The sequence below is a fragment of the Winogradskyella ludwigii genome (assembly GCF_013403985.1).
Lineage (GTDB): Bacteria > Bacteroidota > Bacteroidia > Flavobacteriales > Flavobacteriaceae > Winogradskyella > Winogradskyella ludwigii.
In genome coordinates this window covers 865,074-922,744 of sequence record NZ_JABFDF010000001.1, presented here as the reverse complement: position 1 = coordinate 922,744, position 57,671 = coordinate 865,074, and the positions used below count along the sequence as shown (strand labels likewise).

Sequence of the window (57,671 nt, the reverse complement as noted above, 5' to 3'; positions counted from 1 at the left end):
AGTCTTATAACTTTTTTCACAAACCACAAATGGCTATTAACCATTTATGGAATATAGATGACAAATCAGCTTTGTCTACATCATTTTACGCGTCGTTTGGTTCAGGTGGTGGACGTAGAGATGAAGGTTCTAAAATTGGATCTGATGATTATAGATTAGGGTCTACAGGCTTAACACCAATTGATTTTGATAAAGTGGTAGAAGAGAATCGTGCTAATGGTGTTAATGGTTCTACTGATATTCTTTCATCATCTATAAATAATCATGAATGGTATGGTATTTTATCTAGTTATAAAAACAGAATTAATGATAAATTAACAATTTCTGGTGGTTTCGACGGACGTTATTATATTGGGTCTCACTGGTACGAAGTAGAAGATTTATTAGGAGGTCAATTCTTCTTAGATAATGAATCAGATACTTATGCTTTTGGTAAGCCACTTCAAGTAGGTGACAAATACAACAAAGATTACGATGGTGTTGTTACTAGATATGGTTTATTTGGACAAGCAGAATACCAAATTAATGAGTCTGTAAACGTGTTTGTGGCTACAGATATTTCAAACAGTATCTATAAGCAGAAAGAATACATGAATAATACTATTGTAGGAAGTAGAGAGTCTGAAGCTGTAAACTTTGTGGGATATGGTATTAAAGGTGGTGGTAACTATAACATAGACATGAATAACAATGTATTTGTTAATGTTGGTTATTTTTCTAAAGCACCATTTTTAGATGATGTATTTTTAGATGAAGACGGAATTATTCCAAATGAAGATGCTGTAAATGAAAAAGTATTTAGTGCAGAATTAGGATACGGTTACCGTAGCGAAAAATTAAGTGCTAATGTTAACATATATTATACTAACTGGTTAGATAAGTCATTTGGAGGTTCAATTGGTACTGGTGAAAACTTATTCTTTTATAACCTATTAGGTATTGATGCATTGCACCAAGGTATTGAATTAGATTTTAGATATAAAGCTACTGAAAAGATAACAGTAACAGGTATGGCCTCTTTAGGAGATTGGCAGTGGAAAAGTAACGTGTCTGCAGATATAAGAGATCAAGCAGGTGATATTGTAGATGTTGTAGAAGTTGTTGCAGAGGATTTAAAAGTAGGTGATGTTGCTCAAACAACATTTGCATTAGGTGTAGATTATAAATTAGCAGCTAAATCTAACATCTATGTAGATTATAACTTTGCTGGTGATAACTATTCGTCTTATGATGTTACAAACAGAGGAAGTTCAGACTTACCAGATGTATGGAAACTTCCTGATTTTGGTTTATTTGATGTTGGTGTTAGACATTCTTTTGAAATGGGCGATTTTCAAGCTGTTTTAATAGGTAAAGTGAATAATGCATTTAATACTGAGTATGTTTCAGATGCTAACGATTTAGATGGTACTGCTAATACAGCGCAAGTTTATTTTGGCCCTGGAAGAACTTATAGTGTAGGATTAAGTGTTAATTTTTAAAAAAAAAAGAATATGAAAAGAATATTTTATTGTTTAGCAATTTTGGGTATAACCTTTGTGGGTTGTAATCCAATGGAAGACATTTATGATGGACTGGATACAACGGCAGATCCAATTGTAGGATCTGAGTCTTACACACTAACTAGTGACGATTATACAGAGTTAGATCTAGGGTTTGGTAGCTTTAGTTCAGAGGAAGATGCAAGAACAATGTTACCTGCTTTTTTATCAGATAGATATCCATTTTGGGGAGAAGGTTCTTCTGTTTTAGTTGGATTTGATTTATACGTAGGAAATGCATTTGACCTAAGAGATTATAATTTAGTACAAGATGATTATACTTTTAGTGGTAGTGATGGATTAGGTTTTAATTCAGATGACGATCCTCTTGAATATTTAGCAGACATTCTTACTACTAATATTGAAAGTCCTTCTATAGGTGATTACCGAAGAGCAAGATACTTTCAATTTACGGGAGATTTCGTAGTTGTAACACCTACAGTATCTTTAGATGATAATTTTGATTATGGTGCTACAGCTGGGGATTTAACGGCTGTTGGTTCTGCGAATTGGGAAGCGCATTCTGGTGTTGGTTCAGGGCCAATAGGATATGCTACTTCTAGTTTGTCAATGACTGATTATCCTTCAACTGATATCGGAGGATCTATTACAATTGATGCTGACGGATCTGAGGATATATCAAGTTATTTTTCTGGAATAGCTTCAGGAAATGTTTATGCAAGTGCATTGGTAAATTTGAGTACTGTAAGTACAGGAACTTATATATTTCATTTAAGAGATACTGACTTTGCTGTAGGTTATGTAGCAAGAGTTGGAGCTATGGATGATGGTTCTGGAAATATCTTATTTGGTATTGGTGCCAGTTCAAGTACATTAACTTATGGTACTACATCTTTTGATCTAAACACTACATATCTTCTTGTATCGTCTTATAATATAGAAACAGGCGTATCTAACTTATATATATTAGATGCAGCAGAAGCTACTGAGCCTACAACTCCTGAAGCAACAAGTACAGGAGATACTGGTGCAGTTGTCACAGGTGTTTCTATCCGTCAAGGTGGTGGTGGACCAACTGGAGTTTTTGATGGTATACGTGTTGCAAACACATGGTCTGCAATTATGAGCAATGATGTATTAGATGATGAAATTGTTGGAGATAAAACAGCTTACGAAATGTATTTTGAATATACAGGTACAGAATGGGCATTACCTTCTGATAGCTTTTATGCTATTACTGATGAAGATTATGAATCTATGGGTATTGAAAGCTTCGGAAGTTCAATTTCTCCAGATGATTATTTAGCTACATTTTTAAGTTTAAAATATCCATACGCGCAAGAAGATGACATGATTAATGTAGGTTATAACTATGAATCAAGTTCAAGCGGAACAGGTGCAAGAGGTAGTCTTTATACGTTTTTAGACGGAGAATGGACAGCTTATCAATCTACAATCTCTACAACACTTCAATTTGGTTATGTTAATGGTGTTTGGGAACCAGATAATACTATTAGGTATACTTTAACATCTGATGATTATGCTGCTATAGTATCTGATTTAGCAACTGTTTATCCAGCAGCTACAGCAAGTACAGATAATTACGGAAACATGGACAGAAGAGCTGGTAATGCGGCTGAGTGGACAGATCCAATGATACTAGATGCTATTAATGTAGTGTTAGGTAACGTTGCACCTTCTGCAGATGAAGAACAAAAATATGTAATTACTCTTGAGGTTTATAATGGTAGTAATACTACAGAAGACTTCGCTGTTATTAAAATAGGTGGCGTATGGGTTTACCAAAGCTAATAAAGCGGTAAATTAAATACATTACAAATAAAAAAAATGCCTATCGAAATTTCGATAGGCATTTTCTATTTGTTAATAATTATATGAGAATTCTACTCCTTCCATTCTACACTCTCCATAATACGCTTAATATCTTTTTTTAAATATTCTGAAGCAGGATAAATAGAATCGTAATTAGGTTTAGCATAGAAATAAAGCGAACCACTTAAAAAATGATTAATACTATCTGTTATATAAAACTGAGATTGTGATGCAGCATTGCCTCCTATTTCATATAACATACCATAAGCTTTATGTGCTTTGTTTTCAAAAATATTTTGAGAAATCTCATCTGCTTTTATAGCGTGTTTTTGAGTTAGGTTTTGCGTGTCTCTAAGTAAACTATCAATGTTACCATTTTCAATGTCTTTATACGTAAGGTAAATGGTTGCTTTTAAAGAGGGATACTTAATATCAATACCATTAATGTTTCCCGCAGTTTTTACCGTTTTAATTGGCTCTGAAAGATTATTTTTATCGAAAGAAAAAGGGAGAGGCACATTAGTTTTCTCGTAGATAGCATCTGGATATTGAAGTCTTAAATAACCTTTGGGTTTTGGCAATGGATCGTCTCCGCAACTTAATATCAATAGACTTAAAAGAGGTAAAGCTATGCGTTTCATGTGTTTTGGTTTTTATTTAAGTATACTTTGACTTCGCTTAGTGCAGGCGCTATTAATTATTATCATAATTGAAAAATAAGCTTAACAAATGTATTTTATGTATTCTTATCTAATAACGTAAGCTTAATTTGTTTTATGCGTTTACGTTCTAAAGCTTCTACAGTAAAAACGTAATTTTCAAAATTTATTTTACTTCCTATTCGTGGAAAACCACCTGAAATTTCTAATACAAAACCAGCGAGAGTTTCAGCCTCCCCTTTTCGAGATTCAAAATAATCCACATCATTTTCAATACCAACTATTTTATAGACATCTTTAAGCGGTGTTTTTCCTTCAAAACTAAAGTTGTTGTTATCAAGTTTGGTGTAAACTAAATCGTCATCATCATACTCATCACTAATATCACCTACAATTTCTTCAATAATATCTTCTAAAGACACCAATCCTGATGTACCACCATATTCATCTACTACAACAGCAAGATGAACTTTTTTGGTTTGAAACTCTACCATTAAATCATCCAGTTTTTTGTTTTCTGGCACAAAGAAAGGTTCACGTAAAATGGTAGTCCAATCAAATGTTTTTTTATTTAAATGTGGCAATAAATCCTTGACATAGAGAACTCCTATAATGGTGTCAATACTTTCTTCGTAAACAGGAATTCTAGAATAACCATTATCAATAATTTCTTTTATAATAGTTTCATAAGGAGTGTTTATGCTTAACGCAAACAAATCCATTCTTGGTCGCATTACTTGTTTAGTGTCTGTATTCCCAAATGATACAATACCTTGTAGTAATTTTTGTTCTTCTTTAGTGGTGTCTTCATCGTTTGTTAATTCTAAAGCTTGCGATAATTGATCTACACTTAAATTAGAACGTTGTTTTCCAAATTTATTATGAATTTTAATCGTCACATAACGCATTGGCAAACTCAATGGAGAAAAAATGACGTCTAACACTTGTAAAGGCCTTGCTATAAAAGATGAAAATTTTACGCTATTTCTGCTCGCGTAAATTTTAGGAATAATTTCACCAAACAACAATATTAAAAAGGTGGCAGAAACAACCTCAATTAAAAACCGAAAAAGACTATTTGATATGCCATCAAAAAGCGTTTCTCCTATATAAGCAAAGAGTAAAACAACAGCTATATTTATAAAGTTATTGGCAACTAATATGGTGGCTAATAACTTTTTTGGACGCTCTAAAAGTTTAGCTATAATTTGCATTGAAGCCGATTTGTTTTCTAAACCTTCATTTAAATGTGTTTTAGTTAAAGAGAACAAGGCGACTTCAGCTCCAGAAATTAGAGCAGAACATGTTAGTAAAACAATAAGAATAATAATACTTGTTATAAACGAAGTATCAATAATTAGAAAATTTGAAATTAAAACCGTGGGTTCTGGGTCCAAAATAAAGTAATATTAAAAGATTAAAATGGTAAATCATCATCTCCTTCTGGTGCAGCAGCAGGTGAAGATTGTTGTGGTTGAGCTTTTGGTGTACTAGGCTTTTGTGGTTTTTGCTGATCACTTTTTGGTGTTAAAAAAGTAAAATCATCACATTGTATTTCCGTAGAATAGCGCTCCATGCCTTTATCATCAGTCCATTTTCTGCTTTTTATTCTACCTTCAATATAAATTTTGTCGCCTTTAGATAAGTATTTTTCACAAATTTCAGCAGCTTTATTTCTAACCACAATATTATGCCATTCCGTATTGGTTATGCGCTCATTGGTTTGCTTACTAGTGTAAGATTCACTTGTAGCTATAGGAAAACGACCAACGCAATTTTTATCATCAAAATAGTGCATTTTTACTTCGTCACCTAAGTTTCCTATTAGCATTACTTTATTTAACGTTCCAGACATAATAATTTGTTTTAATAAGGTGTAAAGTTACTGTTTTTGCAATCACTACTTTAAAAGTAATAAAAAAATGTGATTTCTTTAATATTCTTAACTAAAGACTTCTTTTAAATCTCTGTAAATAAGGGGTTTGATTCTCATTATTTAAGATGAGAAATAGTATTAAAATTAAAAGTATTTATAAAGTCACCTATTAATACAGGAACAGGATATTGATCGAGTGATTTAACGGTAATGGCTGTTTTTGGTAGTGACTCTGCCTCAATAATCCAGAATTTAGTATGCAAATGCTGATGCGATAATTTATGTACAACATCTACCTCATTATATAAGGAGTAATCAAACGTTGATGTTTCTAATAAAGTTTGGTCTAAATTTAAAAGATGAAACTCTTCAGGACTAAGGCTTTTATCAGATTCAATTAACGGAAACTGATATAGGTTTTGCCAGATACCTTTATGAGTACGTTTTTCAAAAAGTATCTTTTTATCAGGATCTATACATACTAAAAAGTTGAAGTACTTAGTTGTAACCTTCGTTTTCTTCAATTTCAATGGGAGCAGACTTACCGTGTTCTTTTGAAGCGCAACACAACTATCTTTAAAAGGACAAATTGTACAATCTGGATTTTTGGGTTTACATTGTAAAGCACCAAACTCCATAATAGCCTGATTATAGGTTGCAGGTTGCTCTTTATCTATTAAAGAAGATGCTAAAGATTTAAATTCTTTGATACCTAGTGTAGAGTTAATAGCTGTTTCAATTCCAAAATAACGCGCTAGTACACGATAAACATTTCCATCTACTACAGCAGCGACCTCGTTAAAAGCAATAGAAGCAATGGCGCTAGCAGTATAATCACCAACTCCTTTTAATTTTAGTAACTCTTTATAGTTATTTGGAAATACACCATTTAGATGGTTTGCAATATGTTTTGCAGAGGTATGAAGATTTCTTGCTCTAGAATAATAACCTAAGCCTTGCCATAATTTTAAAACGGAGGTTTCAGTAGCGTTAGCAAGATCAAAAACTGTTGGGTATTTAGCAGTAAATGCGTCGTAATAAGGTAATCCTTGTTTAACTTGAGTTTGTTGTAAAATTATTTCTGACAGCCAAATGTAATATGGATTGTTGGTTTCGCGCCATGGTAAGTTTCGTTTATTTACTGAGTACCAATTAATTAGTGTGTTGTTAAAATCCATTTGACTTTTTAGATGAGATGGCAAAATTAAATGTTTATAGTCTTAAATTTTAATTAATTACGTTTGAAATATTGAAATTAAAATGCATATATTTGCATCCCTTATAATTTTTATAGTAACCCTAAAACTAGTAACAATGACAAAAGCTGATTTAGTAGCGAAAATATCTGATAAATTAGGTATCGAAAAAGGAGACGTACAGGCAACTGTTGAAACCTTTATGGAAGAAGTTAAAACTTCTTTAGAAGGTGGAGATAACGTATATTTAAGAGGTTTTGGTAGTTTCATTATTAAAACAAGAGCTGAAAAAACAGGTCGTAATATTTCAAAGAATACTACAATAAAAATTCCAGCACACAACATTCCAGCATTTAAGCCGGCTAAAGTATTTTTAGAAGGAGTTAAATCTAATGTTGAGGTTAACTAAGAAAGCATTTAGACAAAATATTAACTTAAAAAGCATTATTTATTATGCCAAGTGGTAAAAAAAGAAAAAGACACAAGGTAGCGACGCACAAGCGTAAAAAACGTAGACGTGCTAATCGTCACAAGAAGAAATAAATTGAAAAAAGTAGTTTTTAAAACTACTTTTTTCGGTTTTAAAGAAACGTTCTTTGATATAGAATTTACAACATTTAATAGAGTGTTGTATAATTTGTAGGATATTACATCCTGTGTCAAATAATTTAGTGAAATCCATCTATCTCAATGAAGAGCTAGATATAAATTAACATTATGAACAAAGAATTAATAGTTCGATCAAGTTCAGATATTGTTGATTTTGCCTTATTAAAAGATGGAAAACTTATTGAATTACATAAAGATGAAGAGGATAACAACTTTGCGGTTGGCGATATTTTTATTGCCAAAATACGCAAAGTTATGCCTGGTTTAAATGCCGCGTTTGTTAACGTAGGCTATGAGAAAGATGGTTTTTTACACTATCATGATCTTGGTCCGCAAATGCCTTCTCTTTTAAAATTCATTAAACGTGTAAGCACAGGGAAATTGAGGGATTACACCCTCAAGGACTTTCCTATGGAAAAAGATTTAGATAAAAATGGCTCAATTGCAAACGCCATTAAATCAAATCAATCCATATTAGTACAAGTAGTAAAAGAACCAATCTCTACAAAGGGACCGCGTATTAGCTCAGAATTGTCTATTGCCGGAAGATACATTGTCTTAGTACCTTTTTCTAATCGCATATCAATATCACAAAAAATTGATTCGCAAGACGAAAAAGACCGCTTAAAAAGACTCGTAAAAAGTATCACACCTAAAGGATTTGGTGTTATTATTCGTACTGTAGCAGAAGGCAAAAAAGTTGCCGAACTAGATAGTGATTTACAGAGTTTGCTGGATCGATGGACAGCAATGTGTAAAAAATTGTACAAAGCACATCACCCAACTAAAGTATTGGGAGAAATGAACAAAGCATCCTCAATTTTGAGAGATATCTTTAATGATTCATTCTCTGGTATTGTTGTAGATGATGAAGAAATGTATGTACAGGTAAAAGATTACGTGCATCAAATTGCACCGAATAAGGAATCTATTGTGAAGTATCACAAGAATGGTCCTATTTTTGAAAAATTTGGAATAGAACGACAAATAAAAACATCATTTGGTCGTACAGTATCTATGTCAAGAGGAGCTTATCTGGTTATTGAACATACCGAAGCACTCCATGTAGTAGATGTAAACAGTGGTAACCGATCTAATAAAGAGAAGAACCAAGAAGATACGGCTTTAGAAGTTAACATGATTTCTGCCCAAGAAATTGCCAGACAATTACGTTTACGTGATATGGGAGGCATAATCGTTATCGATTTTATCGATATGGGAAAGGCCGAGAACAGAAAAAAGCTTTTCAATTATCTTAGAGATGAGATGAAAGATGATAAAGCAAAGCATAAAATATTACCGCCGAGTAAGTTTGGATTAGTGCAAATAACCAGACAACGCGTTAGGCCAGAACGTAATATTAAAACGAAAGAAGAAAATCCGAATCTAGTAGGAGGAGATGAAATCGAAGCACCAATTAAAGTGGTGGAACGTATTAATCAAGATCTAGAACGTATTTTCAAAAAAGACTATAAAAAGGTAACTCTTAATACACACCCTTTTATAGCAGCCTTTTTAACCAAAGGGTTTCCATCAGTACGTTCAAAATGGTTTTTTGAACACAAAAAATGGGTAAAAGTTTTACCTAGAGATGCTTACACATATCTTGAATATCATTTTTTCGATAAAAATGGTGACAAAATCAAATAATATCTATTAGAAAAGCCCAACTAAAATTTTTAGTTGGGCTTTTTGTTTTATAGTAAATTTATATATCTATCTGTAGCGTCTTTTTGTATTCCAAACTAATGAACTTGCGTTTCCAAATTTTAACGTTTTAGTTCCTACTTTACTTTCTTTTACTGTTCTGTTACTTGTTTTCATAATTTTTGTATTAAATATTTTTGCTTTTTAAAGCGGGTGCAAATTTACGGCGCTTATAAGCTTTAGAAAACAACAGGTTTAATAGTATTGTGTGCTATATTACCTTTATTTCGTTTTTTTTAACAAAACTAAAGTTAAAATAAAATACTTAAGAAAAATCCCAACTGAAACTTCAGTTGGGATTTTTATATTTTATAAAGTAAATTATACTTAATCTCTAGACATAAAAATTCTAAGGATATACCAGAACAATAACATTAGTGAAGCAAACAATCCTAGCGCAGCCGGAATATAGTCTTCTACACCATAAGTCTTCACTAAATTAGAAGTTTGATATAAGATAGATCCACCAGCTAATAAGCACATGCCAACAGAAAACCATAAACCTAAGTCAAAACCAAATAGAGTTCCTGCTATTATTAATCCAATAGCAATGAAAAACCCAATAGTTAATCCTGTTTTTAGAAATGAAAAATCAGTTTTTGTCATTAATACAGCAGCAGATAATCCTGTAAAAAGGGATAATGTAACTATAGAGGCTTGGTAAAGCACATCTGAACCAGAAGGTCCCATGAGTTCTGTTACCATATATAACATAGGTACAAAAATTAAGGCTTCAAAAAATATGTAAATACCATACGCTAAATACTGCGTGTTTTTATCTGTAGTTTTCATAGCCATACCTTCAGCATAGTTGGTGGCTAGCATAAAGCCACCTAGTAACAAGAGCCATTTATAACCTTGTGTCATAGAGAGCATAAAACTTACTACAGTTTCACTTTGTAGTAAAAGGTATTCAAATAGTATGAAGACCAAGACTCCTCCTGCAACATGTCCATAAGTTTTTTTGTAAAAGGTAGCGCGTTCTACATCAGATAAGCTGCCAATTAAAATTTTCTGTGAGTACTGATTTGGGTATTGGTTTTCCATTGTATGATTTAGTTTATGATGTTTAATGTACGTATTTCTTCTTATGCTACAAAAAAAGCCCTGATAAATCAGAGCTCTTTTATAAAATATTTTAAGATTTAATCTCTACCTCCAAACACTTGAAGTGCCCAATATAGTAAAGAGGCTAATGCGCCAATAGCAGCAACTAAATAAGTCCTTGCAGCCCATTTAAGTGCATCTTCAGAGCCTTTATATTCATCTGGTGTTAGCATTTTTTTGTTCTTTAACCAAGCTAAAGCTCTATTACTTGCATCATATTCTACAGGTAAAGTAATGAAACTAAATAGCGTTGCAAACCCCATAAACACTAAACCAGCAACAGCAACCCAATACCCTATACCAATTCCTGCAGCGGCTCCTAAAACTAAACCTCCAATGACTAACCACTGAGACATTCCTGAAGTCACACTAACAATTGGTACCAACGCAGAACGCATACCTAAAGCACTATAAGCTTGTGCATGTTGCACGGCGTGTCCACATTCGTGAGCAGCAACTGCAGCCGAAGCCGCGTTACGTTTATTGTAAACAGATTCACTTAAGTTTACTGTTTTATTTTTAGGGTTGTAATGATCTGTTAATTGTCCTGGTGTAGAAATAACCTCTACGTCAGTAATACCATTATCTGCTAACATTTTTTCTGCAATCTCTCTACCAGATAAACCATTGCGCAATTGTACTTTAGAGTACTTCGCAAATTTACGTTTAAGTTGGTTACTTACTAGCCAGCTCACTAAAGCAATAGCGCCAATTAGTACGTAATATCCCATCATTCCGCTCATAAGTTGAAAATTTTAATTTATGTAAATTTACTAAATGAATTGCAAAAAGTAAGCCAAATTAAATTTAAGAACTTTTGTCAGGATATTGAAATGCCTATTGTTATGTTTACATCGCTTCCATAGACCAACCAAACGCTTCAGCAATCTCTTCATAAACTATTTTACCTTTTACAATATTTAGTCCTTTTGCTAAAGTTACATCTTTTTTACATGCGGTTTCCCAACCTTGATTTGCCAATCTTAGTACATAAGGTAAGGTTACATTGGTTAATGCTAAAGTTGATGTATAAGGTACAGCACCTGGCATATTTGCAACACAGTAATGTACCACATCATCAATTATAAATGTTGGGTCTTCATGTGTTGTTGCTTTAGTCGTTTCCATACAACCACCTTGATCTACAGCCACATCTACCAAAACGGTTCCTGGACGCATATCTTTAAGCATATCTCTAGTAATTAATCTTGGAGCAACAGCACCTCTAACTAATACACCACCAATAATTAAATCATGATCTTTAATACGTTTTCTAATATTATACTCGCTTGAAAACTCGGTAACTACATGGCTAGGCATCACGTCATTTACATAACGTAATTGTTTCATGTTAATATCCATAACAGTAACGTGAGCTCCTAATCCTGCAGCCATTTTTGCAGCTTGAATACCTACAACACCAGCACCTAAAATTAAGACTCTTCCTGGAGGTACACCTGGAACGCCACCAAGTAGTACTCCACGACCTTTAATTGGTTTTTCTAAATATTTTGCACCTTGTTGAATTGCCATTCTTCCGGCAACTTCAGACATTGGTGTTAATAATGGTAATGTACCATCTTTATCTTCAACAGTTTCGTAAGCAATACAAACCGATTCACTTTTAAGCATCGCTTTAGTTAATGGTTCGCTAGAAGCAAAATGGAAATAGGTAAATACTACATGATGCGATTTTATCAATGGATATTCTTCTGCAATAGGTTCTTTAACTTTAACAATCATTTCACTAGAAGTATAAACGTCTTCTATAGTTTCTAAAACTATGGCGCCAGCGTTGATGTAATCTAGATCGGAGAATCCGCTTCCAAAACCAGCATCCTTTTGTACGTAAACAACGTGTTTGTTTTTTGTCAATTCGAAAACTCCCGAAGGTGTCATACCAACTCTGTTTTCATTGTTTTTGATTTCTTTTGGGACTCCGATTTTCATTTGATTTTTTTTAATTTATTAAATCTGTCAAATAGAATTTGCTAATTAAATTACCGATTAGAATCAACTTTTTAATTAAGCTTATTTTATTTTTTGAAGATTTTGAGATGAATAGCTCTTGGAAATTACTATGAAAAATGCTGTTGTTCCAAATTTGATTGTTAATTTGAAATCACTTTTACGGAATTAATATTTTGAAGCTTTTATTTTAAAAACAATCAAAATTCAGGTTGAATTTGAGGTCAATATGATATTCTAAGAATAAAAATAATGTAGCGACAACCTTTAAATTATTACAATTGAATTACTTTGTAATCGGTAATAATAATACTTTAGTCACTCTGTTATTTTCAAAAATTAGTGTGAGCATTACAGATTGATCATTAGAAAGTCCTTCTCCTTTACCAACATAATAATTGAATTGATTAGTTGTAGATGAATTTAATATACTCGGATAACCTAACTGATGAATAACTTCTTTCTTTGTGTCATCAATAAAAAGATCCTTATCTAAGATGTCATCTAGCATTTCATAACGTTGCATTGGGTTTTGTTTCCATCGTTCTTCCGTAAAGCGATGATCCAAAAAAGAATGTAAAGAGGTCGCTATTACAAATGAAGCAAAAAGAATTAGACCAATTTGGTTAATCTGATTATTACGGTAATCAAAATAATCTTTAAGCCCCTTGCGCTTCTTTTTAGGTGATGATTCTTCTGTTGATGGTTTGTTTAAATACACAGCATTACTCTTTTGTGAGTTCAGAGTAATTTAAAAAATAGGCTTCTTCACATGGTGACATAGCATGCGGATAATTAGGAATAAGTACCACTCCTTCCGAGGTTAAATTCCATGTTTTGTATTTCCAATAACTGTCATCAACAAAAGTTTCGCACTCTTCGTCTTGTACATCATTTTCAGATTCTTGGTATTTGCTTTTTAATTTCTGAAAAAAATCAACTTTTGGGTATAATGCTTCAATCTCATCTACAACCTCTAAATTTTCTAGGTTAAACGTATAGCCAACATTACCATGAGAAGGATGTGCACCACCACAATAAACGCTGTAATATTTTAAGTAGCTTATAAATTTATCATTCACTAGATTGATTTCGTATGAAATTTCGAACCAAGAACTACAGTCTAAATTGTCTTTTGCATCTGTTAGATGAATAGCATCTAGTATAGGATTGAAAACTGCACGTTGTTCTTTTGTAAAACCATTTCCTAATCTAAATAAGGGCAGTTTTGAATATTTTTCATGAAACCAAACCAACTGTTTATCCTTATAATTAACAACACTATCTTTTACAAAGGTTAGTTTAGGATTTCTAAAATCTTCTAAAGGCTCTTGTTTTGTTTCGGTTAAAACAACTTTATAAGTGTCATCTTTTAAAGTGAAATTACCTATAAGTTGATTACCTTTTTTTGTTAAGTCAAAAACTTCGTCGGCATCAATTACCTTTTCAGGCCTAAAATAATAACCATCTATTAAAGTGATTTTGTCTTTTTTGAAATCACCAGATATAGGAATACTTAAAAGTTTAGAATCGTAAAAATAATAGCCTTCTAATTCGCCAGAAGTGGAATCTTTTTCGTGAGGATAAACATTGACTTCTAAATGAATAGGATAATCACCAATAATACCAACATAACTTTGAGACCAACCTATAATTGGCAACAAAGTTATGATGATATATTTTAGTAGTTTACCCGACAATATTTACAATTTTACCAGGAACTACAATTACTTTTTTAGGTGTTCTACCTTCTAATTGCGCAATAGTTTTCTCGTGAGCCATAACGGTTTTCTCAATGTCGTCTTTGCTCATATCCATTGGCAATTCTAATGTAAAACGCATTTTACCATTAAAAGAGATTGGATATTTTTTACTGCTTTCTACTAAATGACTTGCATCAAAAACAGGGAAAGGTGCTGTAGAAATAGTATTGTTATTTCCTAATTGACTCCATAATTCTTCAGCAATATGTGGTGCATAAGGCGAAATTAAAACCAATAAAGGTTCTAAAATGTTTTTGCTTGTACATTTCTGCTTACTCAATTCGTTAACCGCAATCATAAAAGTAGAAACCGATGTATTGAAAGAGAAATTCTCAATATCTTCTTGTACTTTCTTTATGGTTTTGTGTAATGTTTTTAAGTTGTCTTTGGTTGGCTCAGCATCATTAACAATTAAACCATTTTCGCCAACATATAATTTCCAAAGTTTTTTAAGGAAACCATGTACACCTGTAATACCAGCCGTGTTCCAAGGTTTGTACTGTTCTAATGGTCCTAAGAACATTTCATAAAGTCTTAGACTGTCTGCTCCGTAATCTGCAACAATGTTATCAGGATTGACAACGTTGTATTTGGATTTAGACATTTTTTCTACTTCACGATTTACTTTAAATGTGCCATCTTCTTCTGTTATGAATTTTGCATCTTTAAAGTCTTCACCAAATTCTCCATCTGATTTTAAACCATTAATATTTAATTCATCGGAAGCATTTACATACTGTACTTTTACATGAATAGGAAGAAAATTAAAATCTAAACTAATATTTAAATTAGTTTCTGAGTCCTGAATATGACGTCTTATTAAATTCTCCATGTTTGCTTCCAACTCCTCAATTAAGCGATAAGTTTTTTCTGAAGCATTTTCCTGTTTTAATTTCTTCAATTCTTCATGAGAAATTAAAACAGGATTTTTAGAAATTAAAGATTTGATTGTTTCATCATATTCTTCACTATTAAAATTAACTTTAAAGTAATTTCTATAAACAAAAGCACTAGTACCCAAAATCATTCCTTGGTTAATCAACTTTTTAAAAGGCTCTTCAACATTAACAAAACCTCTGTCTTTCAATAATTTCACCCAAAAACGCGAGTAGAGTAGGTGACCTGTAGCATGCTCGCTTCCACCAATATATAAATCTACATTTTCCCAATATTTCAGCGCAGCTTCACTTGCAAAAACACCATCTCTATTGGCTGCATCTTCCATATAACGGAAGAAATACCAAGAACTTCCTGCCCAACCTGGCATAGTGTTGAGTTCTAGTGGATGAATTGTTGTATTGTTTATCTTGTCATTAGACACCACAGAATTACTTTCAGTACACCAAGCCCATACATCTGCACGTCCTAAAGGCGGTTCACCTTCTTCGGTTGGTAAATATTTTTCTACTTCTGGTAATCTAATTGGTAAATGCTCTGCATCTATCATTTGTGGCATACCATTTACATAATACACTGGGAATGGTTCGCCCCAATATCGTTGTCTTGAGAATACAGCATCACGTAATCTGTAATTGGTTTTACCTACGCCTTGTCCTAATTGCTCTAATTGATAAATAGCCAATTTAGACGCTTTTTTATAAGCTAATCCATTAAGGAAATCACTATTGGCGATTTTTACATTGTCTTTAGAAGCATAGGCTTCTTCAGAAATATCAACACCTTCAAATATATTTGGAATTGCAATATCAAAATGTTTTGCAAAATCGTAATCACGTTGGTCACCACAAGGCACTGCCATAACTGCGCCTGTTCCGTAGCTTGCTAAAACGTAATCACCAATCCAGATTGGAATCGGTTCTTTAGAAAAAGGATGCTCAGCATAAGCACCTGTAAACACACCAGAAATGGTTTTTACATCTGCCATACGATCGCGTTCGCTTCGTTTTGCTGATTTTTCTATGTAAGCTTCAACTTCAGCTTTTTGTGCTTCGGTTGTAATTTGTGATACTAATTCGTGTTCTGGTGCAAGGGTCATAAATGACACGCCAAAAATAGTATCTGGCCTTGTAGTGAAAACGTCTATTTTGTGAGACGTCTCGACTGCGCTCGACGAGACAGCAGGAATAACATTGAATGTTACCGAAGCTCCAACGGATTTACCAATCCAGTTTTTCTGAATGTCTTTTAAAGCATCTGTCCAATCGAGATCATCTAAACCTTGAAGTAAGCGTTCTGCATACGCAGAAATTCGCATACTCCATTGGGTCATTTTTTTTCTAACTACAGCATGTCCACCACGTTCGGAAACACCATTAACTATTTCGTCATTGGCTAAAACGGTTCCTAATTCTGGGCACCAGTTTACTTCTGTTTCTGCTAAATAGGTTAATCTGTATTTTAAAAGTATTTCTTGTTGTACTTCCGAAGAAAAATTATTCCATTGCTCTGCCGTAAACTGACCTGTATTATCATCACATACAGCTTCTACAGCAGTATTACCCTCTCTAGCAAATACCTTTTCTAATTCAGAAATAGGAAATGCTTTATTTGCATGTTTACAAAACCAAGACTCATACAATTGTATAAAAATCCACTGTGTCCATTTGTAATATTCAGGATTAGAGGTACGCACTTCACGACTCCAATCAAAAGAAAAACCAATTTGGTCTAACTGTCTTCTATAAGTAGTAATATTCGTTTCTGTAGTGACTGCAGGATGCTGACCTGTTTGTATCGCATACTGTTCTGCAGGCAATCCAAAACTATCATAACCTTGCGGATGTAAGACGTTAAAACCTTTATGACGCTTATAACGTGCATAGATGTCACTAGCAATGTAACCCAACGGATGGCCAACATGTAAACCTGCTCCTGAAGGATAAGGGAACATATCCAAAACGTAATATTTTGGTTTATCACTGGTGTTTGAGGCTTTAAATGTTTCGTTTTTTGCCCAGTAGTCTTGCCACTTTTTTTCTATGCTGTTAAAATCGTATGTCATTGTCTTGTTTTCCTTGTGTAAAGCCACAAATTTAAAGCTATTACAACACAATTAAAAACTAAACGTTGTATTACTTAAATACTATTTAATGCTTGAAATTAATGAGATTCAAAAATCAATGATTTCTCATACAGTAATTCCGATTATTAAACAGATTTAATCCAAATTCTTTATTATTTTTACAACATAAATCTGCATTCATCCATGGCATCATCTTTTGACAAGTACCAAAAGCGAAAACTTATATCATCTTACATCTCTGTAGTGATAAGTATTGCTTTGGTTTTATTTCTTCTAGGCTGTTTAGGTCTTTTAGTAATTAACTCTAAAAAAGTAGCTGATCACTTTAAAGAACAAGTGGTAATGACTATTTATTTGAATGATACAGCAAAAGAAGTAGAGGTCAACCAGCTCAAAAAGAGTTTAGCGATGGCAGATTACACAAAAGATGCACTTTACGTATCTAAAGAAGAAGCTGCAGAGTTTATGAAAGCTGAAACAGGTGAAGACTTTATGGATTTTGTAGGTTATAATCCATTGAAGAATTCAATTGATGTGCACTTAAAAGCCGATTTTGTTACTAATGAAAACCTAAGTGAAATCACAGAAGGTTTATCTAATAAAGCATTTATTGAAGAGATAAGATACGATAATGATTTGGTAGAATTAATGAACGATAACGTAAAAAAAATTACGTTTTGGGTCTTAATTATTAGTGGATTATTTACTTTAATCGCTGTTTTATTGATTAATAGCTCTATTCGTTTAGCCGTTTATTCTAAGCGTTTTATTATTAAGACCATGCAAATGGTTGGTGCGACCAAAACCTTTATTCGTAGACCTTTTGTATGGAAAAGTGTGCAATTAGGAATCATTGGTGCTTTAGTTGCTTTAGCTGGTATGGCAGTTGTTTTATACTATTTAGATATTACATTCCCAGAATTAGAATTACTAAAAAACACCCTATTAATTGGAGGTTTGTTTGTTGGTATTTTCCTTTTAGGAATTGTGATTACTTGGATTAGTACGTTTATTGCTACACAACGTTTCTTAAACTTAAAGACGGATCAGTTGTATTATTAGATGTTAGGAAAATATTAATGTCGACCACTATTTGTAAATAAAACTGTTACTTTGCAGGATACTAAAGTTGAATTGAAAGACCATGGGAGAACAAAAACGTAAGGACGATTCTAAATCGGAATTCATTTTCGGGAAGAAAAACTATAAATTCTTATTTATTGGTTTAGCATTTATTGTTATTGGCTTTATATTAATGTCTGGTGGTGGAAGTGATGATCCCAATGTTTTTGATGAATCTATTTACAGCTGGAGACGTATTAGATTAGCACCAACTTTAGTGTTAATTGGTTTTGGTATTCAGGTTTATGCGATTCTTTTAAACCCAAATAAGAAATAATTTTTATTGATTTAGAAAGTCACTAAACTCATTGGTGATTTGCTTTAAATAGATGGTTGTATTTGATAATGCATCCTCTAAATTCTTGGCTTTTGTAATTATAGCATCACTATAAGCGATTCCCATTTCATTGAGTTCTACAGGAGTCACATCAATACTACCACAAAAGGCAGCTACTTTTATTTTATTTTTCTTAGCAGAAGTTAAGACTCCACTTAAGGTTTTTCCAGATAAGGTTTGATGATCTAATTTGCCTTCGCCTGTAATAATCCAGTCTGCATTTTTAATTTTAGTATTAAAATCTGCAATCTGTTTTATAACATCGATACCAGGAAGAAGTTCTCCGTTTAAAAAAGCGATAGCACCTGCTCCCATTCCTCCAGCAGCACCAGCACCTTCAATTTCTTGAGCTGTAAAATTAAAATGATCATCTAATACTTTAGAGAAATTACGCAAACCTGTATCTAAATAATTAATATCAGCTTCAGTTGCGCCTTTTTGTTTGGCATAAATATGTGCAGCTCCGTTAGGTCCGTAAAGTGGATTTGTAACATCACAAGCAATTTGAAATTTAATAGACTTTAACCTTTTATCTACAAGCGTATCATCAATTTTACAAATAGTAATGAGTGCGCTACCAATTGGTTTTACCTCGTTGTTATCTTTGTTTAAGAAACGATAGCCTAAAGCATTTGCCATACCAATACCACAATCGTTTGTTGCACTTCCTCCGATGCCTAGAATAATATGCTGAGCACCTTTATCTATAGCTTTAAGAATTAACTCTCCAGTACCAAATGTGGTGGTGTGCATACAGTTTTGATCTGCAGGCTGTAATAGTTTCATACCAGAAGCTTCAGCCATTTCAATAAAGGCAATTTTGGAGGCTTCAGCATATAAAAATGTGGCTTCAATAGTTTTAAATATGGGATTGGTAACATTGACTTGGATAACCTCTCCTTTTAAATAATAGTTGACCACTTCAATAGTACCATCTCCACCATCTGCTAATGGCACGATTACTACTTCGGCATGTAATGATGATCTTAAAATGGGTGCAACGATATTACAAAACTCGAGTCCTGTTAACGATTCTTTATACTTGTCTGGTGCTAAAATGATTTTCATGAAATAAATCTAACTTAATAGGTTTGGAAGAAAATAACTAACTACAATAATGAGCACAAAAAAGACCATTAATATAATACTCTCTTTCTTTAATAAGTCTTTAGTGTGAAATGTATACGACAGTTCCATTTGCTTAGCAGGTGTTTTAGGAGTTAATTTACTTACAATTACAGCAACTACTAATGCTATTACAAAACCAGTTAAGTTATACCAAATCCAAAATAAATTTGGAATATTATGGATGCCTAGTTCTGCTAAGGCTGCATGTAATGAAACGTCGCCAGAGTAGAAATGGCCTTGATTAAAAAGGTATACTAATTCGGGTAAATATTTAAAGACAAGATTTACAACTACAGCTGTTATTATGGCTGCATTCATACCAATATGATTTACTTTCTTTAAAAAGATAGCAATAACAAAGGCTGCTAATATTGGTCCGTAAAATAAAGATGAAATAGCATTGATGAGTTCGATAACGGTGCTTTCACTATTACCAAAAAGGTAAGCTGCCATAATACATATAACTCCCCAAAACACAACTAAACCTTTAGATAAAAGCATGTATTTTTTTTCGGAAAGTTTTTTTTCTCCACTATTAAAGAAGTCTTCAATCGTTACTGCGCTCAATGAATTAATGGTAGAACTTAATGAAGACATTGCAGCAGACATAATGCCTACCATTAGAATTCCTATAAGGCCGTTTGGTAAATATTTAGTAATAAAAACAGGCACCATTAGATCTGGTTTAATACCTGATTTTGCATATTCTGCAGGAAAATAAATACGTGTTGTTTCTCTTATACTTTCATAAAAATCAGGAACATTACTTACCAGATATCCAATAATTAATCCCATTATACTGTAAACGAGAACTACAGGAAACCGTAATAAACCATTGGCTAACAATAACTTTCTAATGGTACCTTCATCTTTCGCAGAAAGTAAGCGTTGTGCTTGTGTTTGATCTGTACCGTAATATGATAAATACAAAAAGAAACCACCTAAAAGCATTGGCCAAAAACCATATTCCTCTCCATCAAAGAATCCTAGATTAGAAAAGTCGATTACTTGAAGTCGTTCAGGATCAAAACCTTTAAACGTTCCAGTGTCTTTCAATAAAGAATAGCCTATAATTAAACATATAATTAAGCCAGAAAATAAAATTATCATCTGAATAGCATCTCCCCAAACTACAGCTTTCATACCGCCTTGATAGGAGTAAACTAAGGTTACAACACTTATTATTAGTAAAGTCCAATGAAAACTTATACCAACTACAGATTGTATAATTAAAGCCATGGTAAATACCATAACTCCTGTTCCTAGCGCACGACTTATTTGAAAAACGACACTAATTAATTTTCTTGTAGATTTTGAAAAACGACGTTCTAAGTATTCATAAATACTTACAATTCCTGATTTGTATAAAGGTGGAATTATAAAAAACATGATTCCAATCATCGCTAATGGCACGCCAAACTCAAACGTTAACCATTTCATTCCACCATTGGCTTTAAGACCAACAAAAGCTGGTGCAGAAATAAAACTAATAGCTGATAATTGAGTTGCCATTGTAGATAAACTCAAAGGAAACCAACCAAGGCTCTTACCTCCTAGAAAATAATCTTTTGAATTTTTATTCTCTTTAAAGAAATAACCCATAGCTATAAAGCCTACGAGATAAACGGCAATTATTGTATAATCTAGCCAATTCATGTTAATTTATGTTTAATTGTATTCTAACCGAATGTTTCCAATCGCCTTTTAAAATACGCATTAATATGGCATAAGTTGTTCTTATGCCATTAATACTCAGAAATGTTTTTTAATGGAATTAAATTTCAGATTTAAGTAAATCGATAAGTAAAGCGGCACTCCATGAAAAGTTATTACCTCCATAACCTGCATTGTCTTTAACCTCTTTTCTAGGATCGAAATATTCATAAAAACCATATTGCTTTATTAATGAAATAGATTCTTCCTTTACACGAGTTGCAATAGCATCAAAGCCATTAGATTTTAAACCTCTATAAAGTATCCAGTTGAGGTTAATCCAAACAGGGCCTCTCCAATATTTTTTAGGATTAAATCGATCACTTTCTGGATCAAAAGATGCGCATAAGTATTTGTCATCAGTACCAAATTTATCCATCAGTGTTTTTACAAGGATATTTGCTCTTTCTTTACTAGGTATACCTGCAAACAATGGAGTAAATGACGATGATGATATATGCTCTAATTGTTTTTCGTTTCTAAGATCGTAGTGTACGTAAGCACCAAGTTTTTCATTATATAATTTTTCATTAAATCGTTTTATAGCTTTAGTTTGCCATTGCTTTAATGTTTTTATTTTATCTTCAGAATTCCCAATCAATTCATAAAGCTCAATTAAAGCCGCATTAGACTTTATAAGCATGGTATTAAACAATGGGTCTTGAACTAAAAATGGAGATAACTCAGCAATTTTAGCATCATCATAATTGTGTGCTTTAGCAATTTCTATAAGATGTAGATAGTAATCGTATTCTCTATTTGTAGGTCTTTGAGCGGCATCAACATGAGTAGTGTCTCTACGTTCAAATTTATATTTTGGAGGATCCATAGTCTCCCAAATATCATCCCAAATAGGAGAGTTATCTGTACCAGATTCCCAATTGTGGTATATGTAAACTAAACCTTCTTTGTTAGGATCTCTATGTGTGTAAAAATGCTCGTGATTATGATAAACCTTATCAATATTAAGTTTTATGAAATTTAATATGTCTTCTTTGTCATCTATAATATCATAGATTTCTTTTAGAACAAAACCGAGAACAGGAGGTTGTGTCATTCCTGTAGTTCTATGGCTTTTTGAAGCTAAAGGGTGTAGTTTAGAAAGATGAAAATCGGGACCAGGAAAATAAGTGTCACTATCATTATGAAAAACGATGTGTGGTATAAATCCATTTTCCCATTGTGCGCTTAATAACGCTTCGATTTCTCGTTTTGCTTTAGTGGTATCGTAATGCGCTTGGCCTATGGCAATAAAACCAGAATCCCAATTCCATTGAAAAGGGTATAAACCTTCACAAGGAATAGTAAACCCTTTGTCTTCTTTAAAGTTGTTATTAAGAACAGTTTCGGCTTTTTTAATTAAATCATTATTTGTCATGATAGATATTTGAGATATAAAAGAAAGCATTGACACAATATAGTTTGTCAATGCTTTCTGTATTAATTATTATTTAAAAATTAAATGTTGTTGTTAGGAAAAATCGTCTTGGTAGAATTGGGCGTCCAACGAAAAAATCTCCATCACCAGATTGACCAGAAATACCTGCTCTAGGATTCCCTTCTGTAAGTCCAGCACTATCAAATAGGTTGAATACTGAAAATCCAACTCTAAGGCTATTGTTACCTTCTGTTTCAAAAGTATAACCAGCACCAATTCTAGCAATTGTTATAGCGTCTAATTCTACATTGTTAGAATCATCAGTGAATTTTGCTCCAGTATGGTTTAAGGTGAAATTAGCATCTAGCTTACGGTTATCGTAGTTTAAACCAATTGATCCTAAGATGTTTGGTTGTCTTCCTATTTCGTTACCTTCATTGATAGTTACAATACCTCCGTTAACTAAATCTTCCGTTTGGTTTGTAGAGATTTCATGATCTTGATAAGTAATTGTCGCATTTGCAGATAAATAATCAGTAAATCTGTAGTTTCCTGTAGCTTCTAAACCTATCGTTTTTGTAGACTGTTCGCTACGTCCTTGGTCTACTAATTCTCCACTAACAATCGCTTGATCAATACGAATACGATCACTTAATCCTACATAATATACTGCAGCAGAACCTGAGAATTTCGACGTACCAAATTTAGCACCTACTTCTCCTTGAATAATCGTTTCTGCTTCATAGTTTGTCTCTCTTATTCCTGGTGTTGGAGCAAAACCACGTTGTTGAGGAAAGAAAAATCCTCTTGAGAAATTAGCGTATAAGTTGGTAACTTCTGTTAACTCATATAAACCTGCTAATGATAAAGCCCAATCTGTTGCTTCAATCTCTCCTGTTGTAAATGTACCATCTGAAAAACGAACATTTTGCAATTCACTTGTTAAGTCACCATCAGTATAAACTTGACTCTCCGTAACATTACCTTTTCTAAATGTTCCTTTAGTTGATTCTATACGTAAGCCAACATCAAAACGCCATTTGTCAAAAACCATTTCATCAGTAATATAAAAAGCGGTTCTACTTTGTTCTAAAAAATTATTAGAAGTCATTCCTATTCTATTGTATAAACCACCTGTTGAATAGACTACGTTTCCTCCAGTAGCATCAGCATAATTTAAATTTACTAATCGCGGATTATTATTAAATTCAGACAAGACTCTGTATTGATAATTAACATCTTCAGCTTCTGTTCTCGCTAAAAAAGTACCAACTGTGTACGTGTGATTTCCGTTATCTGAATTTAGAATTAAGCTAGCTTCACCAGAATAATCTGTCATAGGTCTTAACCTATCTATATGTAAGTTTTCTACGACTAAATCGTTACCATTAATCTCACCTCCAGAACCACCTTGGTACGTTGCACTAAATCCTGTATTTCCAGGTGCCACGGCCTCTATATAATCTGAAATTGTAATTGGGTTTCCGTAATTACCATCACCACCAACGTATAGCGCAAAATTATGTTGGTAATTGGCGTATTTTACTTTTGATTTAAATCTTAGATTATCACTTAAATTATAGTCAAAATCGGCTAAAAGGTATCCACCTTTTGTATAAACACCATCGTCAATTGGGCTTTCATAGGCACCACCTGGCGTTAAAAATGACGTGTTTGCTAATTCTCCAGACAACAACGATTCAACATCGTCTCCATCGTTACCAGCAAGACGTTCTCTAGAACCACCATCTAAAGGAAGCGGCATGAAAAACTGAGCTCTATCATTAATAAATTGACCATGGATGGTAAAAGAACCATTATCAAATTTTTTCTTAATATTCGCTCTTAACTGAAATCCTCTAGTATCTAAACCTGTATCAATTGGTCCATTATCTTTTCTTACAAATCCAGTTAAAGCATAGTAGGTGTTGGAGTCTTCTCCTCCTAATTTTCCACCCGTGTAAAAATCTGTTTTTAACCTGCCATTAGTACCATATTCTAGGTTGATAATGTTTTCTTCATTAGTATCTCCTGTCTTACTTGTATAATTAATAATACCAGCAACAGAACCAGCACCATAAAGTACGGCAGCACCACCTCTTACAAATTCTACACCTTTAAACCCAATATCTGGACGTGCGTAAACATCATGAGCAGAGGAATTTAATCCAAATGTGCTCATTAAAGGCATACCATCATATTGAAGCGGATTAAAAACGTATTGTCCACCAGAAGGCAAACCTCTAACAAATAAATTAGTTGCTGTTTCACCACCACCACCTTCTGCAGTAATTCCCGGAATACTTCTTAAAATATCAGCTTGGCTATTTGCAGAAAGTTTTGTGATTTCTTTTTGCTTTACAGAACTGATAGACATTGGTGTGTCTTTTTGGGATCTAAACGTAGAAGATGCTGTAAGTACAACCGTATCTAAAGCATTTCCTCCTTCAGTTAAAACAGCGTCGATTGTAACAGGACTACCATCGCAATTAATTGTTTTTTCAAAAGTTTCAAATCCTACATAAGAGATTTGAATAATGTGTTCTCCTGATAAAGTTGTAGTAAAAGTAAATTTACCATCAAAATCAGTTATTGCACCAGAAGTGCTTCCTTTAATAATAACATTGGTACCCATAATTGGCATACCAGATGCATCAGTGACTTTTCCGCTAATTTGTGTTTGCGAAAAAGCAGTAAATGCACTTATAAAAAGTGCAAATGCTAGTAGAGATTTTTTCATTGATTTATAGTTTTGTTGTTTATAGGGTAAATTTATTATCAAATTGTTAAGTTTGTGTAATAAATATTACGAAATTACCATGCAAACGTTTGCGGTAACGTTTGCGAAAGCTATAATTAGATGAAAAGTAAGATTACAACCCTAAAAGAGATTGCAGAAAAACTCCAATTATCTATTTCTACGGTATCTAGAGCTCTAAATGACCATCAAGATATAAGTGAAACGACAAAAAAAAGAGTGAAGCAGTTGGCTTCGGATTTAAATTACATTCCCAATATTTTTGCGAAAGGGTTTAGAGCTCATAAAACAAATATTATTGGTGTTATTGTACCTAATATTACACATTATTTCACAACCACATTAATAAGAGGAATCGTAGAAGAAGCTTCCCTTCATGGCTATCGTGTTATTATTTCAGAATCTAATAATGATGTCGATAAACAAACTGAAATGCTTAATACTATGATTCAATTTGGTGTAGATGGTGTTTTAATGTCAATATCAAAAATGACGAGAGATATTAGTTCAATTTTAAAATTAATGAATACACTTCCATTAATTCTATTTGATAAAGCATCTAATAAAATACCCTGTACTCAAGTGGTTATTAATGAAGAGGAAGCTGCTTATAATGCTGTAGAACATCTTATAAATATTGGAAAAAAGAGAATTGCTATAATTAAGGAATCTGAATTTTCTTATAATTCTGAAAAGCGATTTGAAGGTTATTTAAGAGCCTTAAAAGAACATAATTTACCTATTGATGAAAAAATTATATTGAGTGTAGACGACATTTCAATAATTCAGGGAAAGCGCATGACAAATGTTTTAATGAGCTTAAAGCAAAAGCCCGATGCCATATTTGCTATCACAGATAGTGCTGCAATTGGTGTCATTAAAACACTAAAGAAACTTAATGTAAAAATCCCTGAAGAGATTGCTGTTGTAGGTTTCAGTAATTCTTTAAATTCTACGATTATAGAACCTAAGCTAACAACCGTTGATCAGCCAGGACAAAAAATTGGTGCGACTTCCGTTAAGTATTTAATTGAAGAAATAAATAATCATACCGATTCGCATATAAATAAAACGATAGAAATACGAAGCAATTTAATTATTAGGAACTCAACGTTTATAGTTTGATAAATAACACGCATTTTACTTATTTTTGCCATGTATCTGCACTTAATTGATATTTTTGCTTCATGGAAATTATAGACGCTATTATTTTAGGAATCATTCAAGGTCTTACTGAGTTTTTACCAGTATCGTCTAGTGGTCACTTGGAAATTGGAAAAGCCATTCTTGGCGACGAATCTTTACCTAAAGAAAGCTTATTGTTTACTGTAGTACTTCACTTTGCTACAGCATTGAGTACTATGGTTATTTTCAGAAAAGATATTTTAGATATTATAAAAGGTATTTTAAAATTTGAATGGAATGAAGATCTTCAGTTCATTTCAAAAATTGCTTTATCCATGATACCAGCTGTTATTGTTGGTTTATTTTTTGAAGAAGAATTAGAACAACTTTTTAATGGAAATATTTTACTCGTAGGTTGTATGCTTATTGTTACAGCCGTTTTACTTTTCTTAGCAGATAAAGCAAAGGATACTCAAAAGAAAGTTTCGTTTTCTAACGCTTTTATCATTGGTATATCTCAAGCGATTGCAATGTTGCCTGGAATTTCACGCTCTGGTGCTACAATTTCTACATCTGTTTTATTAGGTAATGATAAAACCAAAGCCGCTCGTTTTTCATTTTTAATGGTGGTACCTCTGATTTTTGGTAAAATAGCAAAAGATCTTTTAGGTGGCGAATTAACTTATGATAGTTCTAATATAACAGCCTTAAGTGTTGGTTTTATCGCTGCATTTGTTGCCGGTTTATTTGCCTGTACTTGGATGATTGCTTTAGTGAAAAAAAGTAAGTTATCTTATTTTGCTATCTATTGTGTTGTTGTTGGTGTTATTGCTATAATTTGGTCTCTCGTATAAATGAAAACTAAAGAAGATTATTTAAGTGGACAAGTCTTACTGATAGACAAACCGTTAACATGGACCTCTTTTCAGGCGGTTAATAAATTGCGCTGGGAAATTAGACATGCTTTCGATATTAAGAAGATTAAAGTTGGTCATGCCGGAACTTTAGATCCATTAGCGACAGGTTTATTGGTGATTTGTACTGGTAAAATGACCAAGGAAATCCATATTTTTCAAGGTCAGGAAAAAGAATATACCGGAACTTTTGTGATTGGTAGTACAACACCTTCTTTTGATTTAGAAACTGAAGTTAATGAAACGTTCCCTACAGACCATATTTCCGAAGAATTAATTCAAGATACAATTCCCCAATTTATTGGTAAGATTGAACAATATCCACCTGTGTTTTCTGCCATTAAGAAAGATGGAAAACGTTTGTACGAATTTGCAAGAGCAGGTGAGGAGGTTGAAATTAAACCAAGACAAGTTGAAATTACAGAATTTGAAATCACAGAAATCACAGGTTCAGAATTGAAATTTAGAGTGGTTTGTAGCAAAGGAACTTACATCAGATCTTTGGCAAACGATTTTGGAAAAGCTTTAAAATCGGGTGGGCACTTATCAGAATTGCGTCGTACACGTATTGGTGATTTTAAAGTTGAAGATGCACTTACACCTGAAGACTTTATTCAAGGACTGCCTTCAAAAGACTGATGCTTTTCGTGTTTTCTATTTCCAATTTATTTTTATAAACCTAGTGTTTTTTATAAAACTGGGAGGTGTTTTTTCTAAGACTTCTAATCTTAAAGCATCAATTAAACTATCTTTTGCAAACGAATGATGTACTGCTAAACTTACTTCGCGTATCGGTTTTGGCTCTGTAAAATTAATATTGCGTCCGCTGTCGTTTTTATTAATGGCCATTTCAGGGACTAAAGTAAATCCACCATAATTATCTACCATTTTCTTTAAAGCTTCTATAGATCCACTCTGAAATTGAATATTCTGTGGGTTTGTGCTTTGCGAACAAATATTTAAAACCTGATTTCTAAAACAATGTCCATTTTTTAAAAGCCACAAATTATCTAAGTTTTCAATTTCACTAGCAGAAACCGCTTTCTTGTCTTTAAATGTTCCTTTCTGTCCGTAAAATACAAAAGGTTCATTGTACAATTTAATCTCTCTGATGAAAGGCTCATTAAGTGGTGTTACTAATATTCCAATATCAATTTCTCTTTTTTGTAATGCAGAGATAATTTGATCGGACTGCATTTCTTCAATAATAAGTATCGTATCTGGATATTTTTCAGCAAAAGATCCTGAAATTAAAGGAATTAGATAAGGTGAAACCGTTGGTAAAACGCCTATTTTATATTCGCCCACTAAGCTATCTAATTCGGTACTCACCATATTTTTTAACTCATTAACTTCTCGTAAAATTATTTTAGACTTATTAATAAATAATTCACCTAAAGCTGAAGGTTTAAAAGGAGACTTACTCTTATCGAATATTAAAAACCCAATTTCATCTTCTAACTTTTTAACCTGAATAGTAATAGTGGGTTGCGTTACAAAACATTTTTCTGCCGCAGTTACAAAATGCCGATACGTGTCTAAAGCGATGATGTATTCTAATTGTTGAAGTGTCATTATATAGATATTATTAATGTAAATATAAAAATTATTAATTTGATTAATATCATTAAACTATCCATTTTTGCACTAACAAATAAAAAAAGAATTCATGAAAAGAATAATTACAACCTTAGTCATCCTATCTATAGGCTTGGTAAGTTTTTCACAAACTGAGAAAATAATGACAACTAATAATGGTGCGCCAGTTGGAGATAATCAAAACTCTAAAACAGTTGGAGAATATGGTCCTGTTTTATTAGAAGATATTCATTTAATAGAAAAATTAGCGGCTTTTGATAGAGAACGTATTCCTGAGCGTGTAGTTCACCCAAGAGGCGCTGGAGCATCTGGTTATTTTGAAGCTACAAAAGATATGTCTGATTATACTAGAGCTGTATTATTTGCTGAAGCAGGTAAAAAGACCGATTTAGCCGTACGCTTTTCTACCGTAATCCACGGAAAAGGTTCACCAGAAACAGCAAGAGATCCAAGAGGGTTTGCTGTAAAATTTTATACAGAACAAGGTAATTATGATATTGTTGGTAACAATCTTCCTATCTTTTTTATTAGAGATGCCATTAAGTTTCCAGATATGGTACATTCTTTAAAACCTTCACCAGAAACCAATAAGCAAGATCCAAATCGTTTTTTCGATTTCTTTTCTCATGTGCCAGAAGCAACTCATATGCTTACACGATTGTACACAGATTTAGGAATTCCTAAAGGGTACCAATTTATGAACGGTAGCAGTGTACATGGCTACAAATGGATTAATAAAGCAGGAAAAGTAACTTATGTAAAATACTCTTGGGTATCTAAGCAAGGTGAAAAAAATCTTACTGCTGAAGAAGCATCAATTCAACAAGGAAAAGATTGGCAACATGCAACGGTGAGTTTAAGAAAAGATATTGATGATAAGAATTACCCTCAATGGGATTTATATGTACAAATGATAAAGCCTGAAGATATCCATTCTTTCGATTTTTGGCCTTTAGATGCTACCAAAGATTGGCCAGCAGATAAAATTGAAAAAATTAAGATTGGTACCATGACTTTAAACCAAAATCCGGTAAATTATTTTGAGCAAGTTGAAAGTATTGCTTTTTCACCAGGAGCTTTAATTCCTGGAGTAGAACCTTCAGAAGATAAATTATTGCAAGGCCGTTTATTCTCTTATTTCGATACGCAGAGACATAGATTAGGTCCAAATTTTCAACAGTTAAAAATTAACCAACCGCTAGAAGATCCTAAAAATTATAATTCTGATAGTTGGAATAGCGCTGGAAACAAAAGATTTGAAAATCCGGATGTAAATTATCAGCCAAGTGAAAAATCTGGATTAGTTGAAGATGAACAATACAAGCAGTCTGAAACAACATTAACTAATGTAACTATAACACAAAAGAAAATTACAAAGACTAATGATTTTGCACAACCGGGAGATTTTTACAGATCTCTTACTAAAGATCAACAAGATAATTTAATTAAAAATTTAAGTGGAGATTTAGGTCAGGTTACAGATAAAAATATCCAAATGACAATGATTGGTTATTTCTATCAGGCAGATAGAGATTACGGAATGCGTATTGCAGAAGCGTTAGGTTTTTCTGCTAAAGATTTTATGAAAAAGAAATAGTACATGGTTGATGAGTAGGGAGGGAGCTGCCAGTGCAACCTCTCTATTTGTTTTTAAAAAAGTAATACAATGAAAAATATTTTACTCATTCTTACCCTAATTTTAACTTTAGGTAGTTATGGACAAACTGTTTTTGAAGTTTCTAGAAATGGGGATTTAGAAAAACTTAAAGCATTATACACTTCAAATAATGCAATTATCAACACTGCAGATAGTAAAGGTTTTACGCCTTTAATTCTTGCTGCTTATAATGAACAGACTGAAATTGTTACTTACTTAATTGAAAAAGGTAGTGACGTTAACGCTAAAGATTTATCCGGAAACACAGCTTTAATGGGAGTTTGCTTTAAAGGTTATTTTGATATTGCTAAAATTCTAGTAGAAAATGGTGCTGCAATTAACCAGCAAAATTATAATGAAGCGACAGCATTAATTTACACAAGTACTTTTGGACACACCGAAATAGCGGAATACCTACTACTCAATAACGCTGACAAAAGTTTAAAAGATAGTAGAGGTAATACAGCTTTAAAACATGCAGAAATGCAAGGTAATGATGACATCGTAAAGCTTTTAAAGAATAGTTAGAAAATAAAATTGAATCTTTTTCATTATTATTTAATGACTATACATCATATATTTAAAACCTTGTAAAAATATGTGCTATCCTTTTCTTAATGTAAGTCTGTAACGGGGTGAAATAGGAATTTGTAAAGTGTTTAAAACAATTTTAATATATTCTAAAAAATGAAAACTCTAAATTTGGAACATCTTTTATTTTACCATAGTCGTATATACTATAAACGATATTGAATTTTGTAAATAAACATAAGGCCGCAATAATTACATTTCTTTTAGCGGGAATTGTAGTTTTTGGTATGTTTAGTGTTCAGTTGAAACTTCAAGAAGATTTAATTTCTGAAAGTTATTACCTTCTAGAGCCTGAACCTGAAATTGCAAAAGTAGATCTTCAAGAAATACAAGCTATCAACGGGAAATCTACAAACAAAGCATTCAACGAAGATCAGGAGTATAAAGAAATGATGCGTAACTTTAAAACTGTTAGAGCCAATGATTTTGAACGTACAACAAAGGCCATGGAAGATGCTAGGGCAAGTGAAGACGTGGAAGAGGAAACAAGTATTACTAAATCGTATGCAGGTAGTAATACTTATGCTTTAAACTCTGAAGAAACAGAATCATACAAAAAATTACAAGAAGAATTAAAACAACGCCTTAAAAATAAAAGAGAAGCAGACGAGCACGCTAAAACAAAAAGTACGCTAACCTATTCATTAAAAGGGAGAACGTTAACTCACTATAAAACACCACGCTATTTATGTGAAAGTGGTGGGAAAATTGTAGTGAGTATTAAAGTAGATGCTCAAGGAAACGTATTTGATGCCTACATAAATGGATCTTCAAATTCTAACAATCAGTGCTTAATAGATCATGCTCTTTCTTATGCAGAATCCGTTCAGTTTGATAGTTCTGTTAAAAAACAGCAATTAGGAACTATTACGTTTTTATTTAAAGGAAAATAGAATTTCAATTTCGCTTAGCCATCAATTTTATTGATCTAATAATTTTACCAAATCTTCAATTGTAGATTGTCCTTTGTCTTTATTGTACCAACGTTGTAAATCTTCTTTAAACTCTGGTGTTAACATACCATGCTCAGCTTTGTAATCTTGCACCAAATTAGTCGCTACAGTAGGTCGTGGTCCAAAAGTGTTTAAAACTTCTTTTGTCTCAGAATCTAGCATAATTAATTTAGGTATCGCTTTGCCACCATTGGTTAAAAATTGATCCATAAGTGCTTCGTTTTCATCTCGGAGTACCACTTTATAATCAATATTATCATTTAATTCTGCTGCTTTATTGATTATTGGCATTATATGAGCCGCATCACCACACCAGCTTTCAGAAATAACAATCCAGGTAACTTTTCTATCAAAATTTTCAATTGTTGTTCTGGCATCTTCAGCAACTTTCGCGGTTTTGTCCCAACGTCTCATACGTCTGTCGTTAAGTTGGGTGTATTCTGCTAAAGCTTCTGTTTTTTCAATTCCCGTATTGGAGTTTTCTTCAACTAAATTGATAACTAAAGTTCTGTATTCAGCGTAAGTCATACTCTTTTTTAGACTGTCTGAAATTATATGTTTTAATGTAAGTGTATCTGTTTCCATAGAACAAAAATAAGATTCTGTTGCCATTTTTTATGCAACTGTTGTTACATTAGTAGCACGAATTAAAAATCCTTACAAGATGACAAAAAACAGATGTGGTTGGTGTGCTGGTAACCCTTTATATGAGGCGTATCATGATGAAGAATGGGGAGTTCCGGTTTTTGATGATGCTACGTTGTTTGAATTTTTAATTTTAGAAACATTTCAAGCAGGATTAAGTTGGATAACGATTTTAAAAAAGCGTGAAAATTTTAGAAAAGCATTAGATCATTTTGACTATAAAAAGATTGCAAAATATAACTCTTCTAAAGTTGAAGAATTACTACAAGATGCTGGTATTATTAGAAATAAACTAAAGGTGAATGCTACGATAACCAATGCTCAAGCTTTTATGAAAATTCAAGATGAATTTGGCTCATTTTCTAAATATATATGGGATTTTGTAAATGGAGCACCGATAAAAAACGCTGTTAAAATTTATAAAGATGCTCCTGCAAATACTCCTTTGAGTGATGCGATAAGTAAAGACTTAAAGAAGCGTGGATTTAAATTTGTAGGTTCTACTGTAATTTATGCACAAATGCAAGCGACGGGAATGGTAAATGATCACGAAGTCTCTTGTTTTAGATACCATGAGGTTTAAGATATTTAATAAATTCTATTCGCGACATATCTTTAGCACCTAAACTTTCTAGATGATTGGTGTGTAATTGGCAATCTATTAATTTGTAATTAGAATTTTGCACAAAGGTTATAAAACCCACTTTACTTGCGTTACTCACTTTAGCAAACATACTTTCTCCGCAAAACACATTATCGTTAATAGCGATGCCGTATAGACCTCCAACTAACTCACCGTCTTGCCAAACTTCTACAGATTTAGCATAGCCTAACTCATGTAATTTTTGGTAAGCTTCTAACATATCCTCAGAAATCCAAGTGCCTAGTTGTCCATCGCGTTTTGCTTGTGCACAATTTTCTATAACAGCTTTAAAAGCTTTGTTGGTAGTGACTTTAAACAGTCCTTTTTTTAGCACTTGCTTCATGCTTTTAGATACTTTTAAATCTTTGGGAAATAAAACAAACCGAGGATCTGGAGACCACCAAAGTATCGGTTCTTCATCTTGAAACCATGGAAATATACCTTCAGAATACGCATGTAGCAATCGTTCTGGAGATAAATCGCCTCCAACGGCAAGGAGTCCATCTGCAGAGGATTCCGAAACATCTGGAAATTCTATTTTTTGTGTTAAAAAGTGCATACGTTATTTGAAGAGGTCAATAGTTAAAGTAAGGCTTTAGTTTTGGTGCTAAAAGAATTTTCTGCATATTTGAGTTGACCTTTATAAATTAAATTTTTGTTCATCATTGCTTTTTTTTAATTTGTTTGTAGAGGTCAAACCTAAAACCATTATTACTAAGTCCTGACTAACCATCAGGACTTTTTTATTTAATAATAAAACAGATAAACAAAAAAAAGACTTGCTTTAAATAAAAACAAGTCTTTTTCTATATAATTATAACCTTTTAATTAGAAAGGTAAATCGTCGTTGTCACCTTCGTTTAAATCACTAACTGGTTCAAAAGCTTCTGTTGGTGGCACAGGAGGCATATCTCCACTTGCAGCTTGGGCTTGTACAGCTTCAATTCTCCAACCTTGGATAGAGTTAAAATATTTAGTTTCACCTTGTGGGTTAACCCATTCTCTTCCTCTTAAATTAATATTTACCTTAACCTGCTGACCTTCTTTGTAACTGTTTAGTAAATCACATTTGTCTTGAACAAACTCTACCATAATGTGTTGTGGATACTGTTCTTCTGTTGTCACTACAACTTCTCTTTTTCTAAACCCATTACTACCAAAAGTTTGAGTCTCACCTACCATTTTAATTCGTCCTTGTACTTCCATCTTTGCTTAATCTATAATTTATTTAAAACTTAATTTTTTCAGGCTACGAAAGTAATAACTTCCAAGCACTTTCTACGTCTCCATAGCTCAAATAATTTTGAGCTAATTTATGTTTTTCTCTGTGTGATGCGGTTTTTATGTCTGGATAGCGTTCACTAATATTATCCACAAATTTAGTAATCTCATCATTATTTGGCAAAGCTTCAACATTAGCAAGCATTCCAATATTATTTCCTGTTAAAATCATGCTATTTCTCACATGATCAGGCATATTGTCTACACCAATTCCCATATTTTTAAGTGGTTTTGGGATTTCAAAAAAGCCTTTTTTTGCTCTACTATAATAACTGCCACCAGCTCTAGCGACTAAGTCTAAAGCTTCTTGGTTAATGGTTTGATCACTATTTAAAACGTCTTCAGAAATATGCAGTTTTACAACTTCACAAATCACTAAATTTCCAGCACCTCCTTCTGTTCCTAACTTAATAATTTCGTTTACTTTGCATTCAAATTGAACAGGAGATTCTGCAACTCTAAATGGTTTTATGTGGTCTGAAGGTAACATGGTTAAACCTGCTTTTTCAAACTCATTAACGCCTTCAGGATATTCTGTACTTGTTAAAGACATTTGGTGTACCATATCAAAATTAACCACATTAATAACGACTTCTTTTATCGCTTCAACATTCTCTAAGGTATGTTTTGTAGTGTTGTCTCTAACGCGTTTGGCAGGAGAAAAAATTAAAATTGGAGGGTTGGCACTAAAAACATTAAAGAAGCTAAATGGTGATAAGTTAGGGTTGCCATCTTTGTCAATAGTACTTGCAAAAGCTATTGGTCGTGGAGCAACGGCGCTTAATAAATAACTATGTAACGTGCCTGTTGTAAGATCCTGAGGGATGAATGATACCATGTGTTAGACTGATTTTTCTCAAATATAATTATAAACAACGGCGGACAAAAGTATTTTGGATAAGAAAAAGTTTAATCCACTTAAAATATATAGAGACAATAATATTGGCATATTTACATTATATTTAAAATGCAAATTAATTATCCAATGACCTTTAGCTTTAACCGAAATGTAATCCGTTGGATTATAATTGTATCTTCTTTTATTATTATTTCCCTTATTCTTTGGAACACTTACACTTTTTTTCAAAATTTTAAAGCTGAAGAACGTTCTAAGATGAAAAACTGGTCGTTTGCGCAAAAGGAAATGCGGAATACAGATAACCTTAATGCAGATATTGGAGAATTACCATTAGAGATTTTAAAGAGTAATACATCTACACCAATGATTAAAGTTAGTGAAGATGGAAGCATGGAGCCCAATAATATTGATCCAAGAAAAGCGCAAGATTCACTTTATCTCACTAAATTAATTGAAGTATTTAAAAGTGAAAATGAGCCTATTGAAATTAGATATAAAGATCAAGTTCTATCAACGTTATATTATGGAAATTCTCCATTATTAAACAAATTAAAATATTATCCTTTAGCTTTATTATTAATCATTTTGCTTTTTGCGGCTGTTGTGTATTTCTTTTATAGAAGTTCTAAAAATGCTGAACAGAATAAGTTATGGACAGGAATGGCAAAGGAAACGGCACATCAAATAGGTACTCCTTTGTCTTCTTTAGTGGGTTGGACTGAGATTTTAAAAATGGAAAATGTCAATCCAGAGTATATTATGGAGATTGAAAAAGATATTGATAGACTTCAAACAATTACCGAACGTTTTAGTAAAATAGGGTCTGCACCTACACTTAAAACAATGGATATTGTAGCCGTTACAAACTCGTCTTATGATTATTTAAAATCACGATCTTCTAAGTTAATTAATTTTGAAATTATTAGTCCTGAAATTGAAATTCCTGTAAAGTTAAATGAGCAGCTTTTTAGTTGGACGATTGAAAATCTAGTTAAAAATGCTATTGATGCCATGAAAGGTAAAGGAGATTTGAAACTAGAATTAACTCAGCTTGAAAGTAATGTCTTTATAAATATTTCTGACACAGGAAAAGGAATTCCGAAATCGTCTTTTACTAAAATTTTTGAACCTGGTTATACCACAAAAAAACGTGGATGGGGACTTGGGTTGTCCTTAGCAAAACGTATTGTAGAAGATTACCACAATGGAAAAATAAAAGTACTGACATCTGAAATAGAAAAAGGAACTACGATTCAAATAATTTTGAAGCAAGTTTAGCTTATTTTTGCGGCGATTTGTTTGAGACTTCAAGTCTGATAGATCTGAAATATTTTATCTAAATTTGACCATGAGTTCATCACGATTTTTTACTTTAAAAGAAGCTAGAATAGGTAATAACTGTCCGGAATGTTATTCTAATGATGGTTTAGAACTCACGCTAAAACAAAAACTTATAGAAACTAAATTCTATAAGGCTATTACAAAAGAAACAGTAAGCCAATTACGTTGTTTAAATTGCGAAATACAGATTTTTCCAATCCGTTGGACTAGTGATATTGAGCGTGTCGTGGATTACCACAATAGGGCGCTTAAAACCAAGGCTAAGTCCACAAAGTTAAAGCCAATAGCTTGGGGATTGTTAAGTTTTAGTGTTATAGTATTAGTTGCAATTATCTTATTTGCAACAGGTATTTTTTCAGTGTAATTAGAAATGCGATGCAATCTTAAGTGCTAAATCTTCAAATTCTTTAACTTCTAGTTTTTGTTTGTTTGTAAAACGTGCGTCGTCCATGGTATGTAGTGGAATTAAATGTACATGTGCATGTGGCACTTCTAAGCCTATTACAGACATGCCAATACGTTCGCAAGGCACGGCTTTTTCAATAGCTAATGCAACACGACGCGAAAATTTCATTAAAGCCATATAAGTAGCCTCATCCAAGTCAAAGATTTTATCAACCTCCTTTTTAGGAATACAAAGTGTATGGCCTTTAGAGTTTGGGTTAATGTCTAAAAACGCGAAAAAGTCTTCGGTTTCAGCGACTTTGTGCGACGGAATTTCACCTGAAATTATTTTTGTGAAGAGTGTTGCCATGAGTTAAGTGATTTTATCGAATGTCTATTTGATCGCAATCGAAAGGTTTTAACTACTACATTGAAATAGGTTTGGATTGCGCACAATGTAGCAGCTTACTGTAAATATAAGCTATTATATAAATATAAAAGATTCCTGTTTAACTAAAATAAATTCAGCATAAGACAGGAATCTTTTATAATGGTAAGCTGTTGTTTTTATCTAGAAATCTCTAAAATATCAAAACGCATAGCACCACTTGGAACTTGTATTTCAGCGGTATCTCCAACAGATTTTCCTAATAAGCCTTTTCCAATTGGTGAGTTTATAGAGATTTTTCCAGAAGTAATATCAGCTTCACTTTCCGCTACTAACGTGTAAGTCATTTCCATGCCATTTACTTGGTTTTTAATTTTTACAATTGATAATGCCAAAACTTTAGAAGTATCTAACTGAGACTCATCAATAACACGAGCACCAGATAATGTTTCTTCCATTTTAGAAATTTTCATTTCTAACATGCCTTGTGCTTCTTTAGCGGCATCATACTCTGCATTTTCACTTAAATCCCCTTTATCTCTAGCTTCTCCAATAGCTTGTGAAGCCTTTGGTCGCTCTATATCTTTAAGGTAGTTTAATTCTTCACGTAACTTTTTTAAACCTTCAGCTGTGTAATAAGATACTTTACTCATAATTTGTTCGTTTTATATAAACTACTTCTAAAAAAAGTTAGTTTTCTGTTTCATTTAATGCAGTAGAAAAACTTATTAAGTTGAAATTTAATGTATTTCAAAAGTTTTACTTTTTTTACTTTCTATGAAACGATGTGTTCATGTTAGTAATGCTCAATGCGACAGAAATAAATTTTATACTTTTTAGAGGTTAGTTATTTTTCGTTATAACGTTAGCATAAAAAAAATCTCGCGCTGACGAGATTACTATACAAATATATAAAATAATTACGGCATAGTTCAAATAATTGTAAATTGCCGACCAAAAAAAATAAGATGAAGAAATTACTTTTAATACTAAGTTGCGCAGTTTTTTTTGGTTGTAGTAACACTGACGACAGTAGTAATTGTAACTTTTTATTTGATGCAGGTGTAAATTTAACGGTGAATACTAATTTGCCGCAATTTAATCAACTACAGTTTACAGGAAATGGAGTGTATGTTTCTGGACAAGGAAATGCTGGTATTTGGTTATGGCGAGCAAGTTCTACTACGCTCTATGCTTGGGATGCTGCAGATCCTAGCCATGAGCCTTTTACATGTTCTACTTTAACAGATTCGGGTATTGGTGATATTGTGGTTTGTGGTTGCGATGATGCTAATGAGTATAGTTTAGCAACAGGTTATGGCTTTGGTGATAATACTCAACCCTGTACATTACAGCCATACAGAGTTGAGCCTACCGGTAATAATACTTACTTTGTTAGTAATTATTAATTAGAAATTTAGTGTTACACCAACCAAAAAGTTGGTTGTGGCTTGTGGATAAAAACCAGCACCTTCAATAGTTGCAACGCTTCCTGGATTAGACCAAGTATCATCATAAGTATAGTAAAATCCATTAGAAACATATTTTACATTAAAAATATTATTTACTAATCCTGAGAATACTATAGATTCAAAAATAGAATTGGTTTTTAATGTGTAATTAATGTTAAAGTCATTGGTAAAATAACTATCTAATTTAGATGACTTAGCCTCTGTATTACTCATAAATTGGTCACCTACAAATTTACTTAATAAAGACATTTGTAAATTTTCTATAGGTTGAAATACAATAGCATTTGCAGCAATTAAATCTGGTGAAAAAGAGATATCTGTTTTCCCAAGATTCTGTAATTCTCCATCAAAGTCAATAACGGTTTCTTTATTTTTATTGGTGCTTAATGTTAGGTTTGGTTGTAACGTTAACTTAGAAGTCACAGGAATTATGGCTTCTAATTCTAAACCTATTCGGTAACTTTCTCCACTGTTAGTTCTTATGGTGTTACCAACATCATCTAATTGACCAGTTAACACTAATTGATCATTATATAACATAAAATAGGTGTTGGCATTGAATGTGAAATTCCCTTTTTTATGTCTCCAACCCAATTCAAAATCATTTAATTGTTCAGGTTTTATGTTTTCGTTACTTTCAAAATCCGTTCTGTTAGGTTCTCTATTGGCTCTTGCATAAGAGAAGTATAGATTGTTGTCGGTGTTTAGTTCGTAGGTGATTCCTGCTTTAGGATTAAAGAAGGTAAATGATTTATCAATTGCGAATTCTACAATATCTGAAGTAGTTCCTGTTGTTTTATAAGTTACATTTCTAACTTGTAAATCTCCAAAAAGACTTATTTTGTCATTGAGTTTATAGTTGGCTTTTGAAAAAACGGATAAGTCATTCTTTTTACTATTTCCATCATAGTAACGGTCTCTAATTTCAGTTTGACTAGCATATTCGGCCCAAATAACTTCTCCAAAATGGTCTCCGTCGTAATGACTATAAGATCCTCCTAAAATTAAATTCAGTTGGTCGTCTTTATAATTTACGTTAGCGTTAACCACGTAGAAATCATTATCTAACCAACGTCTTCTAATCAAATCTGTTTCATCAACTATTTCTCCGCTGAAGTTTAAAGGCTCAAAACCATAATCGCTAAAATCTTCACCTTGCTTATACTGCTCAAAATACCCTTGACCTTTGGTGTAGTTTACGCCAAGTGTGGTAGACCATTGGTTAGTGTAACGCTGATTCCAGTGTAATTGATAATGATCTTGACTATAATTATCTACTTGGTTATCGTAAAATTGGGTTACACCATTCTCATCTTCATATTCTCCAGAAGTGTTATAAGTTCGGTCATCTTTTAATTTTTCTAAATCTTCTAAACCATTCCAAGCTTGGTAAGTGACTTCTTTTCCTCCAAAAGTTATCGCTTTAATTAACGTATTATCATCGATATAAGATCCTTGTAAAAAATAAGATTTTAAATCCGCAGAAGCACGATCTATATAACCATCAGAACTTATGTTAGATAAACGACCAGCAATTTCAAAATGCTCATTCATTAATCCTGTACTGAATTTTACCGTATGTTTTCTAGTATTGTAACTACCAAAAGAATTTGAAATTTCGCCTGATGATTCTTTCGAAACCGCATCAGTCAATACATTAATACTTGCACCGAAAGCACCAGAACCATTGGTGGAAGTTCCAACTCCACGTTGTAATTGTAAACTTTCCGTAGATGAAGCAAAATCACCTAAATTAACCCAAAACGTACCTAAAGATTCAGCATCATTATATGGAATTCCGTTAATGGTAATGTTGGTAGATTGCGAACTTATACCACGGACTCTAATTCCTGTGTAACCCACTCCTGCTCCTGCTTCAGTAGATGTTACCACAGAAGGTAAAAAATTAAGTAACATCGGAATGTCTTGTCCTAAATTACGTTTTGCTAAATCTTCTTTGGTTACATTACTGTGTGTAATTGGCGATTTGGCATCTACTCTGACAGCTTTGACTAAAACTTCATCTAGTTTTTCAACTTTTGTGGAGTCTTGTTGTTTTTCTTGTCCATAAACGGAACAAATTCCTAAAAATGCAATTGAAAGTGTTAATCTCTGCCTACTTTTTTTTGAGAGATTGTTGAATAAAATTTTCATACGACTATAGTATTATAATCGAATAAAAAGAGGTCATTATTCTTTGTTAATAATTAATTTTTTGAGCTACCAGCAACTGCAAAATTTAAAAATGTCGATTTCCTGTTTGAATTTATAGCCTGTATATTTATACAAGATATAACTCAGAAGTAGAAAAATAAACATTGATAACTATTGCGTTCGCCAAAAATATCTATCAGACATTTTCTTTACGCTCTATTCCTAAACAGCATTACCTGTTCTAGGTTCAATGGGTATGATCTCAGCCGATAATAGGCACCCCTTTATTGAGAACGCGGCAAAGATAGAAACAAATAATAACTGACAAATAAATAATTGAAAAATTATTTTAGTTGAATTTGAATGGTTGGTTCGAAGAATATATATTCTGAGAATATAGTGTTGATAATTATGATTCTAGATCGAAGTATAGAGACTTCACGACATTATTTTTTTAAATCTAAAAAATTATTAGAAGTGATGGAAGCTGTTATTCTAATTCTGGTGGTTTACGTTTTGCTTTTTTATCTGCATTAATTCGTTTATTTTTTAGTCGTCTTTTCTTAACTCCTCTTGGAATTCTCGTCGCAATTCTAATCTTTTCTTTTTTAAGACCTTCTTGAATTAACTCAATAAAGCGCTGAGTTACTAAAGCTTTATTTCTAAATTGACTTCGACTTTCATCACAAGCAAGAATTAGAATGTTTTCTTTTGTGAGCCTATTATTAAAGAATTCAGAAAGCTTTTGTTTTTCATCATCATTAAAAACTTTTGAGTCTTTAAGATTAAAATATAATTCTGCTTTTGAAGACACCTTATTGACATGCTGACCTCCGCTTCCTGAGCTTCGTACATATTTATAAGACAATTCAGATTTTAAGGTGTTAGTGTCCACTATGCTTTAATTTGGTGTGGTTCTTTAAGCAAATCGTTAACGGTTTTTACAGGGTTAAAAGTGATGATAGGCACTTCAACAAAAATGGTGTTCCAATGTGCCATGCTACCATTCCATAGTCCAGGTAATTCTAGTGCTTTTAGTTTTTTTCCGTTTTTAGTTTTTTCACTTATAAATGCGGCAGTATGATCTACATAGTTTTCTAAATCAAACTTTTCGCCTTTGTAGTTTTTTACACCACAAACTAAATCTACAGGATTAAAATGGGTTGCATTTTTTAGAATTTCGGCCTGTTCAGGATCTTTCAAATTAATTTGTGCAGATTCTACAATGTGAAGCGATTGATTAGATTCATTGTCTTTTACCCAAAATGGTCCTCCTCCAGGTTCACCTTCATTTTTTACCATGCCACAAATACGGATTGGTCTGTTTAGTTTATCTTTTAGATATGCAATTTTATGAAGATCAGAAAGTGTTTTATATGCTTCTGATATTTTGATGCTTAATTCTTGAGTTAAAAAAGCTTCAATAGTTTTTAAGGTTGTTTCTGTAATGTCTGTTGTGTCTAAAACATCTAAATACTTAAATGTTTGCGTTTGAAGCTTTATAAGAATTCCGGCTAATACTTTTTTGTATTTGGCAATATCTTCTTGGTATTTAGAGACTACGACATTGTCTATGTTTTTTACGAAAATAATATCGGCATCAAGATTATTTAGGTTCTTTAATAAAGCACCATGACCAGATGGTCTAAACAATAGACTTTCGTCTGGCTCTCTAAAAGGTTCGTTTTCTAGAGTCACAGCAATAGTATCTGTTGATTGCTGTTGGTAAGAAAATGAAATTTCAAATTTTACACCAGTGTTCTGTTCTATCTTATTTTGAATACTTTTAAATTCGTTAGCAAACTTATTTTCATGAACCTCAGATATGGTAAAGTGAAGTTTGGCTAATCCATTGCTTGAAGCATATAAAGCAGCTTCGTACAAATGTTCTGCAAAAGCTGTAGAAATGGTATTGTTTTTATAATCATGAAAAGGCAATAATCCCTTAGGCTGATTCCCAAAATTTAGTTGATCTTCATCTAACATCGCTTTAGCAAAATGCCAAACTTTCTCAGGAGTAGATAACGTTTCAAAATCGATGTCTTTAGATTTTAATACCGATAATACTTGATTATAAAAAGGAAATTTCTCTAAACCAATCATGAATACAGATAAATCTCTTAATTCATTTTTATTAATGTAGGAATCCAGAGATTGTTCGCTAGGCTTATAATCACTAACAAACTGAAATAAGAATTTAAACATTCTAGATGCCGCTCCAGAAGCAGGTACAAATTTTAATAGCGATTTCTTGTCTTTTTCAGCTTCAAATAGTGCAACATAGTCGTTTATAGTGGTCTCAGTTAATGGTAAAACTCCATTATTTAATCTTGCAGCAACTGAAATATTGGTAAATGGAATTCCGTTTTTAAAAATTTCGATTTGTTTTTTAATTCCGGTTAGGGTTAAATCGTTAGACGCTATCTGTTGTATATCGTTTTCTGTAAAACTCATTTGTTGTTTATTAATAGTTGGTCAATGTGCTTTATTGCTAATTCCATACGTTCCTTTTTACTTCCTTTTAAAAGGATATAAGGTTTCTTATGGTTTTTTAAAGCGGCTTCAAAAGCATTGAACATATGTTCTCTTTCGTTGGGTTTGTCTCTTAAATCATCTGCTTCCCAAGGAGTGTCAATATAAGTTAAAAAATAAAGATCGTAAAAGTTTTTTAGAGCATATGTTTCTAAAATCGGGTCACATGTGCCTGAGTAATAAGCTTCACTGTAAACTTTAGTCTCTAATAAATTAGTGTCGCAAATTAAAACAGAATCTGTTTGTTGTGCTAATTCGTTTTCAAGTTTCATCTGCCCAATGGCAATAGGAAGTAAGTCTTTAGGTTCGCAAGTTTTATGCTCCTTATTCCATTTGTCTTGAAGATAATCGCGTGCATATTCTGTTACCCAAACAGAATTGTAATGTTTCGCTAATTGGCGAGACAATGTTGTTTTTCCTGTAGATTCAGGTCCAAATAAAACTATTTTTATGCAGTTTGATGGGTTTTGTCTAAGCTTTTTTTCCATTCTAAATAGCCGTAAATTGCTAGGACCGTAAATATAACATATTGAAGTGACAATATTCCTAGACCTCTATAAGCATAAAGAGGTACTGTGATGAGGTCGCCAATAATCCATAATGTCCAATTTTCTAATTTTTTAGTTGCCATATACCACATGGCTGTAAAGAATATACCTGACGTAACAATGTCTATGTAATTGGGAATTTCTAATGTATAATCAAAAGCTTTGTAAACTATAAAAGTAACAATCATTGTTAAGACAAACATGCCAATACCTATTTGCTTTTCTTTTAAAGTTGTTCTAGAAATAGGAACCGCATAGGTGTCGTTTTTCTTTCTAGACCAATTCCACCAACCGTAAATACTCATAATAGAATAGTAAAAATTCATCATCATGTCACCAAAGTATTGATTGATGTATAACAGATAAACAGTGATTACAGTACAAATAATTCCGGTAGGATAAACAAGAATGTTTTCGCGTTGTGCAAACCAAACACTAGCAATTCCAAACACAAAAGCGATGATTTCTAAAACAATCTGCGAAGTCGGAGCTTGACGATAAGCATCAAGGAAAAAATCAAAAATGTGGTTCATAATCGCTTCTATTAGTTTTAACTAATTTTATGGTTAATACAGAAATATCTACAGCATCAAAAGAACGCTTAATTTCTTGAGTTAAGAAAGGCATGAGCTCATCATAATCTCCAAATATTTGTGTGCTTAATGGGTTTTCTAAAACTTTAAATTTTGAATCACGTAAGGCTTTTATAAAATTAATAACATGTTGTTCGTAGTCGTTTTGTAATGGTGAAAGCGTAAGGTCTACTGATATTTCCATAGTTATTTTCCGTGAAAACGGACATTTTTTTGATTAGTAATGACTTTTAAATTAATTTCTATTATGTTCAGTTAGGCACTCTTTGTAATGCCTTAAAGAATGTGTCATCCTCTTCAAAAGCTGTGCCTATAACCACCAAATCTGCTCCTGCTTTGTATGCTAATTCAATTTCAGATAGAGATCTAATACCACCTCCAACAATCAAAGGAATATTAAGTTGTTGTTTAACTTCTGAAATAATATGAGGATCAATAGGATGCGTGGCACCACTACCAGCTTCGAGGTAAATGAGTTTCATACCTAATAACTCGCCAGCTTTTGCGGTGTCTTTAATGGTTTTAATGTCTTTTCGTTGAATGGGTTTTGTTTCACTAACACGCTGTACTGCGGTTTCTTTTCCGTTCTCAATAAGTAAATAACCTGTTGGAATAATTTCAAGATTAGTTGTCGCTAATTTGGAAACAGCTTCTACTTGTTTTCCTATTAAATAATCAGGATTCCGACCAGAGATTAAAGACAGAAATAAAATACCATCTGCTTTATCTGTAATTTGAATGACATCTCCAGGAAATAAAATAACAGGTAAATTGGTATGCTTTTTTATTTCCAAGACTAAGGCTTCTGTTAAGCCTTCATTAACTTCACTGCCACCAACAAAAACATGAGTTGCAATAGAAGTGTTCATCTTTGAAATAAAATTAGAAACGTTATTAAGTTTCATCTTATCTGGGTCTATTAAAACGGCTAAGAGTTTTTTACCCTCTGAAATAGATGTTGTTATATGTTGATAAATACTCATCATTACGGAATTACATAAGTACACGTAAAACCTTCAAACTCTAAGAATGCAGTATTGTATCTGTGTTTTTTACCTTTATAATCTATCCAAGCTATTGTGTTTTTATCCTTTAGCATAAACGGAATTACTAAAAAATGGTCTTTAAATAGCATACCAGGAGTTGCAAATAGCTTATATAGGGATTCTTTCACTCCCCAAATCACAGTAAGTTTTCTAATATAATCTTCAGAATTTTTATTTAAATAATTAAACTCATAGTCCACAAATTTATGAGCTATAATTCCAATTTTATCACGTTGTTTTTCAATATCAATTCCAACGTCGCTATCGCTAATAATTACACCAGAAAAAGTAAACGAATGTGTAATAGAAATATGTTTGCCATCTTTAAGATGAGGTTTTCCATTTTCGTCATAAAATAAATCTTGATCTGTATATCCAAACTCCTGTAACAAATGTCTAACACTTAAAAAACCACGTTGATGTAATTCACTTTTCATGCCTAAAACACGTTCTAAACTCTGTGGTTTTAAAACTAAAGGCTGAATTAAATCGTCGTAAGATTCTTCAATCTTCCAGATTTTAACAGTAGTTTGTGAATTCACACTAATGGTTTTGTATAGTGGCATTTAGGATTTTGAATGTTATTGATTATCTTTGCATCGCCTAAGGCAGATTTGGCATTTTCGGTTAAGCGAATTTAACTATTTAAGTGTTAAACCCAAAGGTGTTTTAAAATATAAAAAAACATAGAAAAAGATATGAGTACAAAATCAGTTGCTTACGTACCAAATAAGGTAAAAGATATGTCGCTTGCGGCTTGGGGAAGAAAAGAAATTAATTTAGCCGAAGCAGAAATGCCAGGTTTAATGAGTTTACGTGAAGAGTATAAAGACGAACAACCTTTAAAAGGTTCACGTATTGCTGGTTGTTTACACATGACGATTCAAACAGCTGTTTTAATCGAAACATTACAAGCTTTAGGTGCTGAAGTAACTTGGAGTTCTTGTAATATATTTTCTACTCAAGATCAAGCTGCTGCTGCAATTGCTGCTGCAGGAACGGCTGTGTATGCTTGGAAAGACATGACAGAAGAAGAGTTTGATTGGTGTATAGAGCAAACTTTATTCTTTGGAGAAGATCGTAAGCCATTAAACTTAATATTAGATGATGGTGGAGATTTAACGAATATGGTTTTAGATCGTTACCCAGAATTAGCAGATGGAATTAAAGGTTTATCTGAAGAAACTACAACTGGAGTTCACAGACTTTATGAGCGTGTTAAAAATGGTACATTAACAATGCCAGCAATTAACGTAAACGATTCTGTAACAAAATCTAAGTTTGATAATAAATACGGTTGTAAAGAATCTGCAGTAGATGCAATTCGTAGAGCAACAGATATTATGTTAGCTGGTAAGCGTGTAACAGTTTGTGGTTATGGTGATGTTGGTAAAGGTACTGCGGCTTCTTTTAAAGGTGCAGGTTCTATTGTAACAGTTACTGAAATTGATCCTATTTGTGCGTTACAAGCTGCTATGGATGGTTTTGAAGTTAAGAAATTAGAAACGGTTGTTGGAAATTCTGATATTATTATCACCACTACAGGAAATAAAGATATCGTTCGTGCTGAACATTTTGAAGCAATGAAAGATAAAGTTATTGTAGCAAATATTGGTCACTTTGATAACGAAATCCAAGTAGGTTGGTTAAACGAGAAACATGGTGCTACTAAAGATACTATCAAACCTCAAGTTGATAAATATAACATCGACGGAAAAGATATTATCTTACTTGCCGAAGGGCGTTTAGTAAACTTAGGTTGTGCAACTGGACATCCAAGTTTTGTAATGAGTAACTCATTTACTAACCAAACTTTAGCACAAATTGAACTTTGGAAAAACTCTGAAGCTTACGGAAATGATGTTTATATGTTGCCAAAGCATTTAGATGAAAAAGTAGCAAAATTACACTTAGAAAAAATTGGTGTTGAGTTAACTGAATTGGCAGAATACCAAGCAGATTATATTGGTGTTAAAGTTGAAGGGCCTTATAAGCCTGAGCATTACAGATATTAATCTAAGAATGTCATTGCGAGGCGCTTTATAGCGACGTGGCAATCTCATTAATAGAAACTGAATTTTAAAAATCCCAAGCATTAGTGTTTGGGATTTTTTTTATTATAACTACCTTTCAATAAATAACTAAAATGAGTTCAGTAGATATTACAGTTTTACAAAATAAGTTAGACCTTATAGAAGGTTTAATTACCGATAGTGAGGCTATAAAGACAAGTGTTTCAAAAGCGAATGTGGCATGGCATTTAGATCATAGTTTAAAAGTTATTAACGCCGTTGTGACAACGATGCAGAATTCGGATCCAGCGTTGTATGAGGATAATTTCAGCTTTATTGGTAAGTTGTTATTAAAATTTAGATTTTTTCCAAGAGGAAAAGCTAAAGCACCGAAATATGTTACACCACCTGAAATAATAGTAAAGGATGATATTATTTTACAATTAGCAGAAGCGAGAGCGCAGATAAAAACGATATCTAGTTTAGATAATAACGCTTATTTTAAGCATCCCTTATTTGGAAATATAAATAAATCTAGAGTTGTTCAATTCTTGGAAGCGCATACCAATCATCATTTAAAAATTGTGAAGAGTATATTGAAGTAACTCTATTATATATCTGTAATCAAAAAAGTCCTCACCAGTTCTAAAAACTTGTGAGGACTTTTTTATGTATTGGCTACTGCCAATTAAATACTACTTACTTCTTTTTACGCTTTCTTTTCTTCTTTTTCTTAGAACCATCCTTTTTAGGATGCACCAAGGTCATTTCATCAATCAAATGGGTTGCACCAGCATATTTATCCACTATAAAAAGAACATAGCGTAAATCTACCATTATGTTACGGCAAATTTCAGGATCGTAATTCATGTCACTCATTGTACCTTCCCAAACGCGATCAAAGTTTAAGCCTACTAAATTACCTTCAGCATCAATGGCAGGACTTCCAGAGTTTCCACCTGTAGTGTGGTTGGTTCCTAAAAAGCAAACGGGTACTTTTCCGTTGTTATCAGCATATTGTCCGTAATCTTTAGCGTCGTATAAATCGATTAGCTTTTGTGGTACATCGAACTCATAATCATCTGGTATGTATTTTTCTATTACACCATCTAAATAACTTACAGGATTGTAATAAACCGCATCTCTAGGTGCATAACCTCTTACTTGTCCGTAAGTCACACGAAGTGTACCATTAGCATCAGGAAAATAACGTGCATTCGGTAATGCTTCCATAAGTGCTGTCATATATTTTGTTTGTAGTGCTGTAATAGGTGCATTTTTTTGTTGGTATTCAGCGTCTATAGTATTAAAAAACTCTGCGATAATAGGTTTTGAGTACGAATAAGCAGCATCGTTATTCAGGTTTTTTATAACCGTTTCAGCATCACCTTCTAATAATTTTAATGCCGAATCTAAATTAGTAAAAGCCGTATTGTCATAAATGCTTACATCTACTGCTTTACCATATAAAGGCATCACATTAAGATAAACACCTTTGTCTAACTCTGCATCATAATTTTTATGAATCCCTTCAAATTGACCTGTTAATATCGTTTTTCCTCTTTGAAGATTGTCAGGATTTGCAACTAGAGCTTGTTCTACTTGGTAAGCTCTAAAGGTCATTTGCATTAATTCATTGGTAGTGAAAAAGACTTCAATAAAGTTTCTTCTCTTAATATTTATAGGTGCAAAATCTTTATATAATTTATCAAATTCAGGAAGGATATGACCGTATTTGTCTTCTAATCCTTTTTCTTTTAAAGCTTTAGTGAATGTCGCTTCAAATGCTCTGCGTTTTTCAACCGCATTACTTTTCTTAATTCCTAAATTTTCACCAATCCATTTTTTCCAAGCGTTTGCAATTCGTGCTTGTTTCGAAGCGTATTTTATTCTAACAGCATCACTTTCTTTCATTTTTGCATCAATGACTTTTAAAGCTGCTTCTCTGATGGCAATATTTGTTGGATTAAATTCTTTTGTAATATGCTCAATGGCCACAGCAGGTAAATATTCGCTAGTAGTTCCTGGGAAACCAAAAACCATCGTAAAATCGCCTTCTTCAACACCATCTAAAGAGATAGGAAGGAAATGTTTTGGCGTATAAGGTTTGTTGTCTTTACTATATTTTGCAGGTCTGTTATTAGCATCGGCATAAATTCTAAACATAGAAAAATCGCCAGTATGTCTAGGGAAAACCCAGTTATCTGTGTCACTTCCAAATTTACCTATACTTGTTGGAGGTGCACCAACCAAGCGAATATCATCAAAACGTTCTGTTACAAAAAGAAAGTACTGATTACCTTCATAAAAGGCTTTAGTTTTTACATCTTGCCAAGATTCTTTTGGCCAAGTTTTTAAAACTGCGTTTGTGTTTTTTGAAATTAGAGATTGCTTTTCAGTTTCAGTCATGGTTTCAGTAATACCTTTTAAAGCCACTTCTGAAACATCATGAATACTCACAATAAATTCAATATATAAACCTTCGTTTGGTAATTCATCTTCTAAATTCATGGCCCAAAAACCATCTTTTAAATAATCGTTTTCTAAAGACGAATGTGATTGAATTTGACCATAACCACAATGGTGATTGGTTAGAATTAAACCTTTATTTGAAATCACTTCACTTGTACAACCACCATTAAAATGACCAATGGCATCTTTTAAGCTAGAGTTGTTAACATCGTAAATATCTTGAGCCGTTAATTTACTGCCTAGACTTTGCATTTCATCTTCGTTCATACCTTCTAAAAGTGAAGGAATCCACATACCACCTTGCTGAGCGGAAACTTGAAAAACAAAGAATAATAAGAGAATTTTTATAAAGCGCATAACCTATATTTTATTAGTTTTTGTAAAGATAGAAAAGCTTGTTTTATATCTTTAATGTTTTTGTACATAAAGCCTACTTTTTTTATGAATTTCACATCTAAATTACCAAGCACAGGAACAACGATTTTTACTGTTATGAGTGCTTTGGCAAAAGAACATAATGCCATTAATCTTTCTCAGGGCTTTCCTAATTATTCAAGTTCTCAAAAGTTGAATGATTTGGTGACTAAAGCTATGAATACTGGTTACAACCAATATGCACCAATGGCTGGGAATTTAGATTTGCGGATGGCTATAGCTCATAAATATGAGTTATTGTATAAAAGCACCTATCATCCTGAAAAAGAAATTACAGTTACAGCAGGAGCAACTCAAGCTATTTATACTATTATTTCAACATTTGTAAGGCCAAATGATGAGGTTATTATGTTTAAGCCAGCTTATGATTGTTACGAGCCAGCAGTTGAAATTAATGGAGGAGTAACAATTCCTATTCAATTATCTGCGCCAAATTATAAAGTGAATTGGGAAGAGGTAGCTTCAAAAATATCATCTAAAACGAAGATGATAATTATTAATTCACCTCACAACCCGAGTGGAACCATTTGGTCTAAAGACGATATGCTTCAACTTCAAAAGTTAACTAAAAACACAAATATTATAGTGTTGAGTGATGAGGTTTACGAACATATTGTTTTTGATGATGCACAACATCAAAGCGTTTGTTTATTTAAGGATTTAAAACAACGCAGTTTTATAACCGCTTCTTTTGGAAAGACCTTTCATAACACAGGTTGGAAAATTGGTTACTGTTGTGCACCAGAAGTATTAATGTCTGAATTTAGAAAAGTACATCAGTTTAATGTCTTTTCTGTACATCATCCTTCGCAAAAAGGCATTGCAGATTATATGCAAGATGCTGAAACGTATTTAAGCCTGAATACTTTTTTTCAACAGAAACGTGATTTGTTTCTCAATTTAATTTCAGGATCACGATTTAAGTTTCAGCCTTCAAAAGGAACTTATTTTCAAGTGTTAGATTATTCTGAAATAACGGACGAGTTTGATGTGGATTTTGCCAAAAGACTGACCAAAGAATTTAAAATTGCAGCTATCCCGTTATCCGTTTTCAACGAGAACGATAAAGATGATAAGGTTTTAAGATTCTGTTTTGCAAAAACAGATGAAACTTTAAAAAAAGCGGCAAACGTATTAAAGCGCATTTAAGTCTTATATCAGTTAAAGTAGTTTTTATTAATGCGCTACCTTGTTAGTATAATTAATAAAAACAAAGACAATGAAGATTTTAATAAGAACAACACTATTAAGTACACTATTTATTTTAGCATCTTGTGGAAGTAGTGAACGTGTTATAACAGATAATGGAGAAGTTTACGAAGTAAAAGGAAATACTATAAAAAATAATGGTGTTAAGGTCACTGATGATTTAAGTGCAGCTGAAAAAGAATCCATAACCAAAGTGCTTGAAAATAATAGGAAAGCTAAAAAAGCGTATAATAGTCAGCATAAAGAGTTAGAAATGGCTATTGAAAAACAAGAAGATATTCAAAGCAAGTCAGAAAAAAAACAAAAAGAATTAGAAGAACAATTAGAAATTTTAGAAGATAATCTTGAGAAAAAACAAGATGATGCTGATAACTACTCAACTGCTAAAGAACGTTATAATGATAAAAAAGAGAAATTTAAAAAATTAAAGAAAGAAGGTAAACTATCACCTAATGATATCACAGATTGGAAAGAGAAATTGGGCGATTTAAAAGCCGAAGTGAATCAGGCGAAAAATAATTTAAAATAAATGTCTTTTTAAGTTACTTTTCATGAATTACTGTGTCCTATATAATGAACAATTAAAACAAATACAAAATGAAATATTATATTGTCTTATTAATCTTAAGTTTATCGCTAACATCATTTGCACAAGAGGTAACTAAAGAAGGAAAAATTTACGAAGTTAAAAATGAAAAGATCTTTTTAGAAGGAAAAGATGTCACAGAGACTTTAGGTCTTGAGGAAAAAGCGATTATTTTTAAAGAAGCAGCTACAATTTTAGAAAAAACAAAAGCAGAAGCAGCGGCAACATTAGAAGCAGCTAAAGTAAAAGAAGAAGCGGCAAAAGCAAAAGTGATTGCAGCAAAAGCAAAAGAAGAAGAAGTGGCTTTAAAGGAAAAAGAAGCGGCTGCAAAAAAGCTTGAAAAAGAAGAAGCAAAAGCAATTAAAGAAAAAGAAGACGCTGCTAAGAAATTAGAAAAGGAAAAGGATGCCGCTGAAAAAGCTCAGAAAAAGGCAGAAAAAGCACAAAAGAAAGCTGAGAAAGCCTTGAAGAAAGAAGAGAAACTTAAATCTAATTTTGAAAAAGCTGAAAGCAACCTTGAAAAAGGACAAAAAAAATACGAGAAGCTAAAAAGAAAAGGGAAATTATCTCCAGTAGATGAAAACAAATGGATTGATAAAATAGAAAAGCTTACTGAAAAAGTAGAAAAAGCAAAAAGTAAACTATAATAGAAATTAGTTTCTAATGCTTAGGCGAGCTAAAACTTAAACTAATGTTTATGTTTTAGCTCGTTTTTTTATGCCTTTTTTTAAAATGTAATTTGTAATTTTAAAATATGAATTTAGATTTAAAAGTAGCCATTGTGCAGACCAATTTGGTTTGGGAAAATCCAGAGGAAAACAGACGATTATTAAATGCTAAAATCGATGCTATAACTGCAGATGTAGATTTAATTGTTTTGCCAGAAATGTTTACTTCTGGTTTTACTATGAATCCTACTAAGGTTGCTGAAACCATGGATGGAACAACCATAAATTGGTTAAAGGAGAAAGCTAAGAATCAACAAGCTGTTATTATGGGAAGTCTTGTGATTTCTGAAAATAACAACTTTTATAATCGGATGGTTTGTGTAGAGCCTTCTAGTAAAATCACAATTTATAATAAACGCCATACATTCACTCTTGCAGGAGAACATAACGTATATACAGCAGGAATAGAAAAAGTAATATTCAATTATAAAGGATGGAAAATTTGCCCTTTGGTTTGTTATGATTTGCGTTTTCCTGTTTGGGCAAGAAATGTTGAGGATTACGATCTTTTAATCTATGTAGCCAATTGGCCAAAAGTACGAATTATGGCTTGGGATGCTTTACTAAAAGCACGAGCTATTGAAAACATGACCTATTGTATAGGAGTGAATAGAGTAGGACTAGATGGCAATAATTTTGAATACTCTGGGCATTCTATTGCTTACGATGTTTTAGGACGTACAATAGATGATTTTACTGAAGGTGAAGAAGCTGTTAAAATAGTAACTTTAGAAAAAGTGGCTATTAAAAAGTATCGCGAAAAACTTAATTTCTTAAATGATAAGGATAGCTTTAGTCTAAAAGCGTAAATTCTTCAACATTACTCCAGCCAGCTCTAATTTCATCAATTTTTATGGCGTAACTAACGCGCTCAGGTTGGATGCCTAGTAAATAATTTCCGGTATCATATTTTCCATTTCCGTTGGTGTCAAAAATGACACGCAAGTCATATTGCTTTGGTTCAAGATCCGAGAAATCTACCACAGGAGACTCTTTTGCGTAACGTTCGTAAAGAACTTCGCCTTTATTGTTTACGAGTTGTACAATTAAAGGCAATTTAGCGTTTCTAATATTCACTCTAATGTTTCCATATTCAGATTTCATTTTAGTCCTAACCGCATAATTTAGAGTGTCTAAACTGGTGTTATCATAGAAATCGGTAAATGCACCTGGAAGCATTGTAAAATTGTATTTCTGTCCTTCTTTTTTATCAATAGGGAATTCATATCTATTAAAAATAGAATTGTATTTCACGCTATAAGGTACAGAAAGTGAATCCTTATCTATTAATTTAATTTTTGTAGTATCAATTTTGGTTAAAGGGATATTAGCTTCCATGGTAAAATTATCTTCATATCTTATAATACCCTTTGTTAAAGCCGTCATTTTTAAAGAATCTGCTTTTATCGTTCTAAAGCGATGCTTAAAAGTATCTATATATTTTTCGTTAGTAACGATAAAAAATGTGGTGTCAACTTCAAATTTAGGCTTATACCAATAATATAACGTATCTGTTTCTGAATCTTTAATAATTCTTGTTTTATAATTTTCAGGTGTTTCTCCAAGGACTTTAATTCGCATGTTTTCATAATCTCCTTCGTATGGGAAGATAATTCGACTTTCACCATCTTGTGATGGTTTAACGCCTTTAAAATTCACCTTTTCATTGAAAAGATTTAGTCTATAGGAAGAATCTGAAGGCACTGTTATAAAGCCTTCGTTAAATCCTATTTTGTCGTTTTTTTGATTGAATTTATAATTCGAATTTTGATCCTTTAAGGCAATCAATTTATAGGATCCTGCTTTAATATTATCAATGCTAAAAGTGGTAAGACTATCTAGTGTATTAGTAATATATCTGGGTTTTTCCTTGTAAACTATAGAGTCTGTGTAAGTAGAATCTACTTCATATAGCATCACGGAAACAAAAGTGTCTGGTTCCTTTAATAAAGCATCTTCAACATAACCTTTCACAGATAATGAATCTATAACATTTCCTGTAGAAAACACATACCGATAATAAGGATAAGGATTGCCTTCATTGTTGTCTACAATACTTTCACCAAAATTAAAAGCATACGTTGTATTGGCTTCTAAAGTGTCTATTATTTTTATTGAAATATATTCGCTGGCTGTACTCGATGGAGTTATTAGAGGAGTGTTATCCATAGGAGGAGACACTATAAGTTGTTTTTGGAGGTCTTTTATTTTAACGTATTCATTAAAATAAATTCTAATTTCATCACCTTTAAAGTTAGTAGAGAAATTTTCTGGTACAGATTTGGTTATTTCAGGAGGTAAAATATCCTTTTCTCCTCCGGATGGAGTGCCACGATTGGCACAACTTGCAATAGTAATTGCAATTAAAATCAAACTTAAAATTCGAACTAAAGATAAACGCATCGATTGAAAATAATTTAGCACAAAGAAACAATATTAAATCATAGTAACGAAAAATCTAATCTGCTATTGCTAAGGTAGCAAGACTTAACTTAATATTATCAATTTTTAATAAAACGGTTGCGCACGCTTCTACAGTGGCTCCAGTTGTAATAATGTCATCTACCAATAAAATGTGTTTACCTATTAATGATTGGTTTTCAGAAATATCAAATAAAGCTCCATCGTCGTTCCAACGCTTTATACGACCTTTAAAAACTTGCGTTTTAGAAGATTTTGTTTTTATTAAAACGGTCTCATTATAGTCTGTATTTAGTGCTTTTGCAATTTCTTTACCAAATTTAGTCACCTGATTATAACCCCGTTTTCTTAGTTTAGATTTGTATAATGGAACAGGTATAATGACATCAATATTTTTATAAGCGTCTACAGTTGCTAATTCCGCGCCAAGCCACTTTCCAAAAAATTCACCTATACCTTCATGACCTCTATATTTTAAATTATGAAGTATTTGCTGAACAATTCCTTTTTTAGAAAAATGTAATAATGCAGTTGCATTTTCTAATTTTACGCGTCCATAAACTACCTTCTTAACATCTTCTGCAGCATTAAAATGAAAGTTAGTAACAGGTAGATGATGCCTACAAGGAGTGCATAAAACCACTTCATTATCACCTAAAGCATTGTTACAGGCGTCGCAAACCAGAGGAAAAAATAAGTTTAACAAGTTTTTCATCACTTAATCGAATAAAAGAGTGTTAGGTTTCAATTAGTTCTATTTTGGTATTAAATTAATAAAAATAATAATGATAGTTAACCCTCAGCTATTTAATTATAGATTAATTATAAGTTCTTTATTAGTAGTCTTAACTGTTTTAGGAATATATAGCTTTAATAAATATAAGTCCATTGAATCTTACGAAGAATTCTTAAAACAAGAAAAAGTTTTGATAGAAACTGAACTATCAGGATTATTATCAAGTTACGACGAACTGAGCCAAGACTATAATCTTATGGCTTCTCAATTAGACGAAGCAAAATTAGAAACTAAGAATGCCTTAGATTCTTTAAGATTATTAAAAGGTGATTTATTTATAGTCACTAAGTACAAAGAGCAACTTATAGTTTTAAAATCCAAGAGTAAAGTACTTCTTAGTACTATAGATTCTCTGAATTCTGCAAATCTAGAGTTAAAGAAAGAAAAGCGATATGCTTTAAATACTATAAAAAGTAATAAAGTAACTATTAATGATTTAGAAGACGCTAATAATGCTTTGCATGAATCTATAGATAATGCAGCACTATTAAAAAGTAGTCATATTAGTGTACAAGCTTACAAGTTAAAATCTGGTAAAAAACGTTTTACAGATCGTGCAAGGCGCGCCAATACTATTGATGTTTGCATGACGCTTAATGAAAACCCGTTAGCTTTAAAAGGTGAAAAAGATATTTACTTGCAAATAGT

Annotated in this window: 55 protein-coding genes (2 of these 55 cut by a window edge); 23 read left to right on the top strand and 32 right to left on the bottom strand. The window is 32.5% G+C overall.

The genetic code is table 11. The annotated features are described in order from the left end of the window. Nucleotides 1-1,481, top strand: the 3' portion of a protein-coding gene (locus tag HM981_RS03880; protein WP_179337260.1) for a TonB-dependent receptor. 1,054 nt of this gene lie to the left of the window's left edge; only the last 1,481 of its 2,535 coding nucleotides appear in the window; the start codon falls outside the window, past its left edge; its stop codon occupies nucleotides 1,479-1,481. 12 nt (nucleotides 1,482-1,493) lie between these two features. Next, complete coding sequence (locus HM981_RS03875; protein WP_179337259.1) at nucleotides 1,494-3,314, top strand: hypothetical protein; 1,821 nt, start codon at nucleotides 1,494-1,496, stop codon at nucleotides 3,312-3,314. 92 nt (nucleotides 3,315-3,406) lie between these two features. On the opposite strand, the gene gldD is transcribed toward HM981_RS03875, so the two are convergent. The 4 genes from gldD to mutY form a co-directional block, all read right to left on the bottom strand. Continuing rightward, the gene (gldD, locus tag HM981_RS03870) at nucleotides 3,407-3,976 is read right to left on the bottom strand and encodes a gliding motility lipoprotein GldD (RefSeq protein ID WP_179337258.1); all 570 of its coding nucleotides are present in this window, start codon (nucleotides 3,974-3,976) and stop codon (nucleotides 3,407-3,409) included. Nucleotides 3,977-4,071: 95 nt separating this feature from the next. Further along, nucleotides 4,072-5,391, bottom strand: a complete 1,320-nt coding sequence (locus HM981_RS03865; protein ID WP_179337257.1) for a gliding motility-associated protein GldE — start codon at nucleotides 5,389-5,391, stop codon at nucleotides 4,072-4,074. Nucleotides 5,392-5,411: 20 nt separating this feature from the next. Further along, complete coding sequence (locus HM981_RS03860; RefSeq protein ID WP_179337256.1) at nucleotides 5,412-5,849, bottom strand: single-stranded DNA-binding protein; 438 nt, start codon at nucleotides 5,847-5,849, stop codon at nucleotides 5,412-5,414. Nucleotides 5,850-5,986: 137 nt separating this feature from the next. Then, nucleotides 5,987-7,048: an A/G-specific adenine glycosylase gene (gene mutY, locus HM981_RS03855; protein WP_179337255.1), complete on the bottom strand. Its 1,062-nt coding sequence runs from the start codon at nucleotides 7,046-7,048 to the stop codon at nucleotides 5,987-5,989. A 136-nt stretch (nucleotides 7,049-7,184) separates the two neighbouring features. On the opposite strand from mutY, the gene HM981_RS03850 reads away from it, so the two are divergent. After that, entirely contained in the window at nucleotides 7,185-7,475 is a 291-nt protein-coding gene (locus HM981_RS03850; protein ID WP_179337254.1) for an HU family DNA-binding protein, read from the top strand. 308 nt (nucleotides 7,476-7,783) lie between these two features. Then, entirely contained in the window at nucleotides 7,784-9,325 is a 1,542-nt protein-coding gene (locus HM981_RS03845; protein WP_179337253.1) for an Rne/Rng family ribonuclease, read from the top strand. Between the two features lie 384 nt (nucleotides 9,326-9,709). Here the strand turns inward: HM981_RS03845 and HM981_RS03840 are convergent, their stop codons facing one another. The 6 genes from HM981_RS03840 to HM981_RS03815 all read right to left on the bottom strand — a co-directional run bounded on the left by HM981_RS03840 (nucleotide 9,710) and on the right by HM981_RS03815 (nucleotide 17,182). Then, a complete protein-coding gene (locus HM981_RS03840; RefSeq protein WP_179337252.1) occupies nucleotides 9,710-10,429 on the bottom strand; it encodes a Bax inhibitor-1/YccA family protein in 720 nt (239 codons plus the stop codon). 98 nt (nucleotides 10,430-10,527) lie between these two features. Beyond that, entirely contained in the window at nucleotides 10,528-11,223 is a 696-nt protein-coding gene (locus tag HM981_RS03835; RefSeq protein ID WP_179337679.1) for a zinc metallopeptidase, read from the bottom strand. Between the two features lie 115 nt (nucleotides 11,224-11,338). Continuing rightward, the gene (gene ald, locus HM981_RS03830) at nucleotides 11,339-12,439 is read right to left on the bottom strand and encodes an alanine dehydrogenase (protein ID WP_179337251.1); all 1,101 of its coding nucleotides are present in this window, start codon (nucleotides 12,437-12,439) and stop codon (nucleotides 11,339-11,341) included. Between the two features lie 304 nt (nucleotides 12,440-12,743). Then, a complete protein-coding gene (locus HM981_RS03825; protein WP_179337250.1) occupies nucleotides 12,744-13,178 on the bottom strand; it encodes a hypothetical protein in 435 nt (144 codons plus the stop codon). A 4-nt stretch (nucleotides 13,179-13,182) separates the two neighbouring features. Further along, nucleotides 13,183-14,157: a polysaccharide deacetylase family protein gene (locus HM981_RS03820; protein ID WP_179337249.1), complete on the bottom strand. Its 975-nt coding sequence runs from the start codon at nucleotides 14,155-14,157 to the stop codon at nucleotides 13,183-13,185. Further along, the gene (locus tag HM981_RS03815) at nucleotides 14,147-17,182 is read right to left on the bottom strand and encodes a leucine--tRNA ligase (protein WP_179337248.1); all 3,036 of its coding nucleotides are present in this window, start codon (nucleotides 17,180-17,182) and stop codon (nucleotides 14,147-14,149) included. Before HM981_RS03815 ends, HM981_RS03820 begins: the two co-directional genes overlap by 11 nt. A gap of 204 nt (nucleotides 17,183-17,386) precedes the next feature. On the opposite strand from HM981_RS03815, the gene HM981_RS03810 reads away from it, so the two are divergent. Together HM981_RS03810 and HM981_RS03805 are read left to right on the top strand one after the other, a co-directional pair. Continuing rightward, nucleotides 17,387-18,265 carry a cell division protein FtsX gene (locus tag HM981_RS03810; RefSeq protein ID WP_179337247.1) on the top strand — a complete coding sequence of 293 codons (879 nt, stop codon included), beginning with the start codon at nucleotides 17,387-17,389 and terminating at the stop codon, nucleotides 18,263-18,265. A gap of 82 nt (nucleotides 18,266-18,347) precedes the next feature. Continuing rightward, nucleotides 18,348-18,602 carry a DUF3098 domain-containing protein gene (locus HM981_RS03805; protein WP_179337246.1) on the top strand — a complete coding sequence of 85 codons (255 nt, stop codon included), beginning with the start codon at nucleotides 18,348-18,350 and terminating at the stop codon, nucleotides 18,600-18,602. Between the two features lie 3 nt (nucleotides 18,603-18,605). Here HM981_RS03805 and HM981_RS03800 read toward each other — a convergent pair whose 3' ends face one another. From HM981_RS03800 to HM981_RS03785, 4 genes are all read right to left on the bottom strand, one after another. Beyond that, nucleotides 18,606-19,730 carry a glycerate kinase gene (locus HM981_RS03800; RefSeq protein WP_179337245.1) on the bottom strand — a complete coding sequence of 375 codons (1,125 nt, stop codon included), beginning with the start codon at nucleotides 19,728-19,730 and terminating at the stop codon, nucleotides 18,606-18,608. Nucleotides 19,731-19,739: 9 nt separating this feature from the next. Beyond that, nucleotides 19,740-21,446 carry a sodium:solute symporter family transporter gene (locus tag HM981_RS03795; RefSeq protein ID WP_179337244.1) on the bottom strand — a complete coding sequence of 569 codons (1,707 nt, stop codon included), beginning with the start codon at nucleotides 21,444-21,446 and terminating at the stop codon, nucleotides 19,740-19,742. 118 nt (nucleotides 21,447-21,564) lie between these two features. Beyond that, nucleotides 21,565-22,920 carry an MGH1-like glycoside hydrolase domain-containing protein gene (locus HM981_RS03790; protein ID WP_394351701.1) on the bottom strand — a complete coding sequence of 452 codons (1,356 nt, stop codon included), beginning with the start codon at nucleotides 22,918-22,920 and terminating at the stop codon, nucleotides 21,565-21,567. Between the two features lie 34 nt (nucleotides 22,921-22,954). After that, entirely contained in the window at nucleotides 22,955-25,621 is a 2,667-nt protein-coding gene (locus HM981_RS03785; RefSeq protein WP_179337242.1) for a TonB-dependent receptor domain-containing protein, read from the bottom strand. Nucleotides 25,622-25,741: 120 nt separating this feature from the next. Between HM981_RS03785 and HM981_RS03780 the strand changes: the two genes are divergently transcribed. The 3 genes from HM981_RS03780 (at nucleotide 25,742) to truB (ending at nucleotide 28,317) form a co-directional block, all read left to right on the top strand. Next, entirely contained in the window at nucleotides 25,742-26,764 is a 1,023-nt protein-coding gene (locus HM981_RS03780; RefSeq protein WP_179337241.1) for a LacI family DNA-binding transcriptional regulator, read from the top strand. A gap of 62 nt (nucleotides 26,765-26,826) precedes the next feature. After that, on the top strand, nucleotides 26,827-27,618 hold the full coding sequence (gene uppP / locus HM981_RS03775) for an undecaprenyl-diphosphatase UppP (RefSeq protein ID WP_179337240.1): 792 nt from the start codon (nucleotides 26,827-26,829) through the stop codon (nucleotides 27,616-27,618). Further along, nucleotides 27,619-28,317 carry a tRNA pseudouridine(55) synthase TruB gene (gene truB, locus HM981_RS03770; protein WP_179337239.1) on the top strand — a complete coding sequence of 233 codons (699 nt, stop codon included), beginning with the start codon at nucleotides 27,619-27,621 and terminating at the stop codon, nucleotides 28,315-28,317. A 15-nt stretch (nucleotides 28,318-28,332) separates the two neighbouring features. On the opposite strand, the gene HM981_RS03765 is transcribed toward truB, so the two are convergent. Next, entirely contained in the window at nucleotides 28,333-29,253 is a 921-nt protein-coding gene (locus HM981_RS03765; RefSeq protein ID WP_179337238.1) for a LysR substrate-binding domain-containing protein, read from the bottom strand. A 94-nt stretch (nucleotides 29,254-29,347) separates the two neighbouring features. On the opposite strand from HM981_RS03765, the gene HM981_RS03760 reads away from it, so the two are divergent. From HM981_RS03760 to HM981_RS03750, 3 genes are all read left to right on the top strand, one after another. Beyond that, nucleotides 29,348-30,874: a catalase gene (locus tag HM981_RS03760; RefSeq protein WP_179337237.1), complete on the top strand. Its 1,527-nt coding sequence runs from the start codon at nucleotides 29,348-29,350 to the stop codon at nucleotides 30,872-30,874. A gap of 69 nt (nucleotides 30,875-30,943) precedes the next feature. Next, a complete protein-coding gene (locus HM981_RS03755) occupies nucleotides 30,944-31,462 on the top strand; it encodes an ankyrin repeat domain-containing protein (protein WP_179337236.1) in 519 nt (172 codons plus the stop codon). A 221-nt stretch (nucleotides 31,463-31,683) separates the two neighbouring features. Further along, entirely contained in the window at nucleotides 31,684-32,418 is a 735-nt protein-coding gene (locus HM981_RS03750) for a hypothetical protein (RefSeq protein WP_179337235.1), read from the top strand. Between the two features lie 27 nt (nucleotides 32,419-32,445). Here the strand turns inward: HM981_RS03750 and HM981_RS03745 are convergent, their stop codons facing one another. Continuing rightward, on the bottom strand, nucleotides 32,446-33,090 hold the full coding sequence (locus HM981_RS03745) for a thioredoxin family protein (protein WP_246286099.1): 645 nt from the start codon (nucleotides 33,088-33,090) through the stop codon (nucleotides 32,446-32,448). A gap of 52 nt (nucleotides 33,091-33,142) precedes the next feature. On the opposite strand from HM981_RS03745, the gene HM981_RS03740 reads away from it, so the two are divergent. Continuing rightward, on the top strand, nucleotides 33,143-33,706 hold the full coding sequence (locus HM981_RS03740) for a DNA-3-methyladenine glycosylase I (protein ID WP_179337234.1): 564 nt from the start codon (nucleotides 33,143-33,145) through the stop codon (nucleotides 33,704-33,706). Here the strand turns inward: HM981_RS03740 and aat are convergent. From aat to HM981_RS03725, 3 genes are all read right to left on the bottom strand, one after another. Further along, entirely contained in the window at nucleotides 33,687-34,325 is a 639-nt protein-coding gene (gene aat / locus HM981_RS03735; RefSeq protein ID WP_179337233.1) for a leucyl/phenylalanyl-tRNA--protein transferase, read from the bottom strand. The two genes, HM981_RS03740 and aat, sit on opposite strands and share 20 nt — an antisense overlap. A 269-nt stretch (nucleotides 34,326-34,594) precedes the next feature. Continuing rightward, nucleotides 34,595-34,972: a DUF3127 domain-containing protein gene (locus tag HM981_RS03730; protein WP_179337232.1), complete on the bottom strand. Its 378-nt coding sequence runs from the start codon at nucleotides 34,970-34,972 to the stop codon at nucleotides 34,595-34,597. A 43-nt stretch (nucleotides 34,973-35,015) separates the two neighbouring features. Continuing rightward, the gene (locus HM981_RS03725; protein ID WP_179337231.1) at nucleotides 35,016-35,885 is read right to left on the bottom strand and encodes a flavin reductase family protein; all 870 of its coding nucleotides are present in this window, start codon (nucleotides 35,883-35,885) and stop codon (nucleotides 35,016-35,018) included. A 147-nt stretch (nucleotides 35,886-36,032) separates the two neighbouring features. Here HM981_RS03725 and HM981_RS03720 point away from each other — a divergent pair, with 147 nt between their 5' ends. Both HM981_RS03720 and HM981_RS03715 read left to right on the top strand, forming a co-directional pair. Further along, the gene (locus HM981_RS03720) at nucleotides 36,033-37,184 is read left to right on the top strand and encodes a sensor histidine kinase (RefSeq protein WP_179337677.1); all 1,152 of its coding nucleotides are present in this window, start codon (nucleotides 36,033-36,035) and stop codon (nucleotides 37,182-37,184) included. A gap of 70 nt (nucleotides 37,185-37,254) precedes the next feature. Further along, the gene (locus tag HM981_RS03715; RefSeq protein WP_179337230.1) at nucleotides 37,255-37,611 is read left to right on the top strand and encodes a hypothetical protein; all 357 of its coding nucleotides are present in this window, start codon (nucleotides 37,255-37,257) and stop codon (nucleotides 37,609-37,611) included. On the opposite strand, the gene HM981_RS03710 is transcribed toward HM981_RS03715, so the two are convergent. Together HM981_RS03710 and greA are read right to left on the bottom strand one after the other, a co-directional pair. After that, nucleotides 37,612-38,001, bottom strand: a complete 390-nt coding sequence (locus tag HM981_RS03710; protein WP_179337229.1) for an HIT family protein — start codon at nucleotides 37,999-38,001, stop codon at nucleotides 37,612-37,614. Between the two features lie 197 nt (nucleotides 38,002-38,198). Beyond that, entirely contained in the window at nucleotides 38,199-38,672 is a 474-nt protein-coding gene (gene greA / locus HM981_RS03705) for a transcription elongation factor GreA (protein ID WP_179337228.1), read from the bottom strand. A gap of 315 nt (nucleotides 38,673-38,987) precedes the next feature. On the opposite strand from greA, the gene HM981_RS03700 reads away from it, so the two are divergent. After that, entirely contained in the window at nucleotides 38,988-39,428 is a 441-nt protein-coding gene (locus tag HM981_RS03700) for a hypothetical protein (protein WP_179337227.1), read from the top strand. On the opposite strand, the gene HM981_RS03695 is transcribed toward HM981_RS03700, so the two are convergent. The 8 genes from HM981_RS03695 to HM981_RS03660 all read right to left on the bottom strand — a co-directional run bounded on the left by HM981_RS03695 (nucleotide 39,429) and on the right by HM981_RS03660 (nucleotide 46,930). Continuing rightward, nucleotides 39,429-41,645: a TonB-dependent receptor gene (locus tag HM981_RS03695; protein ID WP_179337226.1), complete on the bottom strand. Its 2,217-nt coding sequence runs from the start codon at nucleotides 41,643-41,645 to the stop codon at nucleotides 39,429-39,431. Nucleotides 41,646-42,135: 490 nt separating this feature from the next. Continuing rightward, entirely contained in the window at nucleotides 42,136-42,540 is a 405-nt protein-coding gene (gene arfB / locus HM981_RS03690; RefSeq protein ID WP_179337225.1) for an alternative ribosome rescue aminoacyl-tRNA hydrolase ArfB, read from the bottom strand. Continuing rightward, nucleotides 42,540-44,099, bottom strand: coding sequence for a DUF4301 family protein (locus HM981_RS03685; protein ID WP_179337224.1), 1,560 nt, complete (start codon nucleotides 44,097-44,099; stop codon nucleotides 42,540-42,542). The genes arfB and HM981_RS03685 overlap by 1 nt, the downstream gene beginning before the upstream one ends. After that, complete coding sequence (locus HM981_RS03680; RefSeq protein WP_179337223.1) at nucleotides 44,096-44,665, bottom strand: AAA family ATPase; 570 nt, start codon at nucleotides 44,663-44,665, stop codon at nucleotides 44,096-44,098. The genes HM981_RS03685 and HM981_RS03680 overlap by 4 nt, the downstream gene beginning before the upstream one ends. Next, complete coding sequence (gene pnuC / locus HM981_RS03675; RefSeq protein WP_179337222.1) at nucleotides 44,626-45,258, bottom strand: nicotinamide riboside transporter PnuC; 633 nt, start codon at nucleotides 45,256-45,258, stop codon at nucleotides 44,626-44,628. Before pnuC ends, HM981_RS03680 begins: the two co-directional genes overlap by 40 nt. Next, entirely contained in the window at nucleotides 45,242-45,502 is a 261-nt protein-coding gene (locus tag HM981_RS03670) for a hypothetical protein (protein WP_179337221.1), read from the bottom strand. Before HM981_RS03670 ends, pnuC begins: the two co-directional genes overlap by 17 nt. A 67-nt stretch (nucleotides 45,503-45,569) precedes the next feature. Next, entirely contained in the window at nucleotides 45,570-46,304 is a 735-nt protein-coding gene (locus HM981_RS03665; RefSeq protein ID WP_179337220.1) for a geranylgeranylglyceryl/heptaprenylglyceryl phosphate synthase, read from the bottom strand. Next, the gene (locus HM981_RS03660) at nucleotides 46,304-46,930 is read right to left on the bottom strand and encodes a 4'-phosphopantetheinyl transferase family protein (RefSeq protein WP_179337219.1); all 627 of its coding nucleotides are present in this window, start codon (nucleotides 46,928-46,930) and stop codon (nucleotides 46,304-46,306) included. Before HM981_RS03660 ends, HM981_RS03665 begins: the two co-directional genes overlap by 1 nt. A gap of 132 nt (nucleotides 46,931-47,062) precedes the next feature. On the opposite strand from HM981_RS03660, the gene ahcY reads away from it, so the two are divergent. Next, nucleotides 47,063-48,379, top strand: a complete 1,317-nt coding sequence (ahcY, locus tag HM981_RS03655) for an adenosylhomocysteinase (protein ID WP_179337218.1) — start codon at nucleotides 47,063-47,065, stop codon at nucleotides 48,377-48,379. Between the two features lie 131 nt (nucleotides 48,380-48,510). Continuing rightward, nucleotides 48,511-48,981 carry a DUF1569 domain-containing protein gene (locus tag HM981_RS03650; RefSeq protein ID WP_179337217.1) on the top strand — a complete coding sequence of 157 codons (471 nt, stop codon included), beginning with the start codon at nucleotides 48,511-48,513 and terminating at the stop codon, nucleotides 48,979-48,981. 94 nt (nucleotides 48,982-49,075) lie between these two features. On the opposite strand, the gene HM981_RS03645 is transcribed toward HM981_RS03650, so the two are convergent. Next, entirely contained in the window at nucleotides 49,076-51,205 is a 2,130-nt protein-coding gene (locus tag HM981_RS03645) for a S46 family peptidase (protein ID WP_179337216.1), read from the bottom strand. A gap of 84 nt (nucleotides 51,206-51,289) precedes the next feature. On the opposite strand from HM981_RS03645, the gene HM981_RS03640 reads away from it, so the two are divergent. From HM981_RS03640 to HM981_RS03625, 4 genes are all read left to right on the top strand, one after another. Continuing rightward, on the top strand, nucleotides 51,290-52,432 hold the full coding sequence (locus HM981_RS03640) for a methionine aminotransferase (RefSeq protein ID WP_179337215.1): 1,143 nt from the start codon (nucleotides 51,290-51,292) through the stop codon (nucleotides 52,430-52,432). Between the two features lie 70 nt (nucleotides 52,433-52,502). Next, complete coding sequence (locus HM981_RS03635; RefSeq protein ID WP_179337214.1) at nucleotides 52,503-53,021, top strand: hypothetical protein; 519 nt, start codon at nucleotides 52,503-52,505, stop codon at nucleotides 53,019-53,021. Between the two features lie 68 nt (nucleotides 53,022-53,089). Further along, nucleotides 53,090-53,725, top strand: a complete 636-nt coding sequence (locus tag HM981_RS03630; protein ID WP_179337213.1) for a hypothetical protein — start codon at nucleotides 53,090-53,092, stop codon at nucleotides 53,723-53,725. Nucleotides 53,726-53,832: 107 nt separating this feature from the next. Continuing rightward, on the top strand, nucleotides 53,833-54,615 hold the full coding sequence (locus HM981_RS03625) for an amidohydrolase (protein ID WP_179337212.1): 783 nt from the start codon (nucleotides 53,833-53,835) through the stop codon (nucleotides 54,613-54,615). On the opposite strand, the gene HM981_RS03620 is transcribed toward HM981_RS03625, so the two are convergent. Next, nucleotides 54,599-56,179: an Ig-like domain-containing protein gene (locus tag HM981_RS03620; protein ID WP_317167156.1), complete on the bottom strand. Its 1,581-nt coding sequence runs from the start codon at nucleotides 56,177-56,179 to the stop codon at nucleotides 54,599-54,601. The two genes, HM981_RS03625 and HM981_RS03620, sit on opposite strands and share 17 nt — an antisense overlap. Before the next feature lie 85 nt (nucleotides 56,180-56,264). Further along, a complete protein-coding gene (locus HM981_RS03615) occupies nucleotides 56,265-56,942 on the bottom strand; it encodes a ComF family protein (RefSeq protein ID WP_179337210.1) in 678 nt (225 codons plus the stop codon). Between the two features lie 70 nt (nucleotides 56,943-57,012). Here HM981_RS03615 and HM981_RS03610 point away from each other — a divergent pair, with 70 nt between their 5' ends. Beyond that, a protein-coding gene (locus HM981_RS03610) for a hypothetical protein (protein ID WP_179337209.1) crosses the window boundary here: on the top strand, nucleotides 57,013-57,671 show its 5' portion. The gene runs 226 nt beyond the window's last position; 659 of the gene's 885 nt are visible here — the first part of the coding sequence; it begins with the start codon at nucleotides 57,013-57,015; its stop codon lies beyond the right edge, outside the window.

Bases quoted from the DNA above. Each gene is read 5' to 3' on its own strand.
- HM981_RS03875 (WP_179337259.1), top strand. From the start codon at position 1,494: ATGAAAAGAATATTTTATTGTTTAGCAATTTTGGGTATAACCTTTGTG.
- gldD (WP_179337258.1), bottom strand. From the start codon at position 3,976: ATGAAACGCATAGCTTTACCTCTTTTAAGTCTATTGATATTAAGTTGC.
- HM981_RS03860 (WP_179337256.1), bottom strand. From the start codon at position 5,849: ATGTCTGGAACGTTAAATAAAGTAATGCTAATAGGAAACTTAGGTGAC.
- mutY (WP_179337255.1), bottom strand. From the start codon at position 7,048: ATGGATTTTAACAACACACTAATTAATTGGTACTCAGTAAATAAACGA.
- HM981_RS03850 (WP_179337254.1), top strand. From the start codon at position 7,185: ATGACAAAAGCTGATTTAGTAGCGAAAATATCTGATAAATTAGGTATC.
- HM981_RS03845 (WP_179337253.1), top strand. From the start codon at position 7,784: ATGAACAAAGAATTAATAGTTCGATCAAGTTCAGATATTGTTGATTTT.
- HM981_RS03840 (WP_179337252.1), bottom strand. From the start codon at position 10,429: ATGGAAAACCAATACCCAAATCAGTACTCACAGAAAATTTTAATTGGC.
- HM981_RS03835 (WP_179337679.1), bottom strand. From the start codon at position 11,223: ATGATGGGATATTACGTACTAATTGGCGCTATTGCTTTAGTGAGCTGG.
- ald (WP_179337251.1), bottom strand. From the start codon at position 12,439: ATGAAAATCGGAGTCCCAAAAGAAATCAAAAACAATGAAAACAGAGTT.
- HM981_RS03815 (WP_179337248.1), bottom strand. From the start codon at position 17,182: ATGACATACGATTTTAACAGCATAGAAAAAAAGTGGCAAGACTACTGG.
- HM981_RS03810 (WP_179337247.1), top strand. From the start codon at position 17,387: ATGGCATCATCTTTTGACAAGTACCAAAAGCGAAAACTTATATCATCT.
- HM981_RS03805 (WP_179337246.1), top strand. From the start codon at position 18,348: ATGGGAGAACAAAAACGTAAGGACGATTCTAAATCGGAATTCATTTTC.
- HM981_RS03800 (WP_179337245.1), bottom strand. From the start codon at position 19,730: ATGAAAATCATTTTAGCACCAGACAAGTATAAAGAATCGTTAACAGGA.
- HM981_RS03795 (WP_179337244.1), bottom strand. From the start codon at position 21,446: ATGAATTGGCTAGATTATACAATAATTGCCGTTTATCTCGTAGGCTTT.
- HM981_RS03785 (WP_179337242.1), bottom strand. From the start codon at position 25,621: ATGAAAAAATCTCTACTAGCATTTGCACTTTTTATAAGTGCATTTACT.
- HM981_RS03780 (WP_179337241.1), top strand. From the start codon at position 25,742: ATGAAAAGTAAGATTACAACCCTAAAAGAGATTGCAGAAAAACTCCAA.
- uppP (WP_179337240.1), top strand. From the start codon at position 26,827: ATGGAAATTATAGACGCTATTATTTTAGGAATCATTCAAGGTCTTACT.
- truB (WP_179337239.1), top strand. From the start codon at position 27,619: ATGAAAACTAAAGAAGATTATTTAAGTGGACAAGTCTTACTGATAGAC.
- HM981_RS03765 (WP_179337238.1), bottom strand. From the start codon at position 29,253: ATGACACTTCAACAATTAGAATACATCATCGCTTTAGACACGTATCGG.
- HM981_RS03760 (WP_179337237.1), top strand. From the start codon at position 29,348: ATGAAAAGAATAATTACAACCTTAGTCATCCTATCTATAGGCTTGGTA.
- HM981_RS03755 (WP_179337236.1), top strand. From the start codon at position 30,944: ATGAAAAATATTTTACTCATTCTTACCCTAATTTTAACTTTAGGTAGT.
- HM981_RS03745 (WP_246286099.1), bottom strand. From the start codon at position 33,090: ATGGCAACAGAATCTTATTTTTGTTCTATGGAAACAGATACACTTACA.
- HM981_RS03740 (WP_179337234.1), top strand. From the start codon at position 33,143: ATGACAAAAAACAGATGTGGTTGGTGTGCTGGTAACCCTTTATATGAG.
- aat (WP_179337233.1), bottom strand. From the start codon at position 34,325: ATGCACTTTTTAACACAAAAAATAGAATTTCCAGATGTTTCGGAATCC.
- HM981_RS03730 (WP_179337232.1), bottom strand. From the start codon at position 34,972: ATGGAAGTACAAGGACGAATTAAAATGGTAGGTGAGACTCAAACTTTT.
- HM981_RS03725 (WP_179337231.1), bottom strand. From the start codon at position 35,885: ATGGTATCATTCATCCCTCAGGATCTTACAACAGGCACGTTACATAGT.
- HM981_RS03720 (WP_179337677.1), top strand. From the start codon at position 36,033: ATGACCTTTAGCTTTAACCGAAATGTAATCCGTTGGATTATAATTGTA.
- HM981_RS03715 (WP_179337230.1), top strand. From the start codon at position 37,255: ATGAGTTCATCACGATTTTTTACTTTAAAAGAAGCTAGAATAGGTAAT.
- HM981_RS03710 (WP_179337229.1), bottom strand. From the start codon at position 38,001: ATGGCAACACTCTTCACAAAAATAATTTCAGGTGAAATTCCGTCGCAC.
- greA (WP_179337228.1), bottom strand. From the start codon at position 38,672: ATGAGTAAAGTATCTTATTACACAGCTGAAGGTTTAAAAAAGTTACGT.
- HM981_RS03700 (WP_179337227.1), top strand. From the start codon at position 38,988: ATGAAGAAATTACTTTTAATACTAAGTTGCGCAGTTTTTTTTGGTTGT.
- HM981_RS03695 (WP_179337226.1), bottom strand. From the start codon at position 41,645: ATGAAAATTTTATTCAACAATCTCTCAAAAAAAAGTAGGCAGAGATTA.
- HM981_RS03685 (WP_179337224.1), bottom strand. From the start codon at position 44,099: ATGAGTTTTACAGAAAACGATATACAACAGATAGCGTCTAACGATTTA.
- HM981_RS03680 (WP_179337223.1), bottom strand. From the start codon at position 44,665: ATGGAAAAAAAGCTTAGACAAAACCCATCAAACTGCATAAAAATAGTT.
- pnuC (WP_179337222.1), bottom strand. From the start codon at position 45,258: ATGAACCACATTTTTGATTTTTTCCTTGATGCTTATCGTCAAGCTCCG.
- HM981_RS03670 (WP_179337221.1), bottom strand. From the start codon at position 45,502: ATGGAAATATCAGTAGACCTTACGCTTTCACCATTACAAAACGACTAC.
- HM981_RS03665 (WP_179337220.1), bottom strand. From the start codon at position 46,304: ATGATGAGTATTTATCAACATATAACAACATCTATTTCAGAGGGTAAA.
- HM981_RS03660 (WP_179337219.1), bottom strand. From the start codon at position 46,930: ATGCCACTATACAAAACCATTAGTGTGAATTCACAAACTACTGTTAAA.
- ahcY (WP_179337218.1), top strand. From the start codon at position 47,063: ATGAGTACAAAATCAGTTGCTTACGTACCAAATAAGGTAAAAGATATG.
- HM981_RS03650 (WP_179337217.1), top strand. From the start codon at position 48,511: ATGAGTTCAGTAGATATTACAGTTTTACAAAATAAGTTAGACCTTATA.
- HM981_RS03645 (WP_179337216.1), bottom strand. From the start codon at position 51,205: ATGCGCTTTATAAAAATTCTCTTATTATTCTTTGTTTTTCAAGTTTCC.
- HM981_RS03640 (WP_179337215.1), top strand. From the start codon at position 51,290: ATGAATTTCACATCTAAATTACCAAGCACAGGAACAACGATTTTTACT.
- HM981_RS03635 (WP_179337214.1), top strand. From the start codon at position 52,503: ATGAAGATTTTAATAAGAACAACACTATTAAGTACACTATTTATTTTA.
- HM981_RS03630 (WP_179337213.1), top strand. From the start codon at position 53,090: ATGAAATATTATATTGTCTTATTAATCTTAAGTTTATCGCTAACATCA.
- HM981_RS03625 (WP_179337212.1), top strand. From the start codon at position 53,833: ATGAATTTAGATTTAAAAGTAGCCATTGTGCAGACCAATTTGGTTTGG.
- HM981_RS03615 (WP_179337210.1), bottom strand. From the start codon at position 56,942: ATGAAAAACTTGTTAAACTTATTTTTTCCTCTGGTTTGCGACGCCTGT.